Annotated in this window: 58 protein-coding genes (1 of these 58 running past the window's edge); 30 read left to right on the forward strand and 28 right to left on the reverse strand. The window is 64.2% G+C overall.

What is annotated here, in order from left to right:
• The 11 genes from FB464_RS00005 to FB464_RS00055 all read left to right on the forward strand — a co-directional run.
• Positions 1-890 (forward strand): LysR family transcriptional regulator (locus tag FB464_RS00005; protein WP_142206564.1); only part of this gene is annotated, 890 nt, incomplete at its 5' end.
• Positions 887-1,786: an NmrA family NAD(P)-binding protein gene (locus FB464_RS00010; protein WP_116415677.1), complete on the forward strand. Its 900-nt coding sequence runs from the start codon at positions 887-889 to the stop codon at positions 1,784-1,786. The genes FB464_RS00005 and FB464_RS00010, both read left to right, overlap by 4 nt.
• A gap of 27 nt (positions 1,787-1,813) precedes the next feature.
• Positions 1,814-2,413 (forward strand): TetR family transcriptional regulator, encoded by a 600-nt coding sequence (locus FB464_RS00015; protein ID WP_116415676.1) that lies wholly within the window; start codon positions 1,814-1,816, stop codon positions 2,411-2,413.
• A 127-nt stretch (positions 2,414-2,540) separates the two neighbouring features.
• Positions 2,541-2,912, forward strand: coding sequence for a cupin domain-containing protein (locus FB464_RS00020; protein WP_170151964.1), 372 nt, complete (start codon positions 2,541-2,543; stop codon positions 2,910-2,912).
• A 148-nt stretch (positions 2,913-3,060) separates the two neighbouring features.
• Complete coding sequence (locus FB464_RS00025) at positions 3,061-3,792, forward strand: alpha/beta fold hydrolase (RefSeq protein ID WP_116415674.1); 732 nt, start codon at positions 3,061-3,063, stop codon at positions 3,790-3,792.
• Positions 3,793-3,817: 25 nt separating this feature from the next.
• The gene (locus FB464_RS00030) at positions 3,818-4,831 is read left to right on the forward strand and encodes an SLAC1 family transporter (protein WP_116415673.1); all 1,014 of its coding nucleotides are present in this window, start codon (positions 3,818-3,820) and stop codon (positions 4,829-4,831) included.
• Positions 4,828-5,421, forward strand: a complete 594-nt coding sequence (locus tag FB464_RS00035) for a DUF302 domain-containing protein (protein WP_116415672.1) — start codon at positions 4,828-4,830, stop codon at positions 5,419-5,421. The genes FB464_RS00030 and FB464_RS00035 overlap by 4 nt, the downstream gene beginning before the upstream one ends.
• Entirely contained in the window at positions 5,408-5,980 is a 573-nt protein-coding gene (locus FB464_RS00040) for a carbonic anhydrase (protein WP_116415671.1), read from the forward strand. The genes FB464_RS00035 and FB464_RS00040 overlap by 14 nt, the downstream gene beginning before the upstream one ends.
• A 49-nt stretch (positions 5,981-6,029) precedes the next feature.
• Positions 6,030-6,851, forward strand: coding sequence for an alpha/beta fold hydrolase (locus FB464_RS00045; protein WP_116415670.1), 822 nt, complete (start codon positions 6,030-6,032; stop codon positions 6,849-6,851).
• Positions 6,852-6,857: 6 nt separating this feature from the next.
• Complete coding sequence (locus FB464_RS00050; protein ID WP_116415669.1) at positions 6,858-7,757, forward strand: alpha/beta fold hydrolase; 900 nt, start codon at positions 6,858-6,860, stop codon at positions 7,755-7,757.
• A 42-nt stretch (positions 7,758-7,799) separates the two neighbouring features.
• Positions 7,800-9,464, forward strand: a complete 1,665-nt coding sequence (locus FB464_RS00055; protein WP_116415668.1) for an FAD-dependent oxidoreductase — start codon at positions 7,800-7,802, stop codon at positions 9,462-9,464.
• A gap of 26 nt (positions 9,465-9,490) precedes the next feature.
• On the opposite strand, the gene FB464_RS00060 is transcribed toward FB464_RS00055, so the two are convergent.
• The 8 genes from FB464_RS00060 to FB464_RS00095 form a co-directional block, all read right to left on the reverse strand.
• Positions 9,491-10,342: a pentapeptide repeat-containing protein gene (locus tag FB464_RS00060; RefSeq protein ID WP_116415667.1), complete on the reverse strand. Its 852-nt coding sequence runs from the start codon at positions 10,340-10,342 to the stop codon at positions 9,491-9,493.
• The gene (locus FB464_RS00065; protein WP_116416694.1) at positions 10,339-10,878 is read right to left on the reverse strand and encodes a GNAT family N-acetyltransferase; all 540 of its coding nucleotides are present in this window, start codon (positions 10,876-10,878) and stop codon (positions 10,339-10,341) included. Before FB464_RS00065 ends, FB464_RS00060 begins: the two co-directional genes overlap by 4 nt.
• Positions 10,879-11,019: 141 nt before the next feature.
• Complete coding sequence (locus FB464_RS00070) at positions 11,020-11,460, reverse strand: SRPBCC family protein (protein ID WP_116415666.1); 441 nt, start codon at positions 11,458-11,460, stop codon at positions 11,020-11,022.
• A 193-nt stretch (positions 11,461-11,653) separates the two neighbouring features.
• Positions 11,654-12,391 carry a DUF4214 domain-containing protein gene (locus FB464_RS00075; protein WP_170151963.1) on the reverse strand — a complete coding sequence of 246 codons (738 nt, stop codon included), beginning with the start codon at positions 12,389-12,391 and terminating at the stop codon, positions 11,654-11,656.
• Positions 12,392-12,734: 343 nt separating this feature from the next.
• Positions 12,735-13,382: a hypothetical protein gene (locus FB464_RS00080; RefSeq protein WP_116415664.1), complete on the reverse strand. Its 648-nt coding sequence runs from the start codon at positions 13,380-13,382 to the stop codon at positions 12,735-12,737.
• 162 nt (positions 13,383-13,544) lie between these two features.
• On the reverse strand, positions 13,545-14,027 hold the full coding sequence (locus FB464_RS00085; protein WP_142206565.1) for a tetratricopeptide repeat protein: 483 nt from the start codon (positions 14,025-14,027) through the stop codon (positions 13,545-13,547).
• 382 nt (positions 14,028-14,409) lie between these two features.
• On the reverse strand, positions 14,410-15,615 hold the full coding sequence (locus tag FB464_RS00090) for an MFS transporter (protein ID WP_116415662.1): 1,206 nt from the start codon (positions 15,613-15,615) through the stop codon (positions 14,410-14,412).
• A gap of 37 nt (positions 15,616-15,652) precedes the next feature.
• Positions 15,653-16,156, reverse strand: a complete 504-nt coding sequence (locus tag FB464_RS00095) for a winged helix-turn-helix transcriptional regulator (RefSeq protein ID WP_116415661.1) — start codon at positions 16,154-16,156, stop codon at positions 15,653-15,655.
• A 153-nt stretch (positions 16,157-16,309) separates the two neighbouring features.
• Here FB464_RS00095 and FB464_RS00100 point away from each other — a divergent pair, with 153 nt between their 5' ends.
• From FB464_RS00100 to FB464_RS00110, 4 genes are all read left to right on the forward strand, one after another.
• Positions 16,310-17,203, forward strand: a complete 894-nt coding sequence (locus FB464_RS00100; protein WP_116415660.1) for an alpha/beta fold hydrolase — start codon at positions 16,310-16,312, stop codon at positions 17,201-17,203.
• A 32-nt stretch (positions 17,204-17,235) separates the two neighbouring features.
• Positions 17,236-17,370: a hypothetical protein gene (locus FB464_RS20370; protein WP_281279716.1), complete on the forward strand. Its 135-nt coding sequence runs from the start codon at positions 17,236-17,238 to the stop codon at positions 17,368-17,370.
• Between the two features lie 67 nt (positions 17,371-17,437).
• Entirely contained in the window at positions 17,438-18,415 is a 978-nt protein-coding gene (locus tag FB464_RS00105; protein ID WP_116415659.1) for a zinc-binding dehydrogenase, read from the forward strand.
• Between the two features lie 43 nt (positions 18,416-18,458).
• A complete protein-coding gene (locus FB464_RS00110) occupies positions 18,459-18,971 on the forward strand; it encodes a hypothetical protein (RefSeq protein WP_116415658.1) in 513 nt (170 codons plus the stop codon).
• A gap of 104 nt (positions 18,972-19,075) precedes the next feature.
• Here FB464_RS00110 and FB464_RS00115 read toward each other — a convergent pair whose 3' ends face one another.
• On the reverse strand, positions 19,076-19,678 hold the full coding sequence (locus FB464_RS00115) for a TetR/AcrR family transcriptional regulator (protein WP_116415657.1): 603 nt from the start codon (positions 19,676-19,678) through the stop codon (positions 19,076-19,078).
• Between the two features lie 75 nt (positions 19,679-19,753).
• On the opposite strand from FB464_RS00115, the gene FB464_RS00120 reads away from it, so the two are divergent.
• The gene (locus tag FB464_RS00120) at positions 19,754-20,698 is read left to right on the forward strand and encodes an NAD-dependent epimerase/dehydratase family protein (protein ID WP_116415656.1); all 945 of its coding nucleotides are present in this window, start codon (positions 19,754-19,756) and stop codon (positions 20,696-20,698) included.
• Between the two features lie 73 nt (positions 20,699-20,771).
• Positions 20,772-21,629: a patatin-like phospholipase family protein gene (locus FB464_RS00125; protein ID WP_116415655.1), complete on the forward strand. Its 858-nt coding sequence runs from the start codon at positions 20,772-20,774 to the stop codon at positions 21,627-21,629.
• A 97-nt stretch (positions 21,630-21,726) separates the two neighbouring features.
• On the opposite strand, the gene FB464_RS00130 is transcribed toward FB464_RS00125, so the two are convergent.
• The 3 genes from FB464_RS00130 to FB464_RS00140 all read right to left on the reverse strand — a co-directional run bounded on the left by FB464_RS00130 (position 21,727) and on the right by FB464_RS00140 (position 24,841).
• Entirely contained in the window at positions 21,727-21,954 is a 228-nt protein-coding gene (locus FB464_RS00130) for an RNA-binding S4 domain-containing protein (RefSeq protein ID WP_116415654.1), read from the reverse strand.
• Between the two features lie 77 nt (positions 21,955-22,031).
• Entirely contained in the window at positions 22,032-23,684 is a 1,653-nt protein-coding gene (locus FB464_RS00135) for a glycoside hydrolase family 2 protein (protein WP_342780625.1), read from the reverse strand.
• Positions 23,685-23,824: 140 nt separating this feature from the next.
• A complete protein-coding gene (locus FB464_RS00140) occupies positions 23,825-24,841 on the reverse strand; it encodes a LacI family DNA-binding transcriptional regulator (protein ID WP_116415652.1) in 1,017 nt (338 codons plus the stop codon).
• 147 nt (positions 24,842-24,988) lie between these two features.
• Here FB464_RS00140 and FB464_RS00145 point away from each other — a divergent pair, with 147 nt between their 5' ends.
• From FB464_RS00145 to FB464_RS00160, 4 genes are all read left to right on the forward strand, one after another.
• Positions 24,989-26,323, forward strand: a complete 1,335-nt coding sequence (locus tag FB464_RS00145; RefSeq protein ID WP_170151962.1) for an ABC transporter substrate-binding protein — start codon at positions 24,989-24,991, stop codon at positions 26,321-26,323.
• Between the two features lie 131 nt (positions 26,324-26,454).
• On the forward strand, positions 26,455-27,345 hold the full coding sequence (locus FB464_RS00150) for a carbohydrate ABC transporter permease (protein WP_246092860.1): 891 nt from the start codon (positions 26,455-26,457) through the stop codon (positions 27,343-27,345).
• Entirely contained in the window at positions 27,346-28,194 is an 849-nt protein-coding gene (locus tag FB464_RS00155) for a carbohydrate ABC transporter permease (RefSeq protein WP_116415650.1), read from the forward strand.
• Between the two features lie 26 nt (positions 28,195-28,220).
• Positions 28,221-29,456: a family 1 glycosylhydrolase gene (locus FB464_RS00160; RefSeq protein WP_170151961.1), complete on the forward strand. Its 1,236-nt coding sequence runs from the start codon at positions 28,221-28,223 to the stop codon at positions 29,454-29,456.
• Here FB464_RS00160 and FB464_RS00165 read toward each other — a convergent pair.
• From FB464_RS00165 to FB464_RS00175, 3 genes are all read right to left on the reverse strand, one after another.
• On the reverse strand, positions 29,430-30,671 hold the full coding sequence (locus FB464_RS00165; protein WP_116415648.1) for a sugar ABC transporter permease: 1,242 nt from the start codon (positions 30,669-30,671) through the stop codon (positions 29,430-29,432). The genes FB464_RS00160 and FB464_RS00165 overlap by 27 nt on opposite strands.
• Positions 30,668-31,540, reverse strand: coding sequence for an ATP-binding cassette domain-containing protein (locus tag FB464_RS00170; protein ID WP_116415647.1), 873 nt, complete (start codon positions 31,538-31,540; stop codon positions 30,668-30,670). Before FB464_RS00170 ends, FB464_RS00165 begins: the two co-directional genes overlap by 4 nt.
• A gap of 134 nt (positions 31,541-31,674) precedes the next feature.
• A complete protein-coding gene (locus tag FB464_RS00175) occupies positions 31,675-32,751 on the reverse strand; it encodes a substrate-binding domain-containing protein (protein ID WP_116415646.1) in 1,077 nt (358 codons plus the stop codon).
• Between the two features lie 137 nt (positions 32,752-32,888).
• On the opposite strand from FB464_RS00175, the gene FB464_RS00180 reads away from it, so the two are divergent.
• Genes FB464_RS00180 through FB464_RS00200 form a run of 5 tightly spaced genes read left to right on the forward strand, consistent with a single transcriptional unit; the run spans position 32,889 to position 38,555 of the window.
• The gene (locus FB464_RS00180) at positions 32,889-33,680 is read left to right on the forward strand and encodes a DeoR/GlpR family DNA-binding transcription regulator (RefSeq protein WP_116415645.1); all 792 of its coding nucleotides are present in this window, start codon (positions 32,889-32,891) and stop codon (positions 33,678-33,680) included.
• Between the two features lie 18 nt (positions 33,681-33,698).
• Positions 33,699-34,859, forward strand: coding sequence for a 2-hydroxyacid dehydrogenase (locus FB464_RS00185; RefSeq protein WP_246093143.1), 1,161 nt, complete (start codon positions 33,699-33,701; stop codon positions 34,857-34,859).
• Complete coding sequence (locus FB464_RS00190; protein ID WP_116415643.1) at positions 34,856-36,343, forward strand: FGGY-family carbohydrate kinase; 1,488 nt, start codon at positions 34,856-34,858, stop codon at positions 36,341-36,343. Before FB464_RS00185 ends, FB464_RS00190 begins: the two co-directional genes overlap by 4 nt.
• A complete protein-coding gene (locus FB464_RS00195) occupies positions 36,340-37,923 on the forward strand; it encodes an FGGY-family carbohydrate kinase (RefSeq protein WP_116415642.1) in 1,584 nt (527 codons plus the stop codon). The genes FB464_RS00190 and FB464_RS00195 overlap by 4 nt, the downstream gene beginning before the upstream one ends.
• Positions 37,920-38,555 (forward strand): histidine phosphatase family protein, encoded by a 636-nt coding sequence (locus tag FB464_RS00200; protein WP_116416692.1) that lies wholly within the window; start codon positions 37,920-37,922, stop codon positions 38,553-38,555. The genes FB464_RS00195 and FB464_RS00200 overlap by 4 nt, the downstream gene beginning before the upstream one ends.
• Positions 38,556-38,586: 31 nt before the next feature.
• Here FB464_RS00200 and FB464_RS00205 read toward each other — a convergent pair whose 3' ends face one another.
• From FB464_RS00205 to FB464_RS20375, 4 genes are read right to left on the reverse strand one after another with little or no spacing between them, the layout of a single operon-like run.
• On the reverse strand, positions 38,587-40,851 hold the full coding sequence (locus FB464_RS00205; protein ID WP_116415641.1) for a CocE/NonD family hydrolase: 2,265 nt from the start codon (positions 40,849-40,851) through the stop codon (positions 38,587-38,589).
• Positions 40,851-42,068: an acyl-CoA dehydrogenase family protein gene (locus tag FB464_RS00210; protein WP_170151960.1), complete on the reverse strand. Its 1,218-nt coding sequence runs from the start codon at positions 42,066-42,068 to the stop codon at positions 40,851-40,853. The genes FB464_RS00205 and FB464_RS00210 overlap by 1 nt, the downstream gene beginning before the upstream one ends.
• Positions 42,065-42,616, reverse strand: a complete 552-nt coding sequence (locus FB464_RS00215) for a nuclear transport factor 2 family protein (RefSeq protein WP_116415639.1) — start codon at positions 42,614-42,616, stop codon at positions 42,065-42,067. The genes FB464_RS00210 and FB464_RS00215 overlap by 4 nt, the downstream gene beginning before the upstream one ends.
• Positions 42,613-42,747 (reverse strand): hypothetical protein, encoded by a 135-nt coding sequence (locus FB464_RS20375; RefSeq protein WP_281279717.1) that lies wholly within the window; start codon positions 42,745-42,747, stop codon positions 42,613-42,615. Before FB464_RS20375 ends, FB464_RS00215 begins: the two co-directional genes overlap by 4 nt.
• Positions 42,748-42,854: 107 nt before the next feature.
• Here FB464_RS20375 and FB464_RS00220 point away from each other — a divergent pair, with 107 nt between their 5' ends.
• Entirely contained in the window at positions 42,855-43,484 is a 630-nt protein-coding gene (locus FB464_RS00220; protein ID WP_116415638.1) for a TetR/AcrR family transcriptional regulator, read from the forward strand.
• Positions 43,485-43,515: 31 nt separating this feature from the next.
• Here FB464_RS00220 and FB464_RS00225 read toward each other — a convergent pair whose 3' ends face one another.
• From FB464_RS00225 to FB464_RS00240, 5 genes are read right to left on the reverse strand one after another with little or no spacing between them, the layout of a single operon-like run.
• Positions 43,516-45,255 (reverse strand): CocE/NonD family hydrolase, encoded by a 1,740-nt coding sequence (locus FB464_RS00225; RefSeq protein ID WP_116415637.1) that lies wholly within the window; start codon positions 45,253-45,255, stop codon positions 43,516-43,518.
• Positions 45,252-46,541 (reverse strand): acyl-CoA dehydrogenase family protein, encoded by a 1,290-nt coding sequence (locus tag FB464_RS00230; RefSeq protein WP_116415636.1) that lies wholly within the window; start codon positions 46,539-46,541, stop codon positions 45,252-45,254. Before FB464_RS00230 ends, FB464_RS00225 begins: the two co-directional genes overlap by 4 nt.
• 2 nt (positions 46,542-46,543) lie before the next feature.
• Positions 46,544-48,601: a CocE/NonD family hydrolase gene (locus FB464_RS00235; protein ID WP_211327393.1), complete on the reverse strand. Its 2,058-nt coding sequence runs from the start codon at positions 48,599-48,601 to the stop codon at positions 46,544-46,546.
• Positions 48,570-48,875 (reverse strand): hypothetical protein, encoded by a 306-nt coding sequence (locus tag FB464_RS19965; protein WP_211327392.1) that lies wholly within the window; start codon positions 48,873-48,875, stop codon positions 48,570-48,572. The genes FB464_RS00235 and FB464_RS19965 overlap by 32 nt, the downstream gene beginning before the upstream one ends.
• Complete coding sequence (locus FB464_RS00240; RefSeq protein ID WP_170151959.1) at positions 48,872-49,876, reverse strand: quinone oxidoreductase family protein; 1,005 nt, start codon at positions 49,874-49,876, stop codon at positions 48,872-48,874. Before FB464_RS00240 ends, FB464_RS19965 begins: the two co-directional genes overlap by 4 nt.
• Positions 49,877-50,038: 162 nt before the next feature.
• Between FB464_RS00240 and FB464_RS00245 the strand changes: the two genes are divergently transcribed.
• Together FB464_RS00245 and FB464_RS00250 are read left to right on the forward strand one after the other, a co-directional pair.
• Positions 50,039-51,178 (forward strand): DUF3500 domain-containing protein, encoded by a 1,140-nt coding sequence (locus tag FB464_RS00245; RefSeq protein WP_116415634.1) that lies wholly within the window; start codon positions 50,039-50,041, stop codon positions 51,176-51,178.
• Between the two features lie 49 nt (positions 51,179-51,227).
• Entirely contained in the window at positions 51,228-51,926 is a 699-nt protein-coding gene (locus FB464_RS00250; RefSeq protein ID WP_116415633.1) for a FadR/GntR family transcriptional regulator, read from the forward strand.
• Positions 51,927-51,953: 27 nt separating this feature from the next.
• On the opposite strand, the gene FB464_RS00255 is transcribed toward FB464_RS00250, so the two are convergent.
• Genes FB464_RS00255 through FB464_RS00270 form a run of 4 tightly spaced genes read right to left on the reverse strand, consistent with a single transcriptional unit; the run spans position 51,954 to position 55,256 of the window.
• On the reverse strand, positions 51,954-52,811 hold the full coding sequence (locus tag FB464_RS00255; protein WP_116415632.1) for a fumarylacetoacetate hydrolase family protein: 858 nt from the start codon (positions 52,809-52,811) through the stop codon (positions 51,954-51,956).
• Positions 52,811-53,152 (reverse strand): cupin domain-containing protein, encoded by a 342-nt coding sequence (locus FB464_RS00260; RefSeq protein ID WP_211327391.1) that lies wholly within the window; start codon positions 53,150-53,152, stop codon positions 52,811-52,813. The genes FB464_RS00255 and FB464_RS00260 overlap by 1 nt, the downstream gene beginning before the upstream one ends.
• The gene (gene mhpA, locus FB464_RS00265) at positions 53,149-54,729 is read right to left on the reverse strand and encodes a bifunctional 3-(3-hydroxy-phenyl)propionate/3-hydroxycinnamic acid hydroxylase MhpA (protein WP_170151958.1); all 1,581 of its coding nucleotides are present in this window, start codon (positions 54,727-54,729) and stop codon (positions 53,149-53,151) included. Before mhpA ends, FB464_RS00260 begins: the two co-directional genes overlap by 4 nt.
• A gap of 2 nt (positions 54,730-54,731) precedes the next feature.
• Positions 54,732-55,256, reverse strand: a complete 525-nt coding sequence (locus FB464_RS00270) for a nuclear transport factor 2 family protein (protein ID WP_116415630.1) — start codon at positions 55,254-55,256, stop codon at positions 54,732-54,734.
• Between the two features lie 225 nt (positions 55,257-55,481).
• On the opposite strand from FB464_RS00270, the gene FB464_RS00275 reads away from it, so the two are divergent.
• On the forward strand, positions 55,482-56,345 hold the 5' portion of the coding sequence (locus FB464_RS00275) for a flavin reductase family protein (RefSeq protein WP_116415629.1). The gene runs 300 nt beyond the window's last position; 864 of the gene's 1,164 nt are visible here — the first part of the coding sequence; the start codon lies at positions 55,482-55,484; its stop codon lies beyond the right edge, outside the window.

Consider the following 56,345-nt stretch of genomic DNA (forward strand, 5'->3'; position numbering starts at 1 on the left):
TCAACGATTGCGGTTCATTCTCAGCAGCAGCACTGGCCCTCTTCATCTCCCAGCCGGCGCTGACGAGAAGAGTGGCACTGCTCGAACGAGAACTCCAAGCCAAACTCTTCACCCGGACGGCTCGAGGCGTGTTCCTGACAGAGGCCGGAAAAGCCGTGATCGAGCCGGCAGAACGAGCGCTGCGCGACGCACAGGATGTTCTCCGGGCGCTCCACCCCGTGCCAGACAGGCCGCCTGCCCTCCTGCGACTGAGCGCCGCCACCAACTCCGGAATGGAACGGATCGGCCGGCTCATCGCCCGCTTCCACGATGACCGACCCCTCGTCGATGTCGAATTCGCCTCGGCCGAATCCACCGCAGCGGCAGTGTCTGCGCTCGAAGAAGGCAAGTGCGATCTCGCGGTCGTCGACCAACCTGTCAGGTCGCAGACCCTCACCGTGACGAATCTGTTCCAAGACGACTACCTCGGAGTCTATGCACCCCGTGGGGGCGAGAAGGCGGGTGGAATCCAGATGGCGACGAGGACCATCGTCGAAGGCCGAGCCCTCGTGCACCTCCCGGAATCGCTTCATCCGCACCAACCCGGAAAGCAATTGTTCGACATGGTCGGCGTCGAACCGGCATCCACCATAAAGACGCATCATCCCGAGCTGTTGGTGTCGATCGCGCTGGCCGGTAGAGCAGTGGCGGTTGTGCCGCGGAATGTCGCTCTGGCCGCCCAGGCGGCCGGAGCCTGCGTGATCGAGCCCCCCAAGCCGATCACGCGCACGATCGGACTGGCGAGTGACCGCAGCGAGAACTCGATCGCCACGTCTCTCTTTCTCCGGCTGGCGGTCGCGGAATTCCCCCACAGTGCTCCACAACATCTCAGAATCAGGAATCAATCATGAGCGTGTCCACTCTGCTTGTCACCGGGGCCAACGGGTCGACCGGGTTCGCCGCCGTTCAAGCTCTGAGCGGTGGTGGACACACCATCCGTGCGCTCGTACACCGCGACGATGAACGCGCAGACAGGCTCAGAGAACTCGGTGCGCAGATCGTCGAAGGGGATCTGCTCGACATCGACAGCGTGCACGCTGCCCTCGACGGAGTCAGCGCTGCATACTTCGTCTACCCTGTTCAGCCGGGCCTCATCGACGCCACAGCCTACTTCGCCCAAGCTGCGACCGAGACAGGGGTGCAGGCCATCGTGAACCTCTCGCAAAGAACGGCCCGCCGGGATTCGGGCAGCCACGCAGCCCGCGACCACTGGATCGCCGAGCGGGTCTTCGACTGGTCGGGTGTGCCCGTCACGCATCTGCGGCCGACACTGTTCGCGGAATGGCTCCTCTACGACTTCGCGCGACAGGGAGTCATCGATCACGATGTGCTGGCACTCCCGTTCGGCGATGGACAGTTCGCGCCGCTCGCCGCCGCCGACCAGGGCAGGGTGATCGCCGCGATCCTCAGCGACCCGTCACCTCACGCAGGAAAGACCTACTTCCTGAACGGCCTCACCGTGATGAATGGCGAGCAGATAGCCGCTGCCCTCGGTGAGGGGATCGGGAGGCCCATCCGCTACGTTCCCGTACCCATCAGAGACTTCCAGGCTGCGGTCACCGCAATCCCGCGACTGTCGACCTTTTTCGCACAGCACATCGGCGCTGTCGTCGACGACCTCACCAGCGGGAAGCTCGCCGGAAACAGCAACACTGTCGAAGACATCACCGGCACAGCGCCGATGAGCGTCCAGGAATTCGCCCGATCCCATCGAGACGGGTTCGCTCAGGCGAACGGGCCTCTGTGATCGCCGACTTCGACAGCGGAGGCTGCGATGGCACGCTCATCACGAGCCGACGCTGATCGGCACAAAACCGAAGTGCTGAAAGCGGCCGTCGAATTCATCGCAGAGCACGATCCCGGGAGTCTGACCATCCCGAAAGCCATGGCGGCGGCGGGTCTGACGTCGGGCGGTTTCTACAACCACTTCGCGTCGAAGGATGACTTCCTCAGCCAGGTCGTCGATCTCGCCTTCGACACACAGAAAGTCGCCGTCGACGCCGTCAGTTCCTCCCATTTCCATGAGCTCCGTCCAACACTTGCGGCGATGGCCGCGCGTTACCTCTCCACTCCAGACAACCGCGACCCGCGGCTCGGCATCTCTGTGCTGGTACTCAGCAGCGAGACATCCACCGAGACTCCTGAGTCCGCCACGCGGCGCGCCTACGCTCGCGGACTGAACGGGCTGGTCGATCACCTCACAGCCCTCAAGGACCCGGATGCATCACACCGCGAGAAAAGAAGGCTCGTGCTCGCGACCCTGTCCGCGCTTGCCGGCGCCTCGGCCATCTCTCGGGCCCTGCCCGACAAGGAACTGGCTTCAGAGTTGCTGGAAGCAACCCAATCTCTCATTGCTGGTCGACCGGCCGCATGATGAGCTCGACCTGAGTCATGCCTGTCACGCATGCGGAGATGCGTATTCCTGATAAGGAGCTCAGCAGGCGATGTTGCAGTCTTGGGAAAACGACAACGCACGAACGAGATCCGAAGGCGAATCACCCATGCCGCTCGCAACCCTGACTGGGGCACCAGAATTTCAGCTCGGAAGTCTCCGGATCCGATCCCTCGCAGTTCCCTCGCGAGGATCCGTCGAGCTCGCGACCTGGTTCGTCGACCTGCCCCCCAACAGTTCAAGCGGTCTGCACTCGGTGAGCCGGGAACAGATCGTCATCGTCGGTGCTGGACAGGTGTGGGGGACGATCGGAGACAAGACGGTCGTCGCCGGGGTCGGAGATGCCATCATCCTCACGGCGGGCGTGACCGTCGAACTGGGTAACGATTCCGACTCGGCGGCACAGGCGACGGTCATCAGTCCAGTGGGTTTCACGGCCACCGCAGCAGGGCAGACCTTCGCTCCACCCTGGTCGCTGTGACCGCTCGGAGACCGTCTCCCAGGCAGTATGCAACATGGTCGAACACAGCCCTGGCTTATGCGCATTCGGCATGAGACGCAGCCGCAACGCCTCCCCATACTGATCAGACGGGGAGCAGCCTGCGCCCTGAACTCGAAAAGGACACTTCATGAAGCCAACCATCGTTTTAGTTCACGGCGCCTGGGCTGACGGCTCGTCGTTCGCCCTTGTGACGGCGGCCCTCCAGGTCGAGGGGTACAACGTTCTCGTTGCCCCCAACCCGCTCCGCGGGCTGGCCGGCGACACCAAGGCAGTCGCCGACTTCCTCGCTCAGAAGACGAAAGGCCCGGTCGTCCTGGCGGCCCATTCCTACGGCGGCATGCTCATCACGGGTGCAGCCCTCACCCACAGCGACGTCAAAGCGCTCGTCTACATCAACGCCTACGCTCCCAACGCAGGAGATAGCACCCAGTCCCTCTCCAACACGCTTCCCGGCTCGCTCCTGAACGTCCCCGACCCGACCACCGTCTTCGACTTCGTTCTTCCCGCTGCGGACGCCTCACAGGGCGACTACGACAGCTACATCAAGGTCGACCAGTTTCACGAGATCTTCGCAGCCAGCCTGCCCAGCGTCGAAGCGAAGGTGCTGGCGGCAGGCCAGAGCCCCGTGACTCTCGCCGCCATCGGAACCCCGTTCTCCGGAGAACCGGCGTGGAAGACGATCCCCAGCTGGTTCTTCATCGGCACAGGTGACAACGTGCTCCCCCCGGCCCAGCAGCATGTCATGGCGAAACGAGCCGGCGGCACCGTCGAAGAAGGTAAGGCACCCCACCTGTCGATGCTCGCCGAACCGTTGCACGTGACACGGACCATCGTCGCCGCGGCCAAGTCTGTCGAGTAAGAACGGATTGCCGCTCCGGCGTCTCATGTCTCGCACACTGCCACGCATCGGCCTCGCACCCCTCGCCATCCCACTTGGGACCTGTGGCCTGGCCGGTGCGTGGAGTGCAGCGGAAACGGCCCTGCAGGCACCCGAATGGGTCAGCGGTGCCCTGTGGAGCATCGCGGCGATCCTGTGGGTTCTGTTCGGAGGTCTCTATCTCTGGCAGAAGAGCAGGATCATGGGCGGGTTGAGGTCCGACCTCGACCACCCCATCTTCGGCCCGTTGGCGTCTTTTCTTCCCGTCATCGGCATCCTCCTGATGACTCACTTCGGCCAGTTCCTGGGGCCGGCTGCCGTCTGGTGCGTCTGGGTGCTCGTCGCTGCACTCCTCACTGTTGCGGCACAACTCCTTCGGCGTTGGCTCACCGGAACAATCAACATCGACCAGCTGCACCCCGGATACTTCCTTCCCGTGGTCGCTGGCGCCTTCATCGCAAGCATCGGACTCAGCAGCGTGCACTCGGCCCAGGGCGCTGCCGCCGCGTTCGGCGCCGGGCTCTTCTTCTGGCTCGTCATCGGCACAGTCATCACTGGCAGGCTCATGACCCGCGGCCCTCTCCCGGAAGGAGTCAGGCCAGGCCTTGCCATCCTGCTGGCCCCGCCAGCGGTCGGAGGGACCGCCTGGCTCTTTCTGAACGGGGATGCGCCGGATCAGGTCGGCTACGGGTTCGTCGGAATCGTCGTGGTTCTCGCAGCCCTCCAACTCCTCCTCATACCCGAATACAGGAAGATCCGCTTTTCGCTGTCGTTCTGGACCTTCACCTTCCCCGTCGGCGCAGTGACGAACTTCAGCATCCGCTGGCTCAGCATCACCCCATTTCCCGGGTCCGCTGCCGTCAGCTGGGGGCTTCTGACAATCGCCACCGGTTTTGTGTGCTTTGTGGCAGCAGGCTCGATCGTTCTGACGATCAAAGGCAAACGCATTCCTGCACCCGAGCCGGATGTCGCGACCGGCCGCCAAATCGCAGAACCTCGTACAGAAAGCAGACCGCAGTGACCCAGCCCCCAGGTACCCCGTTCGGAGAGTCATTCACCGCAACCCGACTGTCCATCGTCTCGAACGTCACCTATGACGAACTCATCGCCCGGTTCGAGACCGCGGTACCGGACTATCCCGCCCCCGAACTCACCGCCATGGTCGAACGGGGTGCCTCGTGGACAGAGATCGTCGAGTTCGCTGAAAACTACTCGCCCCTCGGCCTGCTGACGTATTGGAAGGACTCAGTCACGCCCCTCATGACGGTCGCCGGAAACAACTCGAAGTGCACCTTCTACTTCATCGGCAACTTTCCCGTCGCAGAACGCATGTACCGATACGACCCACGGGTGATGAACTACGTCCCCCTCCGGATGACCATCACCGAGAACAGTGACGGTGTCGTTCACTTCACAACAGACCAGCCGAGCGGTGCTTTCAGCTCTTTCGGCGACCCGCACATTGAGGCTGTCGGAAAGGCGGTTGACGGCAAAGTCGCACAACTCCTGGCACGCATCGGCCTCCCGGTTCCGGAGGCCCTGCCTGCCGCCCACAAGCCGCCCACCCACGCCGCCAGCAACGACCCGAGAGAGACTCATGCCGTCCGTTGACCCGTATCTTCTGTCAAACAAGCGCTTCGCCGCGTCAGACACTTTCACAGACCTGTCGATCTATCCGGCCGAGAACATCTGTGTCATCACCTGCCTCGACCCTCGAACCGACCCCGCCGCCTTCTTCGAGATCTCGCTGGGCGACGCGGTGGTCATCCGGAACGCCGGCGGCAGGGTCACCCCCGCGGTGCTTGCGGATCTTGCCCTGATCTCGTACCTCTCCGAAACCAAGCTCAGACCCGACGCGAGTCCGCTGTTCGAGATCGTTGTCATCCATCACAACAAATGCGGTACCAGCTTCCTCGCTGAGCGCGAATTCCGTTCGAAATTCTCTGAGCGTGCCGGTCTCCACGAGGAGGACCTGATCGACGAAGCGGTTGTCGACCCACGTCAGACGGTCAAGGCCGATGTCGACACTCTGCTTCGCTCTGAACAACTCTCGAGGCGGATTTCTGTGTCAGGTCACGTCTATGACGTGGACACAGGACTGGTGACAACGATCGTTCCCACGGTCAGGATGCCGAGCCACCCCGGTCCCGACGACGCTCTGACCCTGTGACCGGCGCACCGTCCGGCGCATGACGCCCACAACAAGAAGGAGAACGCGCATGAGTTTCATCACCACTTCTGACGGCACCGACCTCTACTACAAGGATTGGGGCGAAGGCCCGGTCGTCACGTTCTCTCACGGATGGCCGCTCAGCGCCGACGCCTGGGACGGGCAGATGCAATTCCTGGTCGGAGAGGGCTACCGGGTGATCGCGCACGACCGGCGCGGCCACGGACGTTCGAGCCAGCCCTCCGGCGGCAACGACATGAACGGCTACGCCGACGACCTCGGAGCGGTGCTCGAAGCGCTCGACATCACCGGGGCGAGCCTCGTCGGCCACTCGACCGGTGGCGGCGAGGTCGCCAGGTACATCGGGCGGCACGGTACGTCACGGGTGGCGAAAGCAGTACTGATTTCTTCAGTCCCACCCGTGATGTTGCAGAGCGACACCAATCCTGAGGGCCTGCCCATCGACGTCTTCGACGGGCTGCGCGCCGGTGTCGCTTCCGACCGATCGCAATTCTACAAAGACCTCGCACAGCCGTTCTACGGCGCCAACCGGGAGGGCTCGACCGTTTCAGAGGGCCTCCTTCAGCAGTTCTGGCTCTGGGGAATGCAAGCGGGCACAAAGAACGCCTACGAGAGCATCAAGGCATTCTCTGAGACCGACTTCACCGACGACCTGAAGGCGTTCGACGTTCCGGCACTGGTGATGCATGGAGAAGACGATCAGATCGTGCCGATCGACGACGCGGGCCGCAAGTCCGCCCTGCTGATTCCGGGCGCCGAAGCGATCTTCTATCCCGGTGCGCCGCATGGGATGACCGCCACCCATCAAGACCGGATCAACAACGACCTCCTCGCCTTCCTGCGGAAGTAGACACAGATGACCGCTGACGCAACCGACGAACCGGGCACCGCCCGCATCACCTTCTTCACAAACGAAGGTCTGCGCTTCACGGTCAGAGACACTGGGCCTCTCCAGGGCGAGGTGATCCTCCTCCTCCATGGCTTCCCGCAGACCGGGGAAGCCTGGACACCCGCGGCCGCCGCATTGAACGATGCCGGTTACCGCACTCTCGCGCCGACTCTGCGCGGCTATGAGACAAGCTCCAGAGCGAGAGGTCGCTGGCGATACCGTTCATCACGGATCGTCAGCGACGTCGCCGCCCTCATCTCGGCCGCTGGCGGCAGCCGTGTTCATCTGATCGGGCACGATTGGGGTTCGTTGTTGGCCTGGTCGGTTGCCGCCGCTCGCCCAGACCTCATCCATACGCTCACCGCGGTATCCGTGCCGCACTACGCGGCATATCTTCTCGCGATCGCTGATCTTCGGAGCAGGCAGCTCGTTCAGAGCTACTACATCCTGCTGTTCCAGCTGCCGCTCATCCCTGAACTTCTCTTCCGCGTCTTCCCGCGCTCTTTCGACCGGCACCTGAGGCAATCAGGAATGGGAGACGCTGACATCTCCGCGGTCAACACCAACGTGGTGGACGCTGGCGCTCTCACCTCCGGTATCAACTGGTATCGAGGCCTGCTGGTCTCCAACCAGTGGGCCATGACACGGAAAGTCACCGTCCCGACGACGTTCGTCTGGGGCGACCACGACACGCTCCTCGGTCGGACCGGTACCGAACTCGCGGGGCGCTTTGTCACCGGCCACTACGAGTTGGAGATTCTCGAAGGCGCAAGCCATTGGATCCCGGGGGAACGCCCCGGGGAACTCGCTGGGATCTTCGTCAAACACCACGAGGCGAACGAATCCGATCAGGTGTGCGAGATCTGAACCAGGCACGACCTGCTGAGGGCAACAGAGGAAGATCCGATCATGACGAGCACTGACCGTGTCAGCGGCAATTCCCTCTTCACCGCGGAGCAGCTGCTCCGCATCTCCGCCTATGGTGTTCAGCAACCGCTGAGCGAGGGAGACATGGTCTTTCTCGCCGGGCAGCTGTCTCCCGATCTCATCGTCATCATTGAGGGTGGAGTCGACCTCGTGCAGGCCGCTACGGTCGGGGCTCCGGAAGAAGTGCTGGCCCGTTTCGGACCGGGCGAATTCGTTGGCGAACTGAATCTCCTCACCGGACAGCGGATCTTTGTTTCCGGCCGTGTCACAAAGCCGGGCCTCTACCTGCACATCGCTCAGAGCGACTTCCGCCGAGTGATGTCTGACGAACCTGACATATCAGACATTCTGCTGCGCGCACTCATCGAACGTCGTGAGCGACTTCAGGGGAACGGCGCCGCTCGAGCGATAACGGTGGTCGGTTCCCTGTTCTCGTCTCCGTCCCTCGCTCTGCGCACCTATGCAGCGCGACAACAGCTGGCGCACACCTGGTTTGACGCTGAGAGCGTCACCGGTCTCTCCTTGCTCCGGAGCACCCGGACAACCGTTGACCAGCTGCCTGTGGTGATTCTGCCAGACCGCGTCATCAAGAACGCGACGCCAGGGGAGCTGGCCCAACATGTCGGCCTTTCCGTTCCACCTGGCTCAGACAGCCTCGTCGACCTCGCGGTTGTCGGCGCCGGTCCGGCCGGCCTCGCGGCTGCGATGTACGGAGCTTCCGAGGGCCTGGCAACCATCCTGCTCGACTCAGTGGGCACTGGCGGGCAGGCAGCATCGAGCGCTCGAATCGAGAACTACCTCGGCTTCCCCTCGGGCCTCAGCGGTACTGAGCTGACATCGAAAGCTTTGGTTCAGGCCGAGAAGTTCGGGGCAAGACTGTACAGCCCGTGCAGGGTGGTGAAGCTGGACACGAGTGCCGAACATCTGGAGCTGCTCCTCGACGACGATTCTGTCGTGCGCGCGCGAGCAGTCATCATCGCGACTGGCGCTCACTACCGGGGGCTTCCGCTGGAGGGCTGGGCGCGGCTCGAGGGCGCAGGCATCTACTATGCGGCGACAGAGATCGAAGCCCGTCTCTGCGGCAACAGACCGGTGACCGTCATCGGTGGAGCAAACTCCGCCGGCCAGGCAGCGCTCTTTCTCGCCGAACGTGGCAGTCACGTGACGATAGCCATGCGCAGATCGGACCCCGCGAGCACCATGTCTGCGTACCTGCTCGACAGACTCAAGGCGCATCGACTCATCACCATACTTCCCGCAACCGAAGTCACCCTTCTCACGGGAACGGATTCGCTCTCGTCGATTGTTCTCACCGATCGCGTCACCGACCACGCGATCGAGAGAGAATGCCACGGGCTTTTCTGTTTCATCGGCGCGGAGCCCGCCACCGAATGGCTGTCAGACTCCGGGGTCAGCACGGATCACGACGGCTTCATCCTCACTGATGCCCCAGCACGAGGCGGCGAATTCCAACCCGAGGCCTACGAACTACTCGCCAGAGCGCCCCTCCCGTTCGAAACGAGCGTCCCGACTGTCTTCGCTGTGGGTGATGTACGCCACGGTTCGATGAAACGAGTGGCAGCGGCCGTGGGCGAAGGCGCCAGTGCTGTTCATTCCGTGCATGCAGCGATCGGTGTACAGAACTGACGTCGCGGCCGTTGGCGCGGAGGAGACTACCTGAGCCAGTGTCGCGGCAGATCGAGGGCAGCCGGTAGAGCGGTGTCACCGTCGCCCCGAGCTGCATTGACCTGCGCCTGCGTGAGGAACAGTGCCTCCGAGAGGTCCGCTCCTTCGAGCCGGGCGTCGCGGAGGTCCGCACCGAGGAGATCGACGCCCGCCAGGTCGACGTGCCGGAGATCCGCGGCGATGAGGTAGGCGCCGCGGAGATCGGCTCCGCACAGCCGGCGCGCACGGAGGTCACGACCGGCAAGGTCCGCCGAGGGATGCACGTCGGCGTCAGTGTCGGCGCTCGTGCCGTACCCGCCGCGCGCCTCCTCGCTCACGGCGATCAACAGGTGCCGGACATCCGCGCGGACAGCCTCAGCGTCAGACGCGAGGATCTCGGCAGTGTCGCGGTCGAGCATCCGCTGGATCTCGGCTCTGAGCTGGGCGACGGGCGCTGAGAGCTCCGTCGAAGAGGCTCGTTCGGCTGCTTCGACGAGGTACCAGAGCATCTCGTGCAGCTGCCGGGCGACAGCGAATGTGCTGAACATCTCGGCACTCGTGTCAGGGCGTTCCCTCCAGCTCGTTCCGCCGAAGAGGTTCTGCGACACATACTGGCCCGCGCCGAAGCAGTCGAAGACGGTGCATCCGCGAAAGCCTCGTGCGGGCAGCGATTCGTGGATGGAGCAGGAGAAATCGTCTGCCAGATTCAGGCATGGCGTGCCCGCTGGCTTGTCGATCGGGAACTCGCTGGATCTCTGGAAGCCGAAGGCTGTGCAGCAGAGGGCGAAGCAGTCCGCGCAGTTGGCGCGAAGGGCCGCGCGGTCGTCGGTGGTCGCGTCGGGAGGGTCGGTTGAGGTCATGGGTGAACGGTCTTTCTGGAGTGGTTCCCGGGGAAGGCGAGCTGGGCAACCATCTGTATCCGGCGTCCGTAACGGTCGAGGCCACGTTCGGCCTCGACCCCGATGAGTGAGCGGTGGAAATGCGTTGTCGGCTCTTCCTCGACAAAGCCCGCGTTCGCGTAGAACGGACCATTCCATGGGATGTCCGCGAAAGTTCGAAGCGAGATCCGGCTGTAGCCGCGGATGCCCGCCTCACGTTTGGCGGCCTCGACGAGCATCCGGCCGATACCTCTCCGCGCATCCCGGGGTGCCACGGAGAGTTGCTCCACGTGGCAGACTCCCTCGACTTCCAGAACGTGGACGAAGCCGGCGATGTGACCATCGTCGAGCTCGGCAACCATAATGAACCCGGGCTCGGAAGCGCGTGCAGCACCCGTCGGCGCGGGAGCCCAATCATCGGGCGCGAGCTCGTTGATCAGGAGTTCGTCGGCCTCGTTCTCGATCCTTTCCAGGGCTTCGAAGTCGGCCGGCTGGGCGGGGCGGACGAGGCATGGCATATAGCCAGCGTAAGCGCGCTGCATCTGATGGCTGGCGCAACACATTCCGTGGGCCAATCGCGCGGAACTCAGCTTCGGAACCGAACAGTCTGATGCGGCCGAGTTCGGTAGAGACAGAGTCGACATGTTTGGACCTCGTGATTACGTTGCCAGGAACAGTCCCCGATTGCGGATCAGACGTCTGAGGTACCGGGCAAGAACAAGCCGCTCCGCTATCCAGCCGGCCGGTCCGAACGGTGCGGTGAATGTCACGCGGTCCGTCATCTGTGTACCTGACGAACTAGCGGCGAAGAGATGCTCGTGACGGAACGATCTGAAAAGGCCGTTGACCTGCTCGTCGACAAAGCGCTCAGGAGCATCGAATTCGGTCACTCGGCTTTTCAGATCGAAGCGCAGTCCTAGGTGCTTCGCACTGAACGTCACTTCCTGATCGAGCCCAATCAGGCCGGCCACGACGTCGCCCGATGCCCGTTCGCCGCTTTCGGCTTGCGACTGTTCGTGAAGGCCGATGTCCTTTGCTCGGTCGAAGAGCTCACTCACGCTCCGGGTGGATTGAGTGATGCATTCGAATGTGACGGTCACGCTCTACCTTCTCCCCTTGGGCGCTAGACGCGGAGCGTCGAGCGGAAGATCGTCACAGCGGTCGCGGCTGAACATCTGATGGTCCCATTAGATCAGCTGGGATCTCCCTTCGTCATGCGGGACGGGGACTCCGCACAGTGGTCCAAAAATCGCCCGCACGCTGCGCTGGCGACGCCGTCCCAAGGAACTTCGTCTAGGCGAAGCGGGCGGAGGCGCGCTGGTAGTACTCGTCACTTGCGGTGAAGCCTGCCCGCACGGCCGAATCCCCGCGGCTGAGGTCCGCCGCCGCCCAGAGCTGCAGTCCGCTCTCGTCGGGGAATCGCGCGAGGAACCGGTCGTAGATCGTGGTGACCCGGCGGCGGGCGGCCTCAGTCGAACCGTAGATCTGGTCAGTCAGCCACGGCCTGGTCGAGTTGAGGTCGGGGTGCATCCAGTTCTGCGACATCATCTGGGCGTAGGACGCGGTCAGCCAGAACCCTCCTTCGCCGCCCATGGCCTCACGACCGAGGATCGTCGCGTAGAGCGTGTCGAGAAACGACCCGTCATTCGGGTTCATGCCGTACCGGGCTGCGGCGCGCAGGTAGAACTCGTCGGATTCGAACAGTGCCTTTTCGATGTCGTCATTCGTGACAGCGCCGCGATGCATGGCTTCGAGCCAATTCGCGATGCCAGCCGGCTCTCCGTCGCGACCGAGCACCGTCTGGTAGGCCTGCTCGATCCGGATGGTGCGATATTCGTCACTGTTGGCGAACCCGTCGGCGATGATGCTGCGGGGCGCGCCCGCCGCGAGTTTTGCCGACCAGAAGGCAACATCGTCGGCAGAGGGCTGGCGCGACAGGAAGTCGGCGTAAAGAGCGGTGATGAAGGCGGCCCGCGGCGCAGCGGATGCTCTGCTGACGCCCGCGGCCTGTTTCGCTTGAGACTGCGGCACTGAGGCTGACTCCGAGGCGGCCCGAGTCGACACGACACGTACTTCCGGCGCTGCTTGCGCTGATGGTGCGATCGTGGCGGTCAATGCCGTAGCGAGAACGGCCCCCGCCACGATTCTGGCGATATGCATGCCTGTTGACATCGACTTTCCTCCCTTGCGGACCGACCTTGCCGGCCCCAGCCGCGTTGTTCGGCTTCCCCGCCCACCACCGTAACGACGGAGGAAGGATGCGAGCAGAGTCTGTGAAATTGCTCAGTGAACGACGACGTCTTCGAGTTCGCCCGGCGACCCCCACTGGCTCGTCACAGTCGGCATAAGACCTGTGACAGGAGCCAGACGGGATCTATGAAGAGCGGGTGCTGAGTTCCTTGATTCTCGCGATGTAGTCCTCAACTACACGTGCCCCCTCGAAGTTGTAGACGCTGGACCCTGTTTTGTTCACCGCGACCGGCAGTACGACTCTGCCTTGATCAGTTTCGATGGTGAACACGATCCTCGAAAGGGGTCGTACTCCAGCCATGATCTGCACCCGTGAGATGTGGGTGATGTGACTCCAGGGTATTGAGACGTAGTCTGATCGTTTTCCGTATCCCCACCCGAGGTGTACCCCCTCACGGTCTGCGCGGACAAGGTAGAAGACCAGGAGCAAGGGCGGGCTCGAGCCCAGCTCGCTCAGAGCCTGCCTGAGCCCAGGCCGTACGTCAGAGGTGAAGACGAGAGCATCCGGTCGCTCCGAGATCACCCGCGCACGGCGGTCGTTAGCGCGATGACCGATCACGGCGAAGACGCCTATGACGACGGCGAAAATGACCCCGCTGATCGCGACTGTGGTCACCAGTACGAAGGCTCCTTGAGATTCGTCGAGGCTCTCGACTGAATCGGCCTTGAAAAGCAGGCCTATTCTGACCACGATGAAGATCCCGAATACTGCCAGGAACGCGCCGCCAATGACCTGTCTGGTGCGGGACTTTGACTTGGACGTCGGAACCATCGGGAGATACTCCTTCTGCTCCCAGTGTGCACGATCTCCGACAGTGCCATCTCAACCAGTGAAGGCCGATTCGACCGAACTGGTCCATGCGCAAAGCAGTCGATAGCGGCCGGTATGCCGAATGTCGGACGCTTGCGAACTTAATCACCCCGGCTGGCTCGCCTAGCCAACTCCGTCTGTATCGTCGACTTCTGAATCCTCTGCTAATGCTCGAACAGCATCTTCGTCCCCGGCCTGCGCGGCCTTCCACAGCCAGCTTGCTGCTTCCTCCTCGCGGCCTTCCCGCTCGAAGAGCAGCGAGAGGTTCCAGGCTGAGTACGCGTCGCCAAGCTGGAACGCGCGCCGATAGAGCTGTTCGGCAGCATCCCGGTCACCCTGCTCGGCAAGACGGTTGGCCAACGGAAGCATGCACATGAGGTTGCCCGCCGCGACCCCATCGACGAACGTCCTGTGTCCCTGGTCAGCCCGATCGGTGGCGACAAGCAGGTGTCCAAGGGACGCCCAAGCCGAATCGTAGTAACGCATACCTTCTCGCAGCTGAGTCTCCGCGCCTTCGTCAGTGAAGAAGTGCCACCTCCAACAGCCCACGACCCCGACCGCGTACAGTCGATCTTCGCTTTCGAGCGTCGGCAGCGCCTCAGTCATCAGCGCAAGTGCGCGGCCGTACTCCCCTCGCCCGTGCTCCACTCGTGGTGGAACATCGCGAGATCCCGATCGTCCATCTCAAAACCCCCACCCAATCCTCCTACCGCGGCGGGCGTCCACCGGGACGATGTCAGCCGCCTGTGAAACTGGAACGCATGCGTTGCAGCTCGGCCTCCTGCGCGAATTCCGCTGAAGTCAGGGGCGGTCCCGGGCGAAAGAATCGGACGGTGGCGATGACCACACGTCCTGCGACTCGCATGAACTTCCTCATGACTTACCTTCTCGCATCTGACAGCGAATGGGTAGGGACGGCGATAGACGCCAGGCTCGACCGCAAAGGCGTTCTCTCTGTCCGTGTTTCTGAAGCGGACCCCTACCGGGATCAACCGACGCGCGGCCTCCCTGGGAAAGCGATCAGCGAGAAGAGCGCCGTGAGTGTGGATGCGCCGACAACGATCCAGATCACCATCGACGGGCCGGAGGCTCCGACGACCACGCCTGCCACGAGCGTGCCGGCGCCGACTCCGAGGGTCATGGCGCTGACGACCCAGCCGTTCGCCTCGGTGAGAACAGCGGGCGGGCTGAGCTCGGAGATCCGTTCGAAGACCTGGCCGAGCGTCGGAGGGAGCATCAGCCCGGAGATTCCCGCGGCGACGATATAGGCCAAGGCCGGAAGCGCTGTGGCGGCGAGCGGGAGATACCCGACAGCGAGGAGGATGCCGCACAGGGCCAGCAGGCGTTCCGGAGTGGAGCCGAGAGGCCGGATGCCGACGACAGTTGCGCCGATCAGAGCGCCGACGGCGTTGACAGCGAGGATCCAGCCGGCCAGTCCGGGGTCGGCCCGGGCCGCCTCGGAGGCGGTGGCGACGATGGTGAGCGCTCCGACGGGAAGGCCGATGCCGAACGTGAAGGCGGCGACCCGTGCGACGGCGGGCAGGAGGATGGGGGACTGCTCGCCGCTGTGCGCGGTGACATTGCTGGGCCGCTTCGTCGACGCGGCTCGCGGGGCGGGGTTGATGCTGAAGGCGAGCGCGCCGATCAGGCCGAGCCCGCCGGCGAACAGCAGGTTGCCGACCGGTCCGAAGACGGCGATACCGGCGACGGTCAGCAGGGGGCCGATGATGAAGATGATCTCCTGGGCTCCGGCGTCCAGGCTGAAAGCCGCTTTCAGCGGGGGGCCGGGGCTCACCAGTCGCGGCCACAGTGCGCGAAGCGCCGGCTCGAGCGGCGGCGTGAAGATTCCTGCGGCTGCGGCAAGTGCTATCGCTGCTCCCGGCGCCGGGTCGAGAGTCAACGCCATGCCGGTGAACGCCAGGAAGCTCAGGATGCCGCTGACGACGAGAACAGTGACCTGGCCGAATCCGTCGATGAGTCTGCTGAGGAGCGGCTGCCCCACGGCGCCTGCGACGACGTAGACGGCTGTGATCAGACCGGCAAGCGCGAAGTCCCCGCTCGTCGAACGGACGAGCTGCACGATCGCAAGGGCCGCCATCGCGCCGGGGAGCCTCCCCAGAAGGGAGGTGATCAACAGGTAGCCGGTGTGCCTGGTTCGCAGAACGGAAACCACCGGGTAGGACGAGCTTGTCATACAAGCCAGTCTGGTGCCCTGCTCAGAGAGACCGGGATTACCGAGGCGCGCTGAGACGAGTGGATGAGGGTGCATCGTCGGGGCGGTAGCCGGGGTACCCCGGCCCTCGACGGAAACTGATGTCTTCGAGATGGACCTGCTGCTTGCAATGGGAGCAGGCGACCATGGCGTCGAAGTCGTGGCCGCAGGTGTCGTGCTCGAAGATCAGCGGGTCTTCGTCTGGGCTGAGAGCGTGAGCGCGACCCCAGGTCGCCATGGCGAGCAGCACGGGATAGGTGTCCCGGCCTTTCTGTGTCAGCAGATACTCGTACCGGGCGGGGTGGTCCTGGTACGCGGCCCGCTCGAGGAGACCTTCTTCGACAAGCGTCTTGAGCCGATCCGTCAGGATGTTTCGGCCGATGTCGAGCGCCTCCTGCAATCGATCGAACCGCTGGTTGCCATAGAAAGCCTCCCGAAGGATCAAGACATTCCAGGCGTCGCCGAAGATGACGCTGGCGCGGGCGATGGTGCACGGCCAAGCCGACGTATCTGTGCGCTTCATAAGTCCTCCAGGTGGGTGTCGACCGTCGCTCCCGCCGTGCGACGACTTGCGTTTTATCATGCAACTCACTTACAGTCTATGGCAGTTGCTTAATGCAACTCACTCGATGGAAGGAATATCCATGCCCCACTACCATCTTGCCTCCGGCGCCGCATGAGCGGCCTGACGAAGCGAGTCGCCGCGTGGGCGGCCTCCGGCAACTACGAGACCGTCAACGAACGTCAGATCTTCGTGCACCGTGGCGGCGGCGATGGCCCGCTCGTGGTGCTGCTGCACGGCTATCCGTCCAGCAGCTACGACTGGCGAGGCATCCTCCCGGCCCTCGAGGCGACAGGCTTATCTGTGCTCACGTTCGACTTCCTCGGCTTTGGCCTCTCCGACAAACCCACCGATGTCGTCTACTCCCTTCAGACTCAGGCCGACGTCGCTGAGGAACTCATCGCTGGCCGGCCCGCTCTGCTCATCGCCCACGACCTGGGTGACTCCGTCGCCACCGAACTGATGGCTCGCGACATCGACGGCGCTCTCACTTTCACCCTGAACGGGGTGATGATGACCAACAGTTCCGTCATCATCGGTGAAGCGAACCTGACCGCAGCGCAGAAGCTCCTCCGCGGACGATTGGGGCCTCTTGTTGCACGATTGGTCTCAGAAAAGGTCATCCGGAAGCAGCTCGCCGGGGCATTCTCTTCCACGCACCCGCTCACCGAGCAGGAAGGCGATGACCAATGGTCGCTGCTGGCCTTCCATGGCGGAGACAAGATCATCGACAGGCTCAGCTACTTCAACCGAGAACGGGTCCAACTCGCCGATCGTTGGGAAGGCGCCATCCGTGACTGGCCGGGCCGCCTTGCGGTCGGCTGGGGAGGACAGGACCGCATCTCGGGCCAACCCGTCCTCGACGCCATCCTCAAACTCAACCCCCGGGCCGACGTGACCCGCTGGCCCGACCTCGGACACTTCCCTCAGATCGAAGACCCGGCGACCGTCAGCAGTCTCGCCGTCGCATTCGCCACCGGCCCGGTGATAGATACTCGACCGGTTTAGTGAAATGATCGGTTTACATTACTGAGGTCGTCATGCTCTCTGTGTCAGACGTGGTCGAGGCGACGGCGCAGCCCGCTATGAACCGGTGGTTCTACAACCTGTTCCTCGCGACGACGACTCGCGCTGGCCGTCTGAGCCGCCGGCGCACCAACTACCGATCGATCTGAGCCGTCAAGCCACCCGCCTCACCGTTCCACCCGTTCCACGAACATTCCAGAGAAAGCCGAGATCGCCATGCGCGCTGTTATGCACTCCACCTTCGGAGAGCCCTCCGAGATCCTCTCGGTCGAAGAGGTCCCGACGCCTGATCCCGGCCCCGGAGAGGTGCGCGTCCGAACGCTCCTGTCTCCGATCCACAACCACGACCTCTGGACGATCCGCGGCACCTACGGCTTCAAGCCCGAGCTCCCGGCCCGCACCGGAACCGAGGCCGTCGGCTTCATCGATGCGCTCGGCGAGGGCGTCACCGGCGTCGAGATCGGCCAGCGCGTCGCGACCGGCGGCACCTTCGGCGTATGGGCCGAGTACTTCGTCGCCAAGGCTCAGGCACTCCTGCCCGTTTCGGACGACATCTCCGACGAGGTCGCCGCGCAGCTCGTCTCCATGCCGTTCAGCGCCATCAGCCTGCTCGAGTCACTCGACCTCGCCGAGGGTGACTGGCTCGTGCAGAACGCCGCCAACGGTGCCGTCGGCCGCCTGGTCGCGCAACTCGGAGCCGCCCGCGGCATCAACGTGGTCGGCCTTGTGCGACGCGCCGAGGGCGTCGACGAGCTGGCGGCCCAGGGCATCGGCAACGTCGTCGCGACGGATTCGGCCGACTGGCGCGACCGCGTCAAGGCGATTGTGGGCGACGACCGGATCCTGGCCGGTGTCGACTCAGTCGGTGGTCCGGCGAGTGGCGAGGTGCTGTCGCTGCTCAGCGAGAACGGCACCCTCGTCGTGTTCGGTGCGATGCAGTCGCCCGTGATGGAGATCCGCTCGGGCGACGTGATCTTCAAGCAGGCCACGGTCAAAGGGTTCTGGGGCAGCGCGGTCAGCACGAGTATGTCGGCTGCTCAGCGCGGTGCGCTTCTGTCGGAGCTGGTGCGCAGGATCCAGGACGCCACGATCACCCTCCCCGTCGAGGCGACCTACTCGTTCGACGATGCCCGCCAGGCCGCGGCTGCGAACTTCACTCCGGGTCGCGCCGGCAAGATCCTGCTGCGCCCCTGACCCCATCGAGTTCTGGGCGTCTCTGGATGGCAGGATCGAGTCCATGGGGCTCATATTCGATGATTTGGTGTGGACGTCGTATTCGCAGTTGTGGTTGCTCAGCGAGGGGCCAGAGCAGGGAGACCCGACGGATTTGTTCCGCGGTCAGGTGAACGGTCTGTGCGGTACGGCGCAGGCGGGCTCTGCATTTCTGGTCACCGGGACTCACACGGGACTGGTTCCGGTGCGAGTCATGATTCTCACGGCGCCTCCGCCGTCAGGCGGCTGGGAGGAGATCGTAGAGGCCACCTTCACCCCGGTCGGCAGGACAGCTGGGCTTTATGGATGGGCCGCTGATGCCAGCGTGCTTTTCGAGCTGCCCGCCCCCACCTATCGATTGCGGTACTCCGCGTCGAAGATGGATGCCGGCAAGGCGCAAGATCTTGCAACCGTGGAGCAGCCAGCTCCCGACAGATATCAGATCGACTTGTGGCCGGCGCCTCCCGAGCCTGACAGTATTCTTCGACGAACCAGCGACAACGCGGGCTACTGGCACGACCACGGCTTCCAGGCGTGATTCCGCATGGCCGGCCCCCTCAACCATGCGGTCGACTGCTTCGCCGACGCGAGCGTGATTGATCAGCGCGGGGTTTCCGAACGGTGTCGATCGCAGAACGGGCCTCAGGGCTCCGTTCTGAAACCTCGACGAAGGCCCTCGAACGCGCGGCTCAGCCAGGGCTCGGGGTGATCGTCGTCGCTCGCCGCCCAGAGCGCCAGCGCTGTCCAGCTCGCTGCCCACACGGTTCGTGAGGCGACCTGGGGCAGCAAGTCGTCCGCTTGGAGTCCCAGCCGCCCGGCTACGAATTCGGCGACGATGAGAGTGAATTCCGCCATCTTCTCGTCGGTGTGGCCTTGAACGGCTGGGATCGACGTGATGACCGTCACCTGGGATCGCAGCAGCGTCAGCTCCGAGTCGTCGGAGTGGATCAGCTCGGGGAGCACGTCGCAGAGAACGTCCATCGTGCCTCGGTCGGGTGGCGCAGCGGAGAGCTTCTCGCGAAGCCACGAGGCATCGCGCTGTGAACCATGCCAGACGAGGCTGCTCTTCGAGGGGAACCATCGGAACAGGGTCGGCCGACTGATCCCCGCAGCAGCAGCGATGTCGTCCATGGTCGTCTCATCGAACCCGTTCTCGAGGATCAGACGAAGGCCCACAGCGGCGATAGCCGTCTCGCTCGCAGCCCGCGGACGGCCTCGCCCTCGTTTTTGCGGCTCTTCTGACATGGATCGACCCTATCTCCCACCGATTATCGACACTGAGTATTGATTATCTGCCCGCAGAGTGGAAGCATTCGATTCATGGAAAAACTTGAAGGCAAAAAAATCCTCGTCACCGGCTTCACCGGTCGTCTCGGCGGTGCATTCGCCGAGGGGCTGGCGAAGAACAACGACGTAACCGGTGTGACGCTCATCGCCAGTGACGCCGAACTCGACGCGTGGAGAGGACGAGGTGTTGATCCCTACGTGCTCGATCTCGCCGACGACGACTACGGCTCGCTGCCGAGCGACTTCGACTATGTCGTCCACACGGCCGCGGCCGTCTATCCGAAGAGCTTCGAGGACGGCATGCGCGCGAACGCCGAAGCCCCTGCGCTGCTGATGAAGCACACGCGGAACGCGAAAGCATTCCTGCACGTATCGACCACGGGCGTCTACATCGAGAACCTCGACCCGTACTACCGGGCGACCGAGCAGGACATCATGGGCGGCAGCCAGCTGATGGGTCACTACACCGGCACGAAGGCCGCAGGCGAGGGCGCGGTCCGGGCCATGGCGAGGACCCTCGGTCTGCCGACGATCATCTGCCGGATGGACGTGCAGTACGGCACCTACAGCGACGGCGGCCTCCCGGTGAAGTTCCTCTCCGACGTCATCAACGGCAGCCCCATCAACCTCCCCAAGTCGTATGACTGGGTGAAGGCTCTGGTGCACCAGGACGACCTGTTCTCATTCATCGAGCCGTGCCTGGGAGCCGCGACGGTACCTGTTCCGACGGTCAACTGGTCCGGCGACGAGCAGATCAAAGCGGAGGAATGGATCGGCTATCTGGGTGAACTCGTCGGCGTTGAACCCGTCTACAACTACGAGGACGCCCTCGCACTGCCCGGCGGGGCACCGAGTGCAGAGTACCGGAAGACGATCACCGGGCCGGCAACGGTCAGCTGGCGGGAGGGTCTGAAGCGGATCGTCGAGTTCTGGGAACCCCGGATCCGAGAAGCGCAGCACGTGTCGCGCACCTCCTGAGCATCTGTACACCGACTGGATGATGTCCCCCGGACAGCCGGCAGGATAAGTTGGTCGGTGTCGAAGGAGAACCATGATTTCAACCAACAACGCCGTTGTCCTGGCAGGGGGCGGGGTAGCGGGAATCGCCTGGGAGACAGGCTTCTTCCGCGGGCTCGACGACGAGGCGCCGGGCTTGGTGAGCCGTATCCTGACCCCGTCGACATCGTTGATCGGAACCTCAGCCGGTGCAACCGTCGCAGCCCAGATCGCCACCGGCAACAGCGTTCATGACCTCTTCGAGAGGCAGCTGGCGGCGATGTCAGCCGAGGTGAACGTCACGATCGATCTGGCACAGATGGGTTCAGTCGTCGCCGAGGCGATGGCCGGCGTGACGTCACCCGAGCAGATGCGCCCGAAGCTCGGCGCTCTGGCTGTGGCAAGCGAGACCCCTCCTTCCGAGGTTCGTCGCGCGGTCATTGAGGCGCGAGTGGGTACCGAGCAGTGGCCCGCCTGGCCGTTGCTCATCGCGGCTGTCGACACCGGCACAGGAGAACTCCGGGTATTCGACAGCACTTCGGGCGTCGGCCTGGTGGATGTCGTCGCGGCCAGCTGTGCCGTTCCCCTGGTTTGGCCGCCGGTCGAGATCGACGGGCGCCTCTACATGGATGGGGGCATCCGGTCAATCGGCAACGTCGACCTTGCAGCTGGCGCCGAGCAGGTACTCATCCTCGTTCCGGCGGCGGCAGATTCTCCCCTCGGGCCGTCAGTCCCCGACGAGCAGCTGCAGGCTCTGTCTCCTGCCCGTGTTCATCTGGTTGTGGCCGATGCCGCGTCACTCATGGCCATGGGCCCCAATCCGCTGGATCCCTCGTCCAGACTCCCCTCAGCCACTGCCGGCCGGGAACAAGGACGTCGACTCGCGGCCGAGGTCGACGCTTTCTGGCGCTGATCGCGGGGACACCGTGACGGATCGAGTTGGCCGGGCCGTCAGAGGACCTGGTGCTTCTTGTCAGCCCCGAACTTCGGCCGAGGCGCTGTCCGGTCCGTCAGGGGCGGACGCGGGAGCGGCGCCCCTCGAAGCTGACGACGTCGCCGGGCTGCAGCTGCCGTCCGCGGCGAAGGTCGACCTCCCCGTTCACCGTCACCTCGCCGTTCGCGATGGCGTCTTTGACGTGCCCGCCGGAGTCGAGGAGTCCGGCGAACTTCAGGAACTGCCCGAGGCGGATGACCTCCCCGCCGATCGGCACGTCTTCGATCGGAGCCTGGTTCGTCATCCTGAAATGCTAGCTGGAGACACGCACGTCGTGGTTCGACCCGTCTTCCCCGCCGATCGGTACGTCTCCGAGCGGAGCTATCGGTTCTGGATTGTTGCTCTCAGCTTGTCGATCGGGATTTTCGGGGTGCGGTCGGCGCGGAGGAGTCCGTTGGTTTCTTGTCCGGTGTCGGTGAGTTGGGTGTAGCAGAACCCGGACAGGATGGGTGATTGTTGGGCGGCACAGATGAGTTCGACGACTTTGGTTTCGAATTCTGGGGCGTTGTGGGCTGTGCTGTAGCCCCACGCGCCGGCGATGGGTTCTTCGATGTAGCTGACGCCGCCGAATTCAGTGAGCATGATGGGCTGCTCGTGGTCGAGCTGCGTCACGGAGACTCGGCGGCCGTTCGGGCCGAAGCCTTCGAGGACCGCCTGCACGGAACTATCTGAGGCGTAGCGGTTGATGATGGTGGTCGGGTCGGTGTCGTAGTCGTGAATGGTCCAGATGTCGGATGAGGTGTGTTCCCAACCGTCGTTGGAGATGACGGGTCTCGTTGGGTCGATGGCCCTGGTGAGGTCTGTCAGGCTGCGGCTGAAGGCCTGTTGTTGGGGGCTGTGGGCGATGTGTTGCAGCCCCCAGCTCTCGTTGAAGGGCACCCAGACCACGATGGATGGGTGTGAGCGGTCACGGCGGATGAGCGACATCCATTCTGTTGTCAGGCTGACGACCGCGCGGGGGTTGAAGTCGTAGGCGCTGGCGGTCTCGCCCCAGATGAGGAGCCCGAGTCTGTCGGCCCAGAACAGGAACCTGGGGTCTTCTGCTTTCTGATGGATGCGCGCGGTGTTGAAGCCGAGCTCTTTGATGAGTTCGACCTCGCGCCGGAGCGCCTCAGGGCTGGGTGCTGCGAGGTGGGACTCTGGCCAGTAGTTCTGCGAGAGCACCGAACGAAGGTACAGGGGCCGGTCGTTGAGGAGGAATCGACGTCGCGACGTGGCGACCGACCTGAGGCCGAAGTAGCTGGAGACAGTGTCGACGCGTTCGTCTCCGTGGGTGAGGATGATCGTCGCGTCGATGAGTCGCGGGTGTTCCGGGTCCCACAGAAGTTCTTCGTAGTGTTGTCCGTTGCGCTGCCGGTCGAGGGTCAGCTGCAGCTGCGCTGTCTGCTGGCTGACGCGGAATCGGGCTTCGGCAAGTGGCTCGTCGCCGAATTGCAGGCGAATTGTCGCCCACGTGTCGTCCTTCGGCTGGATGCTGAAGGACAGCTCGAGGGAGACGCTTGCCGCGGGGAGGTCGGACTGCCACGAGAGCTCGTCGATGTGCAGGGGCGGGACGGCCTCCAGCCAGACGGGTTGCCAGATTCCGGTGGTGCGGTGGTACCAGATCGAGTGCGGGGATTCCAGCCAGTCCTGCTTGCCGCGGGGGATGGACACATCGTGCGGGTCGTCGAATGCGCGGACGATCAGGGTGTTCTCGCCTTCCGGGGAAAGCGAGTCTGTGATATCGAAGGAGAACGCCGACTGGCCTCCCTCGTGCGTGCCGAGGAACTGTTCGTTGAGCCACACGTGAGCGACCCAGTCGACTGCTCCGAAGTGCAGAATGACGCGGCTCTTCTCCTCACTGTGCCCTGCGCGGGTGAGATCAGCTTTCGAGACAGCACGCCGGTACCAGACGACAGGGTGGTAGCTGGTGTCTCCGATCCCTGACGCGGGAGATTCGGGCGGGTACGGAACGGTGATAGAGCGATCGAACACCGCCCTCGTGGGCTGTTCGTCCGGGCCGCTTCCGTATCCGAAGTCCCAGGGCCCGTCGAGTTCGAACCAGTGTGACCGCATGAGTTGCGGGCGGGGATATGTCCCGTCCTGGTCAGAGGCGACTGGGGCAGTCAATGAGGTCATGCGCTTGCTCGTTTCGCGATCTGGAACGGAATTGTGGTTTCAAGGCTCTGTGCCGCGACAGTTCGGGTTGGGTCCGGTTTGCCGGCATCGAGGAGCAGGTCGAGCGCAGCGTGGGCGATGGCGTCTTTGTCGGGGGAGATGCTTGTCAGCGGGGGAGTCGCAAAACGGCCTTCTTCGATGTCGTCGAACCCGATGACAGCGACATCTTCTGGCACCCGAATACCCCTCGAGATCAGGGTGTGCATTGCGCCGAGTGCCAGAAGGTCGTTGAACGCGAACACCGCGTCGAAGTCAGCACCATTCGCGAGCAGTCCTTTCATGGCGGCGACTCCGTCTGCGCGTTGGAACTCGTTGACGAAAGCGACGAGGGTCGGATCGGGTGTGATTCCGGCTCCAGCCAGTGCTGCCCGATATCCGGCCAGGCGGAGGTCGGCCGTTTCTCGGGGGGCGTCGGATTGCGCCCCGATCGCGGCGATTCGGCGCCGGCCGCTCGCCAGGAGATGGTTGGTGGCGGCTTCTGCGGCTTTGGCGCTGTCCACAGCGACGTGGGGAAAGGCGCTTTCGCCGATGTGTTCGCCCAGAAGCACGATGGGCATGGAGTCTTCGCGGTGGGTGAGGTCCCGGGCGGTCAAGGCCAAGGCGCTCAGGATGACGCCGTCCATGACGGGTATGCCGACACCGTCTGCGATCCGTCGTTCGGCCTCGAAGTCTCCGTTCGTCTGGTTGATCAGCACCGTGATCGACCGCGCCGCTGCTGCGCGCACGACGGCTGAGGCAAGTTCGGCGAAATAGGGCTGGGCGAGGTCGGGCAACGCCAGCGCGATCATCCCACTTCGCCCGCTTCGAAGCTGGCGTGCTGCTGCGTTGGGGCGGTAGCCGAGCTCGACGATCGCGCGGTGCACGCGCTCCTTGAGTTCGTCGCCGACCCAGCCGGTGTTGTTGACCACGTTCGATACCGTCTTGGCTGAAACCCCCACGTAGTCACCGACGTCTTTCAGGGTCGTCTTTCCCACTTGTCCTCCTTTCGCATGACTCTCTCATCACGATCATTCAACGTTTACCATGCCGAGACAATAACAGTTGCACAGTTTTCTGGTGCGGGGTATAAATGGTCTCAATCACATCGTTCAACGTTGAACGAATCTTCGAGGGAGAAGCACATGAGGTCAAATCACAGCACAACCAGTCCGGGCGGTCCGCGCCGCCGGTGGTTGCCGGTCGGTGGGGTGGCGTTCATCGCCGCGTCCGCGTTGCTGCTCGGCGGCTGCGCCGGAGGCGGAGCTCCATCCGGCGGGTCAGGCGACTCCGGGGGAAAAGTGACGCTGAGCTTCTGGAACGGATTCACCGGACCCGACGGCCCCGCCCTGCAGAAGGTCGTCGACGACTTCAATGCCTCCCAGGACGGCGTGGAGGTGCAGACGAACATCATGCCGTGGGACACCCTCTACCAGAAGGTCCTCACTGCGGCAGCTGGAAAAGACGGCCCGGACATCGTGGCCATGTCCGCGTCCCGGTTACCTCAGTACATCGACGAAGGTCTCTACCAGCCGCTCGATGACTACTACACCAATGCCGACAACGACTCGGAGGCCCTGGCTTCCGCTGCCGTGAACGCTTCGATCTTCGACGGAAAGAACTACGGCGTACCCGTCAACCTCGCGACCATGCTGATGTACTACAACAAGGACCTGTTCACCGCTGCGGGTCTCGACCCGGAGAAGCCGCCGACCAGTTGGGATGAGTTCGCGGCGATGGTTCCGAAGCTGACGGTCGATGAGAACGGCGACGGCAAGCCGGAGCAGTATGCGATCGCGCTCGGCGATCACGAGACGGTGCCGATGTATCAGCCCTTCCTGTGGAACGCCGGCGGGGGAGTGGTTTCCGAAGACGGCAAGACCTCCGAGCTCGGTTCGGCCGGATCTCTGAAGGCCCTCAACTTCTGGGTCGATCTGGTGAAGAACAAGAAAGCGTCCCCCGTCGGTCTGTCCGGCGCGGATGCCGACAAACTGTTCACGACCGGTAAGGCTGCCATCGAAATCGTCGGACCATGGGCCACGACCGGGTTCAAAGACGCGGGCATCAACTTCGGCCTCGCGAGGCAGTTCGCCGGTCCGAGTGCGCAGACCACGCTCGCAGATGTGGTGTCCATGTCGATTCCTGCCTCGGCCGATGACTCCACGAAGCAGGCCGCCTACACGTTCTTCAAGTACTGGAACTCCAAAGACGGCCAGAAGACGTGGGCGGAAGGATCGGGGTTCCCACCCACCCGCTCTGACATCGCCTCCGACATCACGACCAACCCGTACCCGGCAGTCTTCGGCGCACCGGATATCGTCGATGACTCTCAGGTGCTGCTTGCCGGGGTAGCGGCCGGTGGAACCATCACCACGACCATCTTCGAACCGACTCTGCAGAAAGCACTGAACGGCGAGGGAACAGTCGATGAGCTCTTCCCCGCAGCATCCGATCAGGTTCAAGCCGAACTCGACAAATAACTCCCCCTCACCCAACCGAGCTGTGGGGTGACACCCCGGGTGTCGCCCCACAGCTGAACGGAAGTGGCACCGTGACAGTTCTGCAAAGCGCCCCGCAGCGGGGCGCCCCACCCGCTCCGAAACCCCCTGCTGTGCACCCCGCAAAGAAGCGGGTGTCGCGGAAGGCCATCACGGCGTGGCTCTTCCTCGCCCCGTCGTTGTTGGTCCTCGGCGGATTCACTCTGTATCCGATGATCCAAGCCGCCTACCTTTCGCTCACGGATTACAACCTCATCCGTGCCGCGAAGTGGGTCGGCCTCGACAATTACGCCGAGTTGTTCGGTGACGATGCGTTCTGGAACGCCTTCGGGAACACCGTGCTCTATGCCGCCGTCGTGACCCCCGCCACGATCGTGTTGGCGTTGGCTTTGGCGTTGTTCCTGGACCGGCAGTTCGTTGGACGAGCGTTCGTCCGAACAGCGATCTTCCTGCCGTTCATCGTCTCGCTCGGAATCATCGCCATCGCCTGGGCCTTCCTCCTGGACCCCAACATCGGACTGGTGTCGTACTGGCTCTCACAGATCGGTATCGTCGCCGAACAAGGCGTTCTCAGCGACCCCCGCTGGGCAATGCCTGCTGTGATGTTCGTGGGCGTCTGGAAGAACGTCGGTTTCTACATGGTCATCTACCTCGCTGGCCTCCAGTCCATCCCCGAAGAACTCCGCGAGGCGGCTCGGCTGGACGGCGCGAACGCGTGGCAGCGATTTCGGAACGTCACCCTTCCGCTTCTGTCCAATCAGACGATGCTCGTCTCCGTCATGGCGCTCATCGCCAGCCTCCAGGCCTTCGACCAGATCTACGTCATGACCCACGGTGGCCCGTTCTTCCGCACAGAGACTCTCGTGATGCTGATCTACCGAGAGGGCTTCCAAGAACTTCGGTTCGGCTACGGCGCCGCCATCTCCTGGGTGCTGCTGCTCTTCGTCCTCATTCTCTCGATCACCCAATACGGATTCTTCCAACGACGGCAGGTGAAGTACTAAATGACCATCACCCGAAACCGTTCCTACATCAGCACCAGGTCCCTCACCAAATGGCTGAGCACACTCGCAGGGATCGTGATCGCACTCGCCGTGCTTCTCCCGATCGTCTGGATGGCGTTCACTGCTTTCAAGCCCGAAGCCGACATCGTCACCTTCCCGCCAACACTCTGGCCCCGCGAGCTCACATTCGAACACTTCCAGGAGGTGTGGAACCGGATCCCGTTCGCGAAGCTCTACCTGAACACCATCATCTTCGCCGGCTCCGTGACCGTCATCTCTCTGCTGTTCGACTCCATGGCTGCGTATGCGCTCGCCCGGCTGCAGTTCCGGGGCAGCAACGTCGTGCTCGTGGGCATCCTGATCCTGCTGATGCTCCCGTTCCAGGTCACGTTGATTCCGCTGTACGACATGCTGAACACCGTCGGGCTGACCAATACCCTCCCCGGGCTCATCATCCCGCGAATGACCAACGCCTTCGGCATCTTCTTCCTCCGCCAATTCTTCCTCTCCCTGCCCAAGGATCTGGAGGAAGCAGCACGAGTCGACGGTGCCAGCGAATGGCGGATCTACGCCCGGGTCATCATGCCGCTGGCGAAACCTGCTCTGCTGACTCTCGGTCTGTTCCACTTCCAATACAACTGGAACGACCTGCTCTGGCCCCTCATCATGTCCGCGGATGTGTCATCCGCGACACTCCCTGCAGGCCTCGCCCTGTTCATGGGACAGCATGTTGTCGAATACGGGCTCCTCATGGCCGGCTCTCTCCTCTCCCTTCTGCCGGTCGTTGCGTTCTTCCTCATCATCCAGCGCAGCTTCGTCGCCGGCATCGCCACCACCGGGCTCAAATGAGCTCCCTCGCAACCAGAAAGGACCCCGTGCCCGAACAGCACTGGATGCTCGACAACACCCTCCACTTCGGCGTCGGAATCGAAGACACCTTCGTCCCCCAGGAACGCATCGGACAACGACGACTCGACGAATACGAACTCACCCAGCACTACGAACACTGGCGCGAAGACCTCACCCTTGCCGCCGAGGCCGGTGCAGAATTCATCCGCTGGGGAATCCCCTGGTTCATCGTCGAGCCCCGCGCCGGTGAGTTCGACTGGCGGTGGCTCGACGAGGTCGCAGCCTTCACCCGCGAACTCGGGCTTCGCGTCATCGTCGATCTCATGCACTACGGCACCCCGATGTGGCTCGACAACCAATTCCTCAACACCGCCTATCCCGAACGGATCGCGTTTTACGCCCGGGCCGTGGCTGAACGCTACGCCGGCACCTGGGATGACTTCACCCCCCTGAACGAGCCCGTCATCAACGCCATCTACTGCGGCGAGACAGGCGCCTGGCCGCCCTACCTCTCTGGGCAGGATGGGTTCGTCAAGATCGTGGTCGCCCTCTGCCGAGGCATGGTCCGCAGCCAACAGGAGATCATCGCCGCCAACCCCACCGCACGCATCGTTTCCGTCGATGCCGGCTTTCGATGGGAAGGAACAGAGAGCCCCGTACCCTTCGACATCCTCGAGGAACGACGATTTCTTTCACTGGACCTCACCATGGGCCGAATCGACGCCAACCATCCGCTTCACAACTACCTTGGGACGCACGGAGTCACCGACGCAGATCTCGACTGGTTCCGGCGCAACGCCGTCTTCCCCGATGTGATCGGGGTGAACTACTACCCCGGATTCACCACCGTCGAATATGTCGGCAACACCATCATCCCCATCGAGGCAGGCACGACGGGGCTCCGCGAACTCCTCGCCCTCTACTACGACCGGTACCAGTTGCCTCTCGCCCTCACGGAGACATCCCGTGGCGGACCCGTCGAGTCCCGTCTCACCTGGCTCACCGAATCCATCACCGAGATCCAGACACTCCGCTCCGAAGGACTACCAATCGTCGGCTACACCTGGTTCCCCTTCTTCACACTCGTCGACTGGCTCTACCGCAACGACCTCAGTACCCCGGACGACTGGTTCATCCACATGGGTCTCGTCGACCTCCACCGCGGCCCGGACAGAGTTCTCGAACGCCGAAAGACTCCGGCCTTCGACCATTACCGCTCACTCGTCAGGGCGAGTTCAGGCGCGGCCGTGGGTCGTCCTTGATCGTCGTGAGACAGAGTCGAGCGCAACTGCGAGGAGCAGCACCAGTCCGGTGACCATGAATCGGAACGAAGAGTCGAGGTTCAACAGCGTGAGTCCGCTCGAAATGGATTGGATGACGATGATCCCGAGCAGCGCGGCGAACGCGGTGCCACGCCCGCCGAAGAGGCTGGTTCCGCCGATGACCGCAGCAGCGATCGCGTTGAGGTTCACATCTCCGGTACCGCTCGATTGGCTGGATGCTGCGAGTCGCGATGCGGCGAGGATGCCACCGACTGCCGCCAGCGTGCTGCAGACGACGAAAACGGAGGTGTAGATGGTCTTCACCTTGATGCCTGCGCGCCGGGCGGCCTCGACGTTGCCTCCGACGGCGAAGACGGCGCGGCCCCACTTGGTGCGCGTCAGAGCGTAGTTCAGAATCAGCACCAGCGCCACGAACAGCACGAACATCCAGCCGATGCCGCGTGCGATGTTGAGGTACCAGGCTGCGAAGCCGAGACCGACCAGCAGGGCGCCGCTCTTCAAGGCGATGAGGCTGAACGGCTGAGCAGACAGGCCGGCCTTGCGTCTGGCGCGGGCCTTCGTCAGATCAGCGAGGAAGAGCCCGCCCGCGGCGATGACGACCAGCACGTACGACAGCCACGCGGGCACGAAGGCCAGCTGCGCGAAGATGACGAGAGGAGAGTCGAACGGGATGTTGATGGTTCCGATGCCCTTGAGAACGTACAGCTGCAGACCGAGGAAGCTGAGCAGCCCGGCGAGGGTGATGACGAAGCTGGGCACGCCGAAGCGGTTGAAAATCTGCCCGTAGATCCAGCCGATGACGACCCCGGTGAGTACGGCGATGGCGATCGCGGCGAACACGTTCCACCCGAGGTTCACAAAAAGGATCCCCACAATTGCCGATGACAGCCCACTGACCGAACCGACCGAGAGATCGATCTGGGCGACGAGTAGCACGCAGACGATCCCCAGTGCGATCACCCCGGTGGGGCTGGACTCGAGCAGCAGGTTGACGAGGTTCGCCGCCGACAGAAACCCGTGGTTCAGGATCTGCAGAACGGTCCAGATCACCGCGAGGCCGATGACCACAGGCAGGGCGCCGAGGTCACCACCACGGATCTTGTCGATGAACCCGGCGAAGGTGCCGCGGATCCCCTCCCGGTTGGCGAGGCGTTCGTCTTGCAGGTCGGAGGGTCGTGGTGCGGTGGTGGTCAACGGTCGACTTCCTTGTCGGTGGGGTACTCGGCGGGTTCGGTTGTGCCGTCCGGCAGAGTGGTGGGTTGGATGCTGCGCAGATCGACTTGGCTGGTGCGGCGCGTGACGGCATTGTCGGTCGCCCCGGTGATGGCCGCGATGATTTCTTCGGGGGTTACGGTGCCCACCTTGTAGTCGCCGTTGTTTCGACCGAGCCGAAGCACGACCACCCGGTCCGCGACGGCCTGCACGTCGGCCATGTTGTGGCTGATCATGATCACGCCGAGGCCGCGTTCGCGCAGCCGTTCGACGAGATTCAGAACCTCGGCCGTCTGGGCGACGCCAAGAGCGGCGGTCGGCTCGTCGAGAATGATGACCTTGGGGTCGCCGAGAAGAGAGCGGGCGATGGCCACCGTCTGTCGCTGGCCGCCTGAGAGCGAGGCGATAGGGATACGTACTGAGGGGATTTTTGCTGACAGCTGCCGCAGCAGTTCCCAGGAGCGTACTTCCATCGCGATGTCGTCGAGCCGAGCTGGCCGGAGCTCCTGGCCGAGAAAGAGGTTCTCGATGACGTTGAGGTTGTCGCAGAGCGCCAGATCTTGGAAGACGGTCGCGATTCCGAGGTTGAGGGCGGAGGTCGGGTTGGGAATGGAGACCGGACGTGCATCGAACTCGATGGTGCCGGCATCCGGCAGATGCACCCCCGAGAGGATCTTCACGAGGGTGGACTTGCCAGCGCCGTTGTCGCCGACGATCGCGACGACTTCACCCGCTGCCACGTCGAGGCTGATGTCGGTGAGGGCGGCGACGGCGCCGAAGCTCTTGGTCACGCCGCGCAGACTCAGGATGCTGGTGGTTCCGCTGGTGCGGTCGAGGGTGGGTGTGGTCATCTGGTCCTTCTGACTCGTCGTTGAGAACAGGCGGCGCCGAACGAATCGTTCTGCGCGCGCCCGAGGGAGCCCGGGGAGGCTGGGACGCCTCCCCGGGCAATGACTGCCGGGTGATGCTCCGGCATTCGGTGCTGCTACTGGATGCCAGCGGTCGCGCAGCCCGCTGCGTACTCGCCGGTGCAGACTTCTGCGGCCGTCATGATCTTGCTGTCGAACAGCACCTCTTTGATGTTGTCGAGCGTGACCACATCAGGGTTGAACAGCTGCGACGGGGTGTCGTAGAGCGTCGCCTTGCCGTCGACCTTGGTGCCCTGGGCAAAGGCGTAGGCGACCTCTGCCGCCGCGTTCGCCACGATGCTGATCGGCTTCGAGATGGTGTTGTACTGCGTGCCGGCGAGGATGCGCTGCGCTGCAGCGACCTCGGCATCGTTTCCGGTCACCGGGGGCACGGGCGAGGTGCCCGCAGCCTTGAAGGCCGCGATGACGCCGCCGCCGGTTCCGTCGTTCGCCGCGACTACGCCGCTGATCTTGGTGCCGTACTGCGTGATCTGTCCGCTGGCCCAGTTCTGCGCCTGCGCCGGGTCCCACGCCGGAGTGTCGAACTCGGCGAGTACGGTGAGTCCGCTGGGGTCGACGGCCTCGTGGATGCCCTTCTTGATCAGCCCTGCCGCTGCGTCGGTAGGTGAACCGTTCACGATCAGAATGCTGCCGGTCGGGTCGGTTGCCTTCACCTTGTCGACCAGGGACTGGGCGATGGCCTTGCCGATGCCCTCATTGTCGAACGAGACGTAGTAGTCGGCCTTCTGGGTGGGGATGGGGCGGTCGTAGGCGATGATCGGGATCTTCGCCGCGTTCGCTGCCACAACGATGCCGGCGGCGGCGGTGGAGTCGACGGCGTCGATGACGATGGCGTTCACTCCCTGGGCGATGGCCGAGTTGGCCTGCTGCTGTTGGGTGTCGGCACTGGCGTTCGCGTTGGAGTAGAGCACAGTGCAGTCGGCGCAGAGCTCTTTCACCTTCGCCTCGAAGAGAGGTTTGTCCTGCTGCTCGTACCGGGTCGACGCAAGGTCGGGCATGAGAAAGGCGATCTTGTAGGCGCCGGTGGAGGAGGCGGTGCTGCTGCCTGCCTGTTCGACGCAACCGCTGAGGGCGGTCGCGCTGAGAACAGCCGCGAGCGAAGCGACCGCCATCCTGGAATAGATCTTCTTCATTGAATCTCCCTTGGTGGTGTGTATCGGCGAGAATAACACCATCAAAGCCCGAATTGTCAAAAGTTATGCGATATTTACCATGGAGTTTGTGATGGTGATATGCCGATTGCTGTTGCGCGCGCCTCTATGCTGTCCTCATGGCAGAACAGGGTGTTCCTCGTCAGACCAAAGCGTCTCGACAGCGCAAGATCGTTGATCATCTCGGTTCTGTTGCGGCTGCCACAGCCGCTGAACTGGCCGTCCTGACCGAGGTGAGCCCGATGACGGTGCACCGCGATATCGACGACCTTGCCAGGCGCGGCATCCTCCGCAAGTTCCATGGCGGGGTCTCTGTCCTGCCGACCACGGTCTTTGAGAGCAGCTCCGAATTCCGGATGCAGACCCGCTCGAGTGCCAAGAATGCCCTCGCGCATGAGGCCCTGTCGATGGTGGAGCCGGGCATGTCGATCATGCTCGACGACTCCACTACTGTCTTGGCCCTTGCGCGTCTCTTCGGCGATGTCGGCCCACTCACGGTGATCACCAATTACCGTCAGGCGATCGAGGAACTCCGTGAGAACGATGACATCAGACTGATCGTGACAGGGGGACAGTATTCCCGCACCCACGACTCGTACATCGGTATTCCCGACCACACATCGGTCGAGTCCTATGCCGTCGACATCGTCTTCCAGTCGACTTCGACGATGGGAACGGAGATGACCTACCACCAGGAGCAGGACATCGTGTTGATGAAGCGCGCGATGTTGCGTTCAGGCGCGAGACGCGTCCTCATGATGGACGGCTCGAAGGTGGGCCGAACGTCACTGCACCGCTACGTGCCGGTCAGTGAGTTCACCGATGTGATCCTGACCGACGATGTCGATCCGGCAATCGTTGCCCAAATCGGGGCGCAAACCACGGTTCATCTGGCGCCGATGCGCCACTGAAGGTCTCTTTTGACCAAAATGCTTGATAAAAGCACCAGCAGTGATGGTAATCTCCTCACATCGGGTAACGGCGCTCTGGCAGTCACTCCCGCGATGTGTCAGAAAGGCTTTGAGATGCCCCACATTCTCGCTGCAGGCGACCTCTTCGTCACTCCTTCTCTTTTCATCGACGCCGTGAAGGCCCGCACGTCGGCCGCCGCGGACGTCTCGTTCGGGGAACTGACGTTGCCCTGGCCGATCGAACCGTTTGGTCCCGTCGGGTCGGTTGATGAGGCGAGCGGGGATGTTCCGTCGTTGATCGAGGCGATGGCCGGCGCGGAGATAGTGGTGACGCAGATGGCACCTTTCACCGCCGAGGTCTTCGAGAGCGCACCCGGTCTTCGCCTCATCAGCATCTGTCGGGGCGGCCCGGTGAATGTGGATCTGGAAGCGGCGACGCGAGCAGGCGTGATTGTCACCTACGCGCCCGGCCGGAATGCCGTCGCCGCGGCAGAATTCGCGGTCGGGCTGATGCTGACCGCGATGCGCCGAATCGTCATCGCTGATTCGGAGCTGAAGAACGGAGCCTGGCGGGGCGACTACTACAGCTACGAGAACGCCGGTTCCGAGCTTGACGGTGCCACGGTGGGCCTCATCGGATATGGCGCCATCGGTCGTATCGTTGCCCGCGTTCTGAACGCGTTCGGTTCAAACGTTCTCACCTATGACCCGTACGCGGACGCAGAAACCGTCAAGGATGACGGTGTGGAGCTCGTCGAACTGTCTGAGCTCCTGCGCCGGAGCAGCGTGGTCAGCCTGCATGCCCGGTTGACGCCGGAGACACACCACCTACTGAATGCCGAAAACCTCTCGCTGCTCCCACGCGGCACAGTTCTGGTCAACAGCGCCCGGGGAGGCCTGTTGGACTACGCGCCTCTTCCTGCGCTGCTTGCCAGCGGACAACTCGGCGCTCTCGCTCTGGATGTGTACGACATCGAACCTCCCCCCGCGGACTGGCCGCTATTCGACGCACCCAACGTCGTGTTGTCGCCGCACCTGGCCGGGGCCACGAAGCAGACCGCTGAGCGTGCCGCGAATATCGTCGCCGACGACATCGCGTTGTACCTGAGGGGGGAGCGGCCTCGGTACGTCGCCAACCCTGCCGTGTGGAATGTTCTCTCGGCCGGGAGCAGATCATGATCATCGGTGTGGACATCGGTACCTCAATCACCAAGGCCTCGGCCATCTTTCACGACGGCCGTGTCGGTGCGACGGCGAGCAAGCCGTCAGAGTTGATTCAGCTCAGCGGTGGCCGGGTCGAGCAGGACCTGGAGAACGTTCTCGCCTCGGTCGCCTCCGTGGTCCGAGAGATCATCGCCTCGGCGACCGAACCAATCGAAGCTGTCGCGCTGACGGGGCAGGGTGACGGGCTCTGGCTCCGCGACGAGGCCGGCCGCGCTGTTCGACCCATGATCTCCTGGATGGATGCGCGCGCCGCTGAACTGATCGAGCGCTGGAACAGCGGAGGCGCCTCCAGCGTCTCGCAGCAGATCTTCCAGCTCACAGGATCGGGTATCTTCCCCGGCTGCCACGCCGCACTGCTGGCCTGGCTCTCCGTCAATGAGCCGGAATCGCTTCGCAGCGCTGCGGTAGCGGGTTACTGCGTCGATGCCATCATCCACAATCTCACCGGCGTCATCACCGTCGACGCCTCCGACGCATCTTTGCCATTCATGGACGTGACGAAGCGTCAGTATGTTCCCGAAGCGTTCGAGCTCTGTGGTGTCAGCCAATGGGCGCACCTGCTTCCCCCGCCCACGCCGACCGGCACCCTCTTCGCCCTGAATGACCGCGGCGCTGAGATGCTCGGACTGCCGGTGGGCACACCGGTGACCGGCGGTCCCTACGACCTGCAGGCCTGCGGTTTCGGGTCAGGTACAACCCGCGCCGGTGAGGGCACCCTGGTCGTTGGTACAACTCTCAGCTGCCAAGTACTGACCGCCGACCGCACCATCCTCCCCGACACCGACCCTGCCGGAATGTGGTTGTGCACGCCCGACTCTGCCTTGTATCTCCGGGTCATGCCGTCGATGGTCGGCACCGCAAGCATCGATTGGATGATGCGTCTGTTCGATCTGACTCCGAGCGAACTGAACGCCACCCTCCTCCAGAGCGAGCCCGGTGCCAACGGGGTAAGCGCACTGCCGTTCTTCTCACCGGCAGGTGAGCGGGCTCCGTTCGTGGATCCGCTCGCGCGGGGGCAATTCGCCGGATTACAACTGCGGAACACCCGGGCCGACATCATCCGCTCACTCTGTGAGGGCCTCGCCTTCGCAGCCCGCCATTGCTTCGACACGATGGGCCTCGATGGCGATGTCGCCGCCTGCGGGGGAGGTCTGCAGTCTGAGGAATGGGCGCATATTTTCGCGGACGTGCTCGGAAGGCCGCTCTACCTGCCTGACGAATCCGCCGTCGGATCCCGCGGCGCGGCGTTGGTGGCCTGGACAGCGCTCGGCAACCCTGTCGATGACGAGCTCTGGCGGTCCCAGCGTCGCCGTATCGACCCCGATGTTTCGCGCTCGACCGTCTATGACGATTGTTACCGGGAGTACCGCGAGAGGCTCGAGAGCGCACGCGCCCTCTGGCCGCTCGGTGCGCCACGCATCGGCATGGTCACTGAATGAACGACGCCGACGCGCTCTGGATCGGAATCGATGTCGGCACGCAAAGCGTCAAGGCGACGGTGATCGACGGCGCAGGCAAGCGTCTTGCAGCGGCCTCTTCGCCGCTGAGGAGTCACCGGGAGTCGAGACCCGACGGCAACCGGCACGAGCAGGATCCTCATCAATGGGTGGGCTCCACTCACGCGGTGCTGGCTGAAATCGTGACAGACCTGACACCATCTCAGAGGGCCTGTATTTCAGGTATCGCCATCTGTGCCACCAGTGGGAGCCTCACCACCATCGATGAAAAGGGCTCCCCGGTTTCCGCCGGAATAATGTACGACGACGCCCGGGCTGGTGCTCTCGCCGACGAAGTTGTCGCCGCCGCACCGGAACTCTGGAAGCACCTGGGCTTCCGGATCCAACCCACGTGGGCGCTTCCAAAGATTCTCTGGCTGCACAGGAACGGACTGCTTGCTGTGCCGGCGGAACCCTATGGCCCCACAACAGGCGGTTCGAAGAACTCGGCGGGTGCGGCCCGGTACGTCGCCCACCAGGCAGACCTCGTCGCTTCGTCGCTCATTGGTCGACGCGTTGCTTCGGACTGGAGCCATGCCTTGAAATCGGGCTACGACCTTCGAGAGGAGCGCTGGCCGGAAGCAGCCCTGAAGGAACTCGGAATCGATTCCCGGTTGTTACCGCACATCGTGCCGCCCGGGACGATTCTGGGGAAGACCGATACGCGGCTGGCCGAGACCACCGGAATCAGGCAGGGAACACCCGTTTTTGCCGGCATGACAGACGGCTGCGCGGCTCAACTCGGCGCAGGCGCGCTCGGTCTCGGTGACTGTCACACCGTCATCGGCACGACAATGGTGTTGAAGACCGTGAGCGCGAGCCTCATCGCCGATGACGCAGGCGCCGTGTACTCCCACCGATCGCCCGAAGCGGGGCTGTGGTTCCCCGGCGGCGCCTCGAACGTCGGCGCGGGTATCATCTCCGTGCTGTTTCCCCACGAGGATCTCGACGAATTGACCACCTCGACCGCGGACTACTATGGCGCGAAACCTGTCGCGCACCTTCCGTTCAGCTATCCCCTCCCTGGCACCGGGGAGCGGTTCCCGATCGTCGAACCGTCAGCTGACGGCTTTGTCAGCGCTGATGGCACCGAGTTTCCGATCGGAGAAGCACTCCAGCAACTCGGAGAGCTGAAGACCTACGCGGCGGTCCTGGTAGGGGTGGCATGCGTGGAAAGGCTTGCGCTCGAACAGCTCGCCGGGTCAGATGGAGCACCCGCCGGGATGTTGAGCTCCTCCGGCGGCGGCACAAAAAACGCCTGGTGGGTGCAACTGCGTTCAGATCTCCTCGGGAGAGAGATCAGCGTCTCCTCGACTGCTGATGGATCGACAGGCATGGCCATCCTCGCAGCGTGGGCGGCACAGAAGTTCCACCCAGACGCAGACGCTCTTGCGGAAATCGCGTCACGCATGACTCACGCCGACAGAACATACCGGCCCGATACCGAGCGCACGAAAGAGCTGAACACCGTCTACGAGGCATTCATCAGAAGCCTCACCAGGAAAGGATGGATGGCAGGGTGAGTGTTCTCTACCTGGCCCGGCACGGCGAGACGGTTTGGCACAGCGAGAACAGGTACGCCGGATCCTCAGATATCGGACTCACAGAAAGAGGCGTTGAACAGAGCCGGGCACTGGGGGAATGGTCGTCGTCCCACGGCGTCACCGATGTCTACTCCTCTCCGCTTCTCAGGGCCGTCCAAACAGCGACACCCTCGGCATCCGGGCTCGATCTGCCCGTTCGACAGGACATCAGACTGCGGGAGGTGGATTTCGGTGCCGGTGAAGGTCTGACTGCCCGCGAGATGTCCGAACAGTTTCCTGACGCCCTGCGCGCCTTCCGTGACCGCCCCGCGACGTCGCCGCTTCCTGGCGGTGAAAGGGGGGCCGAGGCCATCGATCGGGTCTGGCCAGCGATTCAGGAGATCTCCAACCTTCTCGACGCCGAATCCGGTCGGAAGAGGGTCGAGAGAAAGGCGCTCATTGTGATGCACTCGACGCTGATGCGTCTCGTGCTCTGCAAGGTGTTGGGGATACCCCTCGACAATTACAGGCGTGCGTTCCCCCTCGTGCAGAATGTGGCAATCACGTCGATTCTTCTACCAGACGGTGACGGACACGGAGCGTCCCTGCTGTCATACAACAGCACGGCATGACCCGGAGGTCCGATCACCAGAGCATGAGGGGTCATGCCGGAATGACGGGCAGTTGGATGTAGCCACAGGTGTCCGGGCCGGTGTGGATTCTGTTGGTGGCTCCGTCGTGATAGCTCGGGTCGTACTCGTGGTTGAGGCCGTGTGCGACGCCGTCGTGGGGCTGGATGTCGACGCGGATGCGTTGACCTTTCAGGATCTTTCCGACGTTCGGAACGAGGGCGATCTCGACCGGCACGATCTCGCCCGGACGAAGGGGCGCGTAGTCCGCTTTCAGATGCGTGTGCGTGGGCTGGACCTCCGTCGACCGCACTTCGTCGAGAGCACGGTGGGAGACTTTGAGCCAGCCCTTGGTGAGGGGAGCGATCCGGAACGGAAACCCGAACGTGGTGAATCCGGTGAAGTCGACCTCGCGGTCGTCGTGGCCGATCACGCGCACGGAGACGAAGAGGTCGATGTCGTGACTCGTCGACTCGACCCACAGACGCACCTTGCCGAAACCGGCGATGACTGCGTCGTGGGCCAGAGGTTCGCTGACGAAGGAGACCCCTGTGACGTGCGGGTCTGAGTCGGCCGACGCCGGATCGACCCGCGGGCTGCCGACCGGCGCCCAGGGTACGAGCTGGATCTCTGCCGAGTAGCTTGCCTGAGCTGACTCGCCGGGCGCCATGGCGCCGAGGCGCAGAAAGTCTGGCCGCACCCCGTCACCGACCCAGTCGGAGGGCTGCGCATCGAAGTACCACTCCGGGTACTCGGTGCGCGCGATCGGCCACTCGTTCTCTTCCTGCAGGTACGAAGTGCCGTCACCGGTGCGAATCTCGAGACGGATCGGCGGGGTGTCCATGATGCCGTTCTCGATGCCCTTCAGCCAGTAGTCGAAGAACGCTTTGTGCTGAGCGACAGCTTCAGCCGAATACGCGCGCTGGAACCAGTCCTCCCAGAGGTCGAGCTTCTTGTGGGGTGTGGGCGTGTTCAGGTACGCGGCGTTTCCGCCGAGTTGATGGATGTTGGAGAGGTGGGTCGTCGATGCGACGGCCCAGAGCGGCACCGTCACGTCGGTGAGATCCGGGCTCATGAACACCCGGGCGCGCGGACCGAAGATCTCGTCCGGATTCGAGTCGCGAAAAGGGCTGTCTTTCATGATCTGCACGAAGTCGACGATGTCGGGTTCACCGACGATGGGTGGGGTGAGACCGGAGGCCCTCCAGATCGGCCAGAACTGTTCGTTCAGCACCCCGCCGTTGTAGGCGACCTCTTCATAGAGGTCGACATCGGTGCCGATGGCGATCATGGCTTTCAGATGCTCCGGGTGCAGGCTCGCTGCTGCGTGCTGGCTGATCGCGAGGTAGGACATGCCCCAGGTGCCGACTGCTCCGTTCGACCAGGGCTGGGTTCCCGCCCATTCGATCGCGTCGCGGAAGGCTTCGGCGCCGGCGATTCCCCAGGGTGCGAGCTCTCCCGGGCTGGCGCCTGCGCCGGGCATGTCAACCCTGACGACCACGTAACCGTCGGGCACCCACACCGCTGTGCTGACGGTTTCGTGGTTCTCGAACTGCAGATCGCCGGCGTTGCCGAAGAAGTATTCCTCTTCTTCGGCCTCGTGGTGCTCCAGATCGTCGCTGGTCTCGATCGAGTGATGGTTGAACGCCTTGCCGTACGGGCCGCAGTTGACGATAGCCGGATAGGTACCGGCCGCTGCAGGGCGAAACACATCGGCGAGGACGTAGGAGCCGTTCTGCAGAGGAATCTCGACGTCTCGGAAACGGAGGATGCCCAGGGCGTTCCGGCGCAACTCGTTGCGCGCGTTCGCCGGGGTGCAGAGGGTGCGCGGCCCGGTGTCACCGAAGACACCGGATGCGGCGAGGTCTTCCAGCAGCCCCGCGACGACCGGATCTTCCGTGAACTGCTGGATCTTGTCGATGCGGCCGGTCGCCGAATAGTCGGCATCGTGTCGGAAGTTGATGCGCCGACTTCCGATGATGTCGTGCACCTCCGGGGGAATGGCCGTGCCCTCGTCGCGGAACTCGGTGCGCCCGAGAGTGAAGATCAGGCGAGCGATGTTGGTGAGGCCCGAATCCTTCAGCTTTTCCAGATTGCCGTCGACTCGCGGAATGATCTGCGCGAGGTGGAGGCGGGGGGCGGCGGTCACATAACCGATCGCATTCTCGCCCAGAAGGAACGTCATCCGCTCACCAGCCTCGTATTCGAACTCACCCCGTTCACTTGTGAGACCCGAGTGCGTCGGGGTCTTGTATCCGAGGCCCGCGATCGGGCCGGCCAGAACTCCGGTGAGGGCCATCAGGAACGCCGCTCGAGCACGCTCATCGAGGAGGGTCCGGCGGTGACCCCGACCATCGAGCGGCCGAGGTTCTCCATCCAGGTGTCCACGTTGTTGGCGGCGTGCAGGCTGCCTGCGCGGCAGTTGCGCGCGATCAGTTGCAGGGGCATCCGTTTGCTGATCGCAGACGCACCGGATGCGCGCAACAGCGTCTCGATCGCTGTCGCGCACTCGTTCCAGATGTACGCAGCATCCGTATGGAACTGCAGAATCTCGTCAGCGTTCGGATCCCGGTTTTCGACGTCGAGACGATCGAACTCGGCGACGGCGGCATCCGCGAGACGTCCGGCCGCTCGAATCTGCATTGCTGCACGCCCGACGATGTGGTGGGCGACCGGCGCATCCACCTGCCGGGCATAGGGGGAGTACGGAACACTCCGGCGTCCGATCGATGAGAGAAACACCTCCATCGCCTGGTCGGCCATGCCCAGCGCGACGCCTGTGCTTGACACGATCGAGCGTGGCAGCCCGCCGCGTCGCGGGCCGAGTCCCTGAGATATGAGCTCTGCAGTACGCGTCGCCAGTTTCGCAGGAAAGCCGAATCTCTCGTCAGGCACGAAGAGCTCACCATCGGTGGCCATCGTCTGGCTGCCGGTCGCCGTGAGGCCCATGGCGTCCCAGTCGTTGCGGGCGACCAGCTGGTCTTTGGGAATCAGCACCATGCCGACTTTCGAGTCGTCGGTTTCGTCGTAGAAGACAGCGAGGTATCCGTGGGACGCGTGAATGCTTCCCGTCGCGAACGGCCAGGCGCCCTTCACCATCCAGCCGCCGTCGACCTTGGTGGCGGTGCCCGACATGTGCCTGCTTGTGCCTCCCACGGCGAACGTGCGATTACCCACCCACGGCGACTCGTACACGGGAGCGACGATCTCATCGGCGAACGCGTTGCTCCACATGTTCCCGCCAGCGGTCGCCCACACCACCCACGCTGTGGCGCCGCATCCTGAACCGAGGGCCCGATAGATGTCGAGCATTTCGCGGGTGGTGAAGTCTGCTCCACCGTAGCGTTTCGGTTTCGAGAGGCTGAAGACTCCAGCCTCGCTGAGTCGCTCGATCGTCTCTTCCGGGATGCGGCGCTGCTGCTCGGCGATCATCTGCTGGTCGCGCAGCCAGGGCTGCAGTTCGACGATCCGAGCGATGATCTCCTCTGCCTGCGGCAGGGCGGTCTCGGTGATCATGGCCATTCCTTTCGTGCGACGGGGTTTGCTTCGAAGCCGGCGACACGCTCCAGGGCGGGGTCGTGCCCGTCTCTGCCGCTTGCCGAGGCGTCGGGATGGTCGTCGAACCAGCCCTCCTCGGGGTACCGGTACATCCACCCGGTTGCCAGGGCGCGCCTGGCGATGAGCCAGACTCCGTCGCGCTGCTCGAACCGGTCGAGGTAGCGCGCCCAGAGTTTGACGTTCTCGTTCGCCCACTGGTGCACCGCGGTGCCCTGATGGTCGGCGTTCAGATAGGTTTCGACGTGAGCGATGGTGGGTCCGTCGAATTCGACCAGGCTGTTGCCCAGCAGGTGCATTGTGCGAACGAATCGCGGCATTTCTCCGGAGAGGAAGGCCACGAAACCGTCGACGGAGCCCTGGTGCAGACTTTCAGGGAACTGTACCCACGCGTCGGGCCAGAACGCGCTTCGAACCAACTCCATGTCGACCCGGTCGAGGCCGCGGCAGTATCGAAGCAGTACGTCGTGGATCTCGGCGCGCGCGCTCAGTTCTTCCAGGGTCTTCATTTCTGACCGGCCTTCGGGAAGGTGACGCCGGCGAAGCCGAGAACCGAAACAGCGAAGATCGGAGCCGGACTTTCGGTCGGCTGCGCCGACGGTTCACCGGGACGGATGAGACGTGCACTTCGTTGTGCCATTTTGTATTCCTCTTTATTCAGAGAGATCGGGATCGTGAGGCCCAGCGTACGACCGCTGGGCCCATTTCTCAACAGTTGTTGAGAAGTTTCTTATCTAGACTTCGGATATGTCGATTGATCAGGCTCGTTCTGCCAGAGGTCTCGGTACGGGGCCTCGATTGGGTTCGCGTGCATCCCGCGAAGCCATCCTCCTCGCGGCTCGTGCCCGCTTTGCGAAAGACGGCTTTTCAGGTTCGACGATCAGGGGTATCGCAGGTGACGCGGGGGTCGATGCCTCCCTGGTGATGCAGTACTTCGGCTCGAAGAACGAACTTTTCGCCGCCGTCATCGCGTCCGGACCCAACACCATGTCTCGGATTGCCGAAGCGTTCGATGGTCCCCAGGGCGCTCTGGGTGAGCGGGTCACACGTGCCTTCCTCGAGGTGTGGGACGGGGATCCAGAAGAGTCCGAGCCGCTGCAGGCCCTCCTCCGCGCGTCTATCGGAAGCGAACAGGCGACCATTCAGCTCCGGGACCTCATTCAGGGGAGAGTGCTCGTCGACCTCGGCCCGCGGCTGCAGCACGACGCCGATATGAAAACCCGGATCGAGATCGCATCCTCGATGCTCGTCGGCGTCGTCGTGGGGCGACGGTTGGTAGGTTTGGACGCACTCGTCGGGCAGGACCGGGACTCGCTGGTGGGCTACATCGCCCCCGCAATCCAGGCCATTCTCACGGCTGAATCCCACAGCGCCTAGCTCTCGGCCCGCCAGGTCGTCGAGCGTCCGGCTAGCGCGTCTGCACCGGCAGCTGGAGGTAGGAGGCGTGCTCGCCTCCGGTGTGGATGACGTGCTGCCCACTGTTTGCAGGCACGTACTCCTGGATTCCCGGCATCATCGTGCCGAGCAGGTTGCGGGCGCTGATCACGAACCGAAGTTGCTCTCCCGGGTAGAAGACGAGCCCGAGGGGGAGGAGGTCGATCTCGACGTCGACGATCTGGCCCGGCGCGAGCTTCTCGACGACGTCGAACGAGTGCGCCGGAACCTCTTCGGTACTGAGCGCACTGTCGAGGTTGCGCGCTGAAACGCGCAGCCGCCCATCCGAACCCTTGTATTTCAGAATGGTCGCGCCGTAGTCGGTCAGGTCGTGGATGACGGCACTCTGGTTGGGCGTCGTGAATGCTTCGAGCGGGGTACCGTGGGCATCCAGTTTCTGAATGAGCACAAACAGATCCATGTCGTCTGCGTCGCGGGCCTCGACGAAGAGGTGCGCCTTCGGGTAGCCCACCAGCACGGTCTCCACATCGAAGCGGATGAGGAATGAGACAGCATTGGGGTTCGAGGCGGCGGCGTATACGGTGGGCGCGTCGTCAGTGGGCGTGGCCGTGCCCAGGGTGCGGGTGCGACCGTTCAGGTAGTACTTCGTCGAAGCCACGTCAGAAGGAGGGAACTGGTCGGCGGCGATGGCCACCCGGTCGCTGCCTTCCAGGTCGAGCAGTGAATAGCGCACTCGGGGAGTCTCCTCCCAGTCGTTCTGCTCGTCTTTGAGGTAGCGGTCGAAGAAGTGCAGCAGCTCCGCCTGGTTGTCTTCGTCGTAGTAGTCGGGCCATTCCTGGCTGTTGTGCACGCGCAGCCACTTCTGTTCTGACGCCATGCGCCGCCAGGCGCGGAAGGTGCCGGCCGTGTGCAGGGTGTTCGAGTAGCTCGCCACGACGTAGGCGGGCGCGGTGATGCGTTCGAAGTCGGGAATCTTGTTGGCCCAGAGGTCGTTGATGAGCGGATACTGTTCGACTTCCGCCACGATATTCTCCTTGCGATTCTTGCCGAAGAAGCTGCCGTTCTGCAGCTGTTGGCCGAACCCGATGTCGGGCATTCCGCCGCGCATGACGAGGTCTCTGTAGACGTCGCTGACCCCTTCCCACGGATTGATGGCAGCGAGGTGCGGGGGCTGCTCGGCGGCCGTGAACCACTGCGTGGCAGCGAGGTAGGAGGTGCCGCTCATCCCGACCTTGCCGCTGCACCACTCCTGCTCGGCGAGCCATTCGATGATGTCGTGACCATCGCGGCCGTCCTGTCGATCCCAGAGCACCGAGTCCCCATCGGAGTCGACCACGCCGCGGATGTCGGGGTTGCAGATGGCGTAGCCCTGTTCCACCCAGAAGGCGGGATCGGGACCTTCGAATTTCTCGAGCCCGGAGACGATTCCGTTCGAGAGCCCGACAAGGCCGAACACCCCCATCACGCTGACGGACGTGCCCTGGGCTTTGCCGTAGGGGCTGTAGGCCACGATGACGGGCACCTTCTCGGTTCCAACGGGCCGGAAGATGTCCGCGTGGACCGTCACTCCGTCGCGAAGAGTGATGGCGACATCCTTCTCGAAGACGATGTCGACGGGGATCGGCTTGAATGGCGGGGCGACCTGGAAGCCGGCTTCGAGGGTGCGGGTGCCGGGATCGAACGCCGTCAGGATTCCGGTGCGGGGTGCCGGCAGCGGGCTCGACGGCAGGTAGATCTTCATGTCTTCGCTCATCGTGAGCTCCTTCGTTCTGTTGGCCGAGTGGCCGGGGCGGGGGTGAAGCGGTCGAGCGTCGTGATTCCGGCGAACTGGTGTGGCTGGATGCCCGCCATCAGTCGTCCGTAGTTCTCTGAGAGCGCTTCGAGGTTCAGCGCCCCGTGCAGGGTGATGACGCGGGCATCGCGCCACGATCGCTGGATGGGCTCGAAGTCCATGATCGCGGTCGCTCCTGAGTTGCGCTGCAGGAGCTCGATTGCTTCGGCGCACCACTTTGCGGCATAAGCGGTCTCCATCAGCACCCGGGCGCTGAACAGCTGCAGGTACTCGGCGTCGGCCGGCGTTCCCGCCGCCGCCAGCTCGCCGAGCCGGTCGGTCTCGTCGGCGTTGGCGCGCATCATCAGGACTGCGGACTGGATCTTGGAGTGCACTTCGGCGAGCATGAGATGGGTGAGCGGCGCCTCGAGCTGGTTCTTGTACGAGGTGCCCCGGATGCTGCGGCCCGCCGATCGCTCGAGGAACCGTTCGAGCGCCCCCTGTGCGATGCCGATCGACATGCCCGCCATCAGGCTGAACGACCAGCCCAGAGCGGGTGCCTTCCAGAGCGAGCCAGCCAGTCCACTCTCGATGGCACCGGAGGTGATCCGGCGGAAGTCGACCCCGCGGTACTCGGGCACGAACAGCTCATCGCTCTGCAGTTTCACGGAGATGCTGCCGGTGCCGCGCATGCCCGCGACGTGCCAGTCATCGAGGAAGACCAGTTCGTCCCGGGGCACCTGGGCGGCGACGAGGTAGGTGCCGTCCGGGTCTTCGGCGATGCATCCCAGGTTCGTGAAGGGGGCCCACAACGAAGCGGTCGCGAAGGTCCAGGGGCCGCCGGAGATGATCCAACCGCCGTCGACTCGCTGTGCGCGGCCCCGACTCGCGGGGAAGTGGCTCGAACCCGCAACCCGTGGCCCTGCCCATTCCGACCCGTAGACCTCCTCGAGAACACGCGGACCTGAGCCGGCGGGGATCCAGTCGGTGGAAGCCCCCGCCCAGACGACCCAGCCGACCGAGCCGTCCCACTTCGATGCTTCGATGATCACGTCGAGCTGCTGCCTCACCGACAGTTCTGCGCCTCCGAACTCGACAGGGCTCGCGATGTCGAAGGCGCCGGTGGCCGCAAGATCGGCGATGGTCTCGTCGGAGAGCCGCCCGGCGCGCTCGGCTTCGAGTGCCCGCTCCCGCAGGGTCGGGCCCAGCGCGCCGAGCTTTCCGAGGATGTCGGTCAAGCGTTCGGTCTTGTCGAGTGTGGCGACCATGGTCAGTTCTCCTTGTCTGCTGGCACGATGGGCAGCTGGATGTAGCTCTGGTGTTCCGGCCCCGTGTAGATGGTGTTCGTCGCTCCGAGGTGGTAGCTCTCGTCGTAGGCCCGGGAGGGAATGCCCGCCGGAGAGTACGGCTGTACATCCACGCGCAGCCGGGAACCCTTCCTGATGAGGGCGGTAGAGGGGTAGAGGCCCACCTCCACGGCGACGACCTCGCCGATTTCGAGGGGCTGGTGGTCGGCCTCCGCGTGCGAGGGTGCGGGCCAGTACGGCGTCGACCGCAGGGCGTCGAGCGCACGATGCGACACCTTGAGCAGGCCGTGCCCGACCGGGTGGATGTTCGCAGGATCGATGGGCGGAACGAGTGACTCGTACCGGATCTCGCGGCCGTTCTCGTCGATGACCCGGAGCGACACGTAGAGGTCGAGGTCGTGGGTCGTCGAAGACACCCAGAGCCCGGCCTTCATGTAGCCGGCGAGAAGCATGTCCTCGTCGACGGGTTCGCTGACGAACGAGACACCTGTCGACCAGCGTGGTGTGCCGCCCACGTAGCCTGTGGGCGCCGGGATGGGATGCCCGCGGTCGAGTTCGGCCGAATACGACGCCGATGCCTCCTGGGTCGGTGCGGCGCACTGGATGCTCAGCAGCTGCTGCCCGTTGCTGTCACCCGTCCATCCCGACGGCCTGGCGTCGAGGTACCAGCGCGGGTAGCTCGTGCGGGCGATGGGCCATTCGTTCTCTTCGAGCAGAAGGTGCCCGCCGTTGCCGGTGCGCACCTGCACCCGCACGGGCGGACTGTCCATCACGCCGGTGTCGTCGCCTTTCAGGAAGTGGTCGAAGAATCGCTCGTGGTCGTCGATGGTGGAGTGCTTGTAGCTGTGCGGGAACCAGGCGTCGACGAAATCGAATCTCTTCTGTTCGACGGCCGTCGACCGGATGAAGGTCTCACTGCTGCCGAGTTGGTGGATCACGACACCGGTCTGCGGTCCGACGATCCACACCGGTGTGGTGACCTTCGACATGTCCGGCTTCATGAAGACCGAGCCGTGTTCGCCGTACGCTTCAGGGTCGTCGAAGGGGGTGGCGAGCATCCGGCCCAACCAGTCGGTCTCGGCACGCTCGCCATGGAAGTTGTGGCCGGCCATCGCGGCCCGCCACCAGGTCCAGAAGCCCTCTCCGTAGAGGCCACCGCCGTAGAGGGCTTCGTTGTAGAGGTCCGAGTCTGTGCCGAGCGCGACCATCGCCTTCAGGTGTGGCGGCTGCAGGCTGGCAACGGTGTGCTGGGTGATGGCGAGATACGACATGCCCCAGAGGCCGACATTGCCGTTCGACCATGGCTGGGTGCCTGCCCATTCGATGGCGTCGTAGTAGTCCTCGGCCTGTTGCCTGCTGAAGGGAGCCTGCAGTCCCGGGCTGTTTCCGACCCCGCGCGCGTCGACGCGGATACACACGTAGCCCTTCGGCACCCACACTGCCGAGTCGACGCTCTCGTGGTTCTCGTACTGCAGGCCGTCGGGGTTGCCGGTGAAGTAGCGGTCTTCCAGCTCCTCCTTGGCCTCCGCCTGTCGGCGACTGCCGATCGTGCCGTGGTCGAAGCTCTTGCCGTAGAAGCCCTGGTTCATGATCACCGGATGCTGCTGGTCATCGTCGGGCAAAAAGATGTCCGCGCAGACATACGAGCCGTCCCGCGTCGGAATGCGCACGTCCGTCAGTTTGATGATGCCCCGGATGTTGCGTCGGAGCTCATTGCGGGCCGCCGCACCGTTCTGCAGCCGACGTGGGGTGTCCGCGGTGAATACTCCGGGCGCCTCGTTGAGGGTGCTGAGGAGTGCGCGCACCGTGGGATCGGTGGCGAACGTGATCGTCTGGTCGGTGGAGAACGCGACCATCGCAGCGGTGCCGGGGACAGTGTCACCCGCTTGGGCTGCGGTGGCGTCTTCGGCGTCGGTGGCCGCCTGGTTGAAGTTCAGAACGGTCGGGCCGATCAGGTTGTGCACGGCCGGGGCGATGGTCACCCCGTTCTCATAGTCGCCATCGCGGTCGAGGGTCTGCACGAAACGCGAGGTTCGTGACCATCGGGTCGTGCAGTCGGTCGAGCCTGCCGTCGTTGCGGTCGACGAGCTGGGCGAGGTTCACGCGCGGGGCGCCCTCGGCCGATCCCAACACGAGCCCGCCGATTGAGAAGACGACCGACTCGCCCGCGCGATACTCGAAATCGCCACGTTCGTCGGTGAGCCCCGACAGCGTCGGTGTCTCGTACGCGAGACCGACCGTCGGGCCGGCGAAGGTGCCGATCAGAACGGGGCCGTCGGGAGGTCGTGGGGTCATCGGTTCTCACTTTCATCGGGCTGCTTCGGTACGACGATGTACTTCGTGTGCGGTGAGGCGGCTTGGGCCCGCCAGGCCTGCGGGAGGTCTTCGAGTGTGACGGTCGTGATCGCCACCTCCAGTTCGGCGGCGATGATCGCGTTCCAGAGCCAGCCGAGAGCTGCCTGCTTCTCGGTCACGGGAACGTGGATGCCGGCGAAGCCGGAGATGGTGAGCTGTTTTCCGCGGAGCAGGCCGGCCGGTATCCCGGCGGTCGGGCCGGCCAGGTTGCCGACGTTCACGAGGCGCGCCCGAGGCGCAGCGACATGGAGGGCCGCCTCGAGCGGCAGCCCGTAGATGCCGTCGAAGACGACATCTACCGGACCGGATACGGCGCGGATGCGCTCCGCCAGCTGCTCCGCCTTTTCGTTCGCGCGCAGCTCGACCACGGCGTCGGCGCCGATCGTCAGCAGTCGTTCGAGCGCCGCTCGGTCTCGCGCCACGCCGACCACTCGCCCGGCACTGAGCAGGTGGGCGATCTGCACAGCCAGTTGGCCGACAGCGCCCGTTGCGCCCAGCACGAGCACCGTCTCTCCGGCGCGGAGGCCGACAGTGTGCACGAGAGGCAGATACGCGGCGATCCCCGAGTTGCCGACTGCCGCAGCCTGCACAGGGTCGATTCCGGCGGGGAGGGTGGTGATGTTGTGATCGTCGACGAGCACGTGTGTCGCAAAGGCGCCGGGCGCCTGAGGGGAGACGTGCAGCTCGGCGTAGACGATCGACCCGACAGGGTAGGAATCGGACTCCAATACGGTGCCCACGCATTCGCTTCCCGGCACATAGGGCTCTTCGTGGCGGGCCGAGTGGAAATCTCCGGAGGCGATCAGCAGATCGAGAGGGTTGAGCGGTGCAGCCGCCACCGACAGCAGCGTCTGGCCCGGCTCACGCGGCGGCAGGTCTATCGATCCGGTCCGCGGTTCGACGCCTGGCCGGTCGATGATCGCGGCTGGCAGATCGTGCACGAGAGCTCCCTCGCTCAACATTCGCAATGGTTGCGATGTTTTCGATTATGCGCACCGGTGCCGATTCCTGTCAAGGAATTTTATCATCGGGTGATGATTTACTTTCCTGGTGTCAAAGGTTCATAATGGTTAGAGCCTTTTACGCCAGACGAAGGACATTCGATGACGAATCCCGAACACGAAGACGCACAGACCATCCAGAAGCTGCTGGTCGGCGTCATCGGCCTGCTCGACACGTTCTCCGCCGAACAGCGAGCGGCGTCTGCGTTCGAATTCGACGACCCGCGCCGACTGGACTGGGACATCATTCCGAAGCCCGACCGTGTGGGCGTCTCGCTGCACAACCTCGATCGCCACCAGAAGGTGGTCGTACTCGACCTGATCCGGCTCGTCGTGTCGCACGAGGTCTACACGAAGGTCCTCGCGATCATGCAACTCGAGCATGTGCTCCGCAAGATCGAGGCTGACTTCCTCGGCGTCGGCGCCCCGCTCTGGCGCACCTCTGACTCGTACTTCCTGAGCATCTTCGGCAGGCCGGGGTTCGAAGACACGTGGTCGCTGCGATTCCTCGGCCACCACGTGTGCCTCAACGTGACCATCGTCAACCAGCGCTGGATCTCCACCACCCCCAGCGCACTGGGCCAGCAGCCGGTCATCGGAGCCGGCGTGCTCAACCCGCTCGCCGACGATGAGGGTCTGGGCTTCGCGCTCATCGAGTCGCTGGATGACCGGCAGCGCGTGTCGGCCGTGATCCACGATGTCGCGCCAGCCGACTTCGTCTCGCGCCAGGTACCCCACATCGGGGCACTCGAATACCCTGACCACTACGATCTCGGAATGCCGCAGTACCAGATCTCGACCGCCGACCGGAAGGCGCTGGCCCTCGTGCGCGCTGAGCCTTCCGGTATCGCCGGAGATCAGCTCGACGAGTCCCAGCGGGCCACACTCGACCGCCTGGTCGGGACGTTCCTCGCGCGTCTGCCTGTGGCGGCTGCCGCCGAATACCGCTCACAGCTCGCCGCAGACGGGCCCACGGGCATCCACTTCGCCTGGGCCGGGGGCCTCGAGCGCGGTACTCCCCACTACTTCCGGGTGCAGACCCGGTCGCTGTTGATCGAGCTCGTCAATGCGGTCGACAGCGGCAACCACATCCACTCCGTGATCCGCGACTTCGAACACGACTTCGCGCACGATTCCCTGCAGAAGCACGACGCGCACATCGCCGAGTACGGTTCGCATCTCTCGACGCGTACGGCGTCGAGCGAAGGGGTGGAGCTCAGGGCCAACGACTGGTCGTGGTGAACGGGTCAAATAAGGCAACGGTTGTGACGGTTGTTGCTAGAGTGAGCCCATGAATTCGTTCGTGAGTGTGACGCGTGCAAACGTGCTGGCGAGCGAGATCGAGCAGCAGATCCTCGATCGCGAGTTCAAGCCCGGTGAGTTGATCGGCACGATCGACTCGTTGAGGGCCCGCTCGGGGTTTGCGCGTTCCACCGTCGCAGAGGCGATCCGTCTGCTCGCGGACCGCGGGCTGGCAGAGATTCGTCCGGGGCGTGGCGGAGGCCTGTTCGCGACCGCCGCTGGCCCCATGGTGCGCATCCGGCACACCCTGCTCGCCGTGACCGACGCTCCCGCCTCCGTCGCCGAAGCGGTCGCGGTGCGTGAAGCGCTCGAGGTACTGATCGACATTGACGCCGCCGAGCACCGTACGCCCGCCGACATCGCCGACATGAAGCGACTCCTCGGCAAGTTGAACAACGCTGCGGCGAAGGGCACGACCCCGTTCCTGCTCGCCAACTGGGACCTGCACGAGCGAATCGCCCTGATCTCCCCGAACCAGACGGCCTCGGCCCTCTACCTCTCGATGACACGGTTCGTGCGGGAACATGCCGTGGCTGCGACGCACGACGACGCTCCCGAGTCCGCGGCCGAATGGCTGAACGTGCGCATCGAGACCCACGCGGAGCTCATCGCGGCGATCGTCGACGGAGACGTGCCTCGAACCCGCACGGCTGTCGCGAAGCACGCCGGGCTCCTCATCACCGAGTAGCCCAGCGCCCACTCCGGCGGAATGCCGTCAGGCGGAGGTTGCATTCAGGCGATGGGAGTTGTCGACGATGTGGCTGGTCAGGATTCCAAGCCTTTCGACCTCGACCTCGACGACGTCGCCGGGTTGCAGCAGCCACGGGGGAGTGCGCGAATAGCCGACTCCGGACGGCGTGCCGGTCGCGAGCAGGTCGCCGGGGTTGAGGGTGAAGCTCCGCGAGATGTGGGCCAGCGTCTCGCCGACCCCATAGATCATCTGGGCCGTGCTGCTGCGCTGCACGACCGTGCCGTTGACCCGGGTCTCGACCGTCAGCCCGTCGCGCAGGTCTCCGACCTCGGCGGCGGGCACCATCGGCCCGAGCGGACCTGAGCGGTCGCCGTTCTTGCCCATGATCCACTGCGATGTCTGCTTCTGCGCGCGCCTCGACGTGATGTCGTTGAACGTCGAGTAACCGACCACGGCGGCCAGGGCTTCCTCAGGTGTTGCGTCGACCAGGCGGGATCCGACCCACGCGACGACCTCGCCCTCCCAGTCCAGGCCGTCTTCGCCGGAGGGGATCGGGACTTCAGCGCCGTCACTCGAGAGCGACTGCGGCCACCGGGCGAAGAGAGTGGGCACCTCGGGGAGGGATTCGTCTTTGAACGACCCCTCCTTCACATGGTCGAGATAGTTGAGTCCGACGCAGAGCACCCGGGCGCTGCCCAGGACCGGCGGAACGAGAGTGACCTCCGCCAGGGGATAGGTGGTCCCGGTCGGGCCCGCCGCCAGAAACTCGTCGGGAGAGGCCCAGAACTGTGACGTGCACGCGAATGCCGTCACCTCGCTGCCGTCTTCGCTCAGGACGCCGACGACCACGCCGTCGGGTGTCTTCGCACCGACGACGCGCATCAGGCGACCGCCCTGATGACGAGCATGGTGGCCGGCAGGTGGGTGCGGTTCTCGACCGTGCGCACGGTGCCCTCGGTGAAGTGGACGGAATCGAACGGACCAAGTGCCTGGACGTCGCCGTCGCTGGACATCACGAGCTCACCGGAGAGCACGACGTACACGGTCTCGGAGACCTGGGGGGCCTCCTCGGCTGCGCCCCCGGGCAGATAGTGGGAGAGCGCGACAGTGAATCCGGAGGTGGGGGTCTCCTCGCCGCCCTGCAGCCGCACCGGCCCTACTCCGTGATGGCCGACCGGGCTGAATGGCTCGGCGTCGCCGATCCGTGTGACACGCATGGTCATGACAGTGCACCTTCCTGTGCGGGTACGAGTGAGCTGGTGAGGGCGCCCCGGAGGGACTCCAGAAGCGGGACGACGTCGGCTGCGAGCCCGGTGCCGTAGATGTAGAAGTCGGGGCGGGAGAGCACGACCGAGCATCCATGGTTCTCGAACCAGGTGCGGTACGCGCCGTCGGCGTCCCGGAGCAACCCATCTGCAGAGACCGAGCTGATGGTGCCGCCGATGCTGCGGAACCATCGCGCGAGGTCGGGCGGCACCGCGGCCGAGGGATCGGCTTCGAGGGTGACGAGCTGCCAGCGGCCCCCCTGTACATCGTCGAAGAGCCCGGTGACGCCGTCGGCCTCGACCCGGGCCTGCACCGACAGGCGTCCGGCCCAGGCATCCCCACTTCGTGTGAGAGACGGTTCGCCCAGCCGGGGCTGCGGAGGTTCGACGGGGGTGAGCAGCGGATCGTTCCGCTCTGATCTCAGTGCGACGTCCCGTTCCGCAGCCTTGTGGGGGTCGAGTTCGCAGACCAGCCGGCCGATTTCGATCGCCGCCTCGATGATCTCCCGCACGTGGGTGCTCCGCTCAGAACCGTAGGAGTCGAGTAGCGCCGGGCCAGCGGAACCGGACTCGATGAGCGAGAGGCGCCAGGCGAGGGAGCTCGCGTCGCGAAACCCGGAGCAGAGCCCCTGGCCGAGGAAGGGCGGCATGAGGTGGGCCGCGTCGCCGGCGAGGAGAACGCGGCCTCGCCGCCATTCGTTCGCCCAGCGGCCGCGGAACGTGTAGACCGCGTGCCGCTCGAGACGGGCGTTGTCGGGTGTGACATTCCAGGGTGCCATCAGCTGCCACGCGGTCTCCGCGCGGCCGAGGTCGTCCACCGTGACGTCCGCCCGGCGCATGAACTCGAAGCGTCGGCGCCCCGGGCCGCTGTTCACCGCCGTCGCGGGCTGCTCGGGATCGCAGTACTGGGTCACGAAGGCCTGCCACTCGCGGTCGTCGAGGGGCTCGTAGTCGACGACCAGCCAGTCCGCCTCGAACCCGGAGTCGACACTGTCGATGCCGACGAGATCGCGTACGGCGCTGTTCGCGCCGTCGGAGCCGATGAGCCAGGAGCCGACGAGGGTCTCCTCGTGCGCCTCGTTGCCGGTGCGAGCCACGGTCAGGGTGACCGTGCCGACATCCTGTGCCACCGCCGTGGCGGACCAGCCCCGGCGTACGTCGACGGTGGGGAGGGCCGATGCCATCGATTCGAGCACGGCTTCGAGGTCGGGCTGATAGAAGCCGTTCGTGTTCGCCCAGCCCGACTCGGCCGCCCGGTTCCAGTTGATGGCGCGCAGCAGCTCCCCTTCGCCGTTGCGGATCTGGTAGCCGCCGCGTTCACCGCGGGAAGGCTCGAAGAGCTCACTGTGCTCGGCCATGACCCCGGCAGACTGCAGGATGCGCAAGGCTTCGTGGTCGATGGTGCAGGCGCGCGGCATGGGGTAGCGCGTGGGCCAGCGTTCCACCACGGTGACGCGCCAGCCGTCGCGCCCGAGCAGGACAGCGATCAGCAGACCGACCGGACCCGCTCCGACGATCAGGAAGTCGACCTTCACGACTACTTCTTCACCGACAGAGCAGTCAGAAAGCCGATGTCGCCGGCCGCCGCGAACTCGTGCAGCACCTTCACATTCATGTCGGGGTTGTGCTCGTTGTGGGGTTCGGGCACCAGCGGGTTGCCGCTCCAGCCCTGAAGACGGCAGACGCGGTGCTTGATGCGCCAGCCCGACTCGGTGCGCACCACTTCGTCGTCGTACCAGCCGGTTCCGGTCCAGGTCGGTCCGCCCTCGGCGTCGTTGCGCACGAGCAGCCAGTTGCCGTAGCTGAAGGCGTGGGCGGTGTCGCCGTCGACCTCGACGAGGTGGCCCATCATCGTGTGTTGGTGGCTGTCGAGGCGGTCGTGGAATTCGGCGAACGACGCCTTGAACACGTCGAGTCCGTGCCAGCCGGCACCGGCCGGGCCGAACACCGCGACGACGTCATCGGTGAAGACGCGGTCGAAGAGATCCCACTGGTGCGTGTCGAGAGCAAAGGCGTACATGTTCATGATCTCGATGATCTCGGCTTTGTCGTTGTCGACCATGGGGTTCTTCCTCGTCTTTGAGAGCAGCGGAGGGCTGGTGCGTCGGCGACGCAAAAGGCACAAACCGTTCGTAGGTTTTGATTGTGCTCCGCGATCCCAACGGTGTCAAGCGGGGCGCCAGCTCCGTATTCCATTACAACCGTTGACATCTTTATGAATGGCTGATTGTATTCACGAGTCGGCCCCCCCGAGGCCGCCGCTCACGCCGAAGTGAAGAGAGGCACCATGTCCGAAGACATCGACCCGACCCTGTTCCGGGAGATGCTGGGGAACTATCCCACCGGTGTCGCCGTGGTCACGGCGACACTCGACGACGGGTCCCCGGTGGGCATGGTCGTCGGAACCTTCTCGTCGGTCTCGCTCGACCCGCCGCTCATCGCGTTCTTCCCGATGAGCTCCTCGAAGAGCTTCGCCCGGCTGCGAACCGCGGGCGCCTTCTGCGTGAACGTGCTGGCGTCGGACCAGGAGCCGCTCTGCCGCACGCTCGCGACGAGCAATGACGACAAGTTCGACGGCGTGGACTGGCGCCCGGCGCCGCTCGGCTCACCCATCCTCGGCGATGCCGTCTCGTGGATCGAGTGCACCTTCGACGACATCAGCGAGGCGGGTGACCACTTCATCGTGCTCGGCCGGGTGCAGGAGTTCGAGGTGCAGCGCTCCACCCTGCCCCTGCTCTTCTTCCAGGGCGGCTACGGTCGCTTCTCGCTCGGCTCCTTCGTGGCAGCGCCCAGCCCCGACCTCATCCAGGCGGCCCAGTACGCGGAAGTGATCCGCAGCCAGGTCGAACAGCTCAGCTCCGACTTCGGAGTCGACTGTAGCGTGGTCGCGCGCATCGGCTGGGACTCGGTGCAGGTGCTCTCGGCCAACCACGGCCCTCTCGCCTCACCAGCACCGCTCGGCCACCGCCAGCCCCTCATCCCGCCGTTCGGTGCCGTCTTCCTGGCAGACCGGGCCGAGGCCGAGATCGACGACTGGCTCGGCCGCGCGCCCGATCGGAGCCCGGAACGCCGGGAGTTGAACATGGCGCTGCTCGAGAAGGTGCGCGAACGCGGGTACTCTCTGCTCGCCGCCCAGCCGGAGGCTCTCGAA

This window comes from Subtercola boreus (assembly GCF_006716115.1).
Classification (GTDB): Bacteria; Actinomycetota; Actinomycetes; order Actinomycetales; family Microbacteriaceae; genus Subtercola; species Subtercola boreus.

Bases quoted from the DNA above. Each gene is read 5' to 3' on its own strand.
- FB464_RS00010 (WP_116415677.1), top strand. From the start codon at position 887: ATGAGCGTGTCCACTCTGCTTGTCACCGGGGCCAACGGGTCGACCGGG.
- FB464_RS00015 (WP_116415676.1), top strand. From the start codon at position 1,814: ATGGCACGCTCATCACGAGCCGACGCTGATCGGCACAAAACCGAAGTG.
- FB464_RS00020 (WP_170151964.1), top strand. From the start codon at position 2,541: ATGCCGCTCGCAACCCTGACTGGGGCACCAGAATTTCAGCTCGGAAGT.
- FB464_RS00025 (WP_116415674.1), top strand. From the start codon at position 3,061: ATGAAGCCAACCATCGTTTTAGTTCACGGCGCCTGGGCTGACGGCTCG.
- FB464_RS00030 (WP_116415673.1), top strand. From the start codon at position 3,818: ATGTCTCGCACACTGCCACGCATCGGCCTCGCACCCCTCGCCATCCCA.
- FB464_RS00040 (WP_116415671.1), top strand. From the start codon at position 5,408: ATGCCGTCCGTTGACCCGTATCTTCTGTCAAACAAGCGCTTCGCCGCG.
- FB464_RS00045 (WP_116415670.1), top strand. From the start codon at position 6,030: ATGAGTTTCATCACCACTTCTGACGGCACCGACCTCTACTACAAGGAT.
- FB464_RS00050 (WP_116415669.1), top strand. From the start codon at position 6,858: ATGACCGCTGACGCAACCGACGAACCGGGCACCGCCCGCATCACCTTC.
- FB464_RS00055 (WP_116415668.1), top strand. From the start codon at position 7,800: ATGACGAGCACTGACCGTGTCAGCGGCAATTCCCTCTTCACCGCGGAG.
- FB464_RS00060 (WP_116415667.1), bottom strand. From the start codon at position 10,342: ATGACCTCAACCGACCCTCCCGACGCGACCACCGACGACCGCGCGGCC.
- FB464_RS00065 (WP_116416694.1), bottom strand. From the start codon at position 10,878: ATGCCATGCCTCGTCCGCCCCGCCCAGCCGGCCGACTTCGAAGCCCTG.
- FB464_RS00080 (WP_116415664.1), bottom strand. From the start codon at position 13,382: ATGGTTCCGACGTCCAAGTCAAAGTCCCGCACCAGACAGGTCATTGGC.
- FB464_RS00085 (WP_142206565.1), bottom strand. From the start codon at position 14,027: ATGACTGAGGCGCTGCCGACGCTCGAAAGCGAAGATCGACTGTACGCG.
- FB464_RS00090 (WP_116415662.1), bottom strand. From the start codon at position 15,615: ATGACAAGCTCGTCCTACCCGGTGGTTTCCGTTCTGCGAACCAGGCAC.
- FB464_RS00095 (WP_116415661.1), bottom strand. From the start codon at position 16,156: ATGAAGCGCACAGATACGTCGGCTTGGCCGTGCACCATCGCCCGCGCC.
- FB464_RS00100 (WP_116415660.1), top strand. From the start codon at position 16,310: ATGAGCGGCCTGACGAAGCGAGTCGCCGCGTGGGCGGCCTCCGGCAAC.
- FB464_RS20370 (WP_281279716.1), top strand. From the start codon at position 17,236: ATGCTCTCTGTGTCAGACGTGGTCGAGGCGACGGCGCAGCCCGCTATG.
- FB464_RS00105 (WP_116415659.1), top strand. From the start codon at position 17,438: ATGCGCGCTGTTATGCACTCCACCTTCGGAGAGCCCTCCGAGATCCTC.
- FB464_RS00110 (WP_116415658.1), top strand. From the start codon at position 18,459: ATGGGGCTCATATTCGATGATTTGGTGTGGACGTCGTATTCGCAGTTG.
- FB464_RS00115 (WP_116415657.1), bottom strand. From the start codon at position 19,678: ATGTCAGAAGAGCCGCAAAAACGAGGGCGAGGCCGTCCGCGGGCTGCG.
- FB464_RS00120 (WP_116415656.1), top strand. From the start codon at position 19,754: ATGGAAAAACTTGAAGGCAAAAAAATCCTCGTCACCGGCTTCACCGGT.
- FB464_RS00125 (WP_116415655.1), top strand. From the start codon at position 20,772: ATGATTTCAACCAACAACGCCGTTGTCCTGGCAGGGGGCGGGGTAGCG.
- FB464_RS00130 (WP_116415654.1), bottom strand. From the start codon at position 21,954: ATGACGAACCAGGCTCCGATCGAAGACGTGCCGATCGGCGGGGAGGTC.
- FB464_RS00145 (WP_170151962.1), top strand. From the start codon at position 24,989: ATGAGGTCAAATCACAGCACAACCAGTCCGGGCGGTCCGCGCCGCCGG.
- FB464_RS00155 (WP_116415650.1), top strand. From the start codon at position 27,346: ATGACCATCACCCGAAACCGTTCCTACATCAGCACCAGGTCCCTCACC.
- FB464_RS00170 (WP_116415647.1), bottom strand. From the start codon at position 31,540: ATGACCACACCCACCCTCGACCGCACCAGCGGAACCACCAGCATCCTG.
- FB464_RS00175 (WP_116415646.1), bottom strand. From the start codon at position 32,751: ATGAAGAAGATCTATTCCAGGATGGCGGTCGCTTCGCTCGCGGCTGTT.
- FB464_RS00180 (WP_116415645.1), top strand. From the start codon at position 32,889: ATGGCAGAACAGGGTGTTCCTCGTCAGACCAAAGCGTCTCGACAGCGC.
- FB464_RS00185 (WP_246093143.1), top strand. From the start codon at position 33,699: ATGCTTGATAAAAGCACCAGCAGTGATGGTAATCTCCTCACATCGGGT.
- FB464_RS00190 (WP_116415643.1), top strand. From the start codon at position 34,856: ATGATCATCGGTGTGGACATCGGTACCTCAATCACCAAGGCCTCGGCC.
- FB464_RS00195 (WP_116415642.1), top strand. From the start codon at position 36,340: ATGAACGACGCCGACGCGCTCTGGATCGGAATCGATGTCGGCACGCAA.
- FB464_RS00205 (WP_116415641.1), bottom strand. From the start codon at position 40,851: ATGGCCCTCACCGGAGTTCTGGCCGGCCCGATCGCGGGCCTCGGATAC.
- FB464_RS00210 (WP_170151960.1), bottom strand. From the start codon at position 42,068: ATGATCACCGAGACCGCCCTGCCGCAGGCAGAGGAGATCATCGCTCGG.
- FB464_RS00215 (WP_116415639.1), bottom strand. From the start codon at position 42,616: ATGAAGACCCTGGAAGAACTGAGCGCGCGCGCCGAGATCCACGACGTA.
- FB464_RS20375 (WP_281279717.1), bottom strand. From the start codon at position 42,747: ATGGCACAACGAAGTGCACGTCTCATCCGTCCCGGTGAACCGTCGGCG.
- FB464_RS00220 (WP_116415638.1), top strand. From the start codon at position 42,855: ATGTCGATTGATCAGGCTCGTTCTGCCAGAGGTCTCGGTACGGGGCCT.
- FB464_RS00225 (WP_116415637.1), bottom strand. From the start codon at position 45,255: ATGAGCGAAGACATGAAGATCTACCTGCCGTCGAGCCCGCTGCCGGCA.
- FB464_RS00230 (WP_116415636.1), bottom strand. From the start codon at position 46,541: ATGGTCGCCACACTCGACAAGACCGAACGCTTGACCGACATCCTCGGA.
- FB464_RS19965 (WP_211327392.1), bottom strand. From the start codon at position 48,875: ATGACCCCACGACCTCCCGACGGCCCCGTTCTGATCGGCACCTTCGCC.
- FB464_RS00245 (WP_116415634.1), top strand. From the start codon at position 50,039: ATGACGAATCCCGAACACGAAGACGCACAGACCATCCAGAAGCTGCTG.
- FB464_RS00250 (WP_116415633.1), top strand. From the start codon at position 51,228: ATGAATTCGTTCGTGAGTGTGACGCGTGCAAACGTGCTGGCGAGCGAG.
- FB464_RS00255 (WP_116415632.1), bottom strand. From the start codon at position 52,811: ATGCGCGTCGTCGGTGCGAAGACACCCGACGGCGTGGTCGTCGGCGTC.
- FB464_RS00260 (WP_211327391.1), bottom strand. From the start codon at position 53,152: ATGACCATGCGTGTCACACGGATCGGCGACGCCGAGCCATTCAGCCCG.
- FB464_RS00270 (WP_116415630.1), bottom strand. From the start codon at position 55,256: ATGGTCGACAACGACAAAGCCGAGATCATCGAGATCATGAACATGTAC.